The sequence below is a fragment of the Gordonia sp. 135 genome (assembly GCF_009720185.1).
Classification (GTDB): domain Bacteria; phylum Actinomycetota; class Actinomycetes; order Mycobacteriales; family Mycobacteriaceae; genus Gordonia; species Gordonia alkanivorans.
Genome location: NZ_CP046257.1, coordinates 4,710,753 through 4,767,954, shown reverse-complemented (window position 1 = coordinate 4,767,954; position 57,202 = coordinate 4,710,753). Strand labels below are relative to the sequence as shown.

Sequence of the window (57,202 nt, the reverse complement as noted above, 5' to 3'; positions counted from 1 at the left end):
AGGCGACGAAGACGGGCGTCTGCGGGTCCTCGGCCTCGAGGCGGGCCGACATCCAGGCGAGCGTCTGGTCGTCGATGTATCCGTCGTTTCGTCCGGGTATGGAGCTGTCGCACATCAGGAACAACACGTCGCCGACGCGGCGGGAGTGGTTGATGGGTCCGGAGGTCTCGGCGCCGAGCAGGGTGGCGCTGAACGGTTCGCGGACATCGTGGTTGCCGGCGGTGATGAGCATCGGCAGTGGACTCTCGAGAACGCCGTAGGCCTCTCGGTATTCGCTCGGCGCCCCCTCGTCGGCGAGGTCACCGGTGACCAGCAGGACGTCGATGCCGGCCGCGCGCGCGTTGATGTAACTCAGCGTCGACTGGATGCGGCTGCGATTGAACTGCGTCCCGTTGAAATGAAGGTCGCTGATGTGGGCGACAACGAACACGAAGAGCTCCTGTCACGGTCACTGACTCCCATGAGGCTAGTCCCAGGAACCGCGTGTACGCGCACCACGGGGGCGCCGCGAGTCGAAACACACTTCGCTCGCAATGGTGTGGCTCAGTCGTCCTACCGATCGGTAGGTTCTCTGGCGCACTGGCCCCGGCCGGCGCTCAGGCGGTCAGGGTTCGCCGGAACAGCGCCTCGAGCTCGGCGAAGTGGTGCTCGGCGGCCTCGTGGTGGTACGCGGGGATGTCGGACATCGTGTAGCCGTGCGCGGCACCCGGGTAGACGCTTGCCGAATGTGTGACGCCGCTCGAGATGAGCGCATGCGCGAATTGCGCGACCGCGGTGCGGGGAAGCGAGCGGTCCTTGTCGGCGTGGATGGCCAGCACGAACGCGTCGATGTCGACGAGGTGCAGGTGAGGGCTGTCGGGCGCGTCGGTCACCAGGTTGCCGGTGTGGAAGATCCCGACGGCGGCCACCTCGGCGGGACGCGCCGCCGCCAGGTTCAGGGCCAGTCGCCCGCCCATGCAGTACCCGGTGACGCCGATCGGGCCGGCGGAGACACCGGGCACCGAGCGGAGGGCGCCGAGGTAGGCGATGAGGTCGGCGCGGGCGACGTCGAAGGTGAGGGTCGATGCCCGGGGCATCACCGCCCGGAAGAACGCGCCGAGGGTCTCGGGCAACAGCAGGTCGTCGACCGGGGCCCACTCGTCGGCGGTCCCGTAGCGATAGAAGAGGTGAGGCACCGCGACCACGTAACCCCACGACGCGATGCGGTCGGCCATCGCGCGAATTCGCGGGCGGAGTCCGATCACATCGGTGATGAACAGGACGCCGGGCAGCGGCCTGCCGTCGGACACGGCCGGACGGGCCACGTACATCTCGGTGTCGCCGAAGGCCGCGGGGACCGTGATCGTCTCTCCGTGTACGTCGGGTGTCATTCGTGACTCCTCCTGGTGGGCTGCTGGTTCGGGGCGTTCGTCGAAACCGTCAGATCCCGGCTGGTGGCGCCGGGGTCGCGTCCGCGTCCCGGGACCGGTGACGCGGCAGGAACATCGCGGGAACGAAGATCACCGCGGTGAGCGCGAAGGCGACCCAGAATGCGTAGCCGAAAGCGTCCGCCAGAAGTGGACCGATGACGGGCATGGCTTCCGGTGGGACGGAACCGATCTGATCGGTGCCGCCACCCGAGGACGGGATCCGGTGGGCGTTCAGCTCGTGGGTCAGTCGCTGAGTCAGCGCCGTGACGAGCAACGCGCTACCCAACGACGCGCCGACCTGCTGGATCGCCGAGAGCGTGGGGGCGGCGCGGGTCACGACCTCCCTGCTCAGGTCGCTGTAAGCGGCCGAGATCGTCGGCATCATCACCGAACCCAGGCCCATGCCGCGGACGAACAGGGCGACACTCAGCGACAGGTAGGAACTGTCGGCGCCCACGTGGGTGAACGGGTACGTGCCGCTCATCGCCAGCACGACGCCGACCGGGACCACGTACCCGGCGCCGATGCGGTCGGTGATCCGTCCGCCGATCACCATCGCCACGATCGCGCCGAGGCCCTGCGGGGCGAGCAACAGGCCCGCGTTCAGGGCTCCCTCGCCCCGAACCGTCTGGTAGTAGAGCGGAAGGAGCAGCATGCCGCCGAAGAGTCCGATCGCGACCAGGAACACCGAGACGGTGCCTGCGGCGAACACCCTGTTGGTGAGGAGCCGGACGTCGACGATCGAGTCGGTTCCCTTGCGCAGGCTGTGCCACGTGTAGAGGCCCAGCCCCACCGCACCGCCGACGAGCCAGCCGAGTACATCGGGTTCGCCGAAGCCGCCCTGGGAGCTCGCCCGCGACAGACCGTAGAGCAGGGAGACCAGGCTGCCGGAGAGTACGGCGAGACCGAGCAGGTCGAGGCGGTCACGGTCGGGCGCCGTGTCGCCGAACGGCAGTTTCCACACTGCGAGTGCGACCGCGACCAGGCCGACCGGCACGTTGACCAGGAAGATCCAGTGCCAGCTCGTGTACTCGACGAGCAGACCGCCGATCACCGGTCCCAGGACGGGGCCGAGGAGCATAGGGACGCCGAGGATGGCCATCGCCCGTCCGAGGCGGTCGGGGCCGGCGGCGCGGGTGATGATGGCCTGCCCAGCAGGCAGGAGCATGCCGCCGCCGAGACCCTGCAGAATGCGGAACACGATGAGGGTCTCGATCGACCACGCCGCCGCGCAGAGCGCCGACCCCGCGACGAACAGCGTCACCGCGGTGATCCAGGTCGGTTTGGGTCCGAACCGGTCCATCGCCCAACCGGTGAGCGGAATGACCAGGGCGACCGCGAGGAGATATCCGGTGACCACCCACTGCGTCGTCGACAGCGAGGCGTCGAGTTCGGTGCTCAGCGACTCCAGGGCGACATTGACGATGGTGGTGTCGAGAACCACCATGATCATGCCCGACACGATCACGAGACCGGTCACGATCACCGATCGGTCGAGTTTGTTCGACTGTGGGTGCGCGGGATTCGACATCAGAGATCTCCGGGGAGTTTGTCCCGGCGGATGCCGCGCCAGCTCGGGTGGCGTAGGTGGCCCGCGGTGGTCCAGTCCATGAAGCGCACCTCGCCGACGATCTTGGGCAGCACCCAGACCGCGCTCGACGCGATGGGCCGGTCGAGTTTGTCGAGGAACGGTGACCGCGAGATCTCCAGCGGCTCGAGTTCTTCGGCTAGCGCCCGTAACTGCGCGTCGGTGAACCCGGTGCCGACGCGTCCCACGTAGCGCAGTCCGGTCTCCTCGGGCAGTCCGAGCAACAACGACCCGATGGTGTGTGACCGGTTGCCGCGCCCGGGCCGGTAACCGCCGACCACCACCTCGATGTCGCTCCAGTTCTTGTGCTTGAGCCACTTGGTGGAGCGTCGGCCCTGCTGATACACCGAGTCGCGTCGTTTGGCGACAACACCTTCGAGGTTGTGTTCGCGGCTGTACTCGATCGCCGCGCTCGCGGGCGCCGGAAGCAGCGGCGGCACATCGACATACGGCGACCGGCGGAACGCGGTCGCGAGTTCCTCGAGGAGTTCGCGTCGTACGGACCACGGTTTCCGCAGCAACGACGTCCCGTTGAGATAGAGGATGTCGAACAGGTGCAGTTTGAGCGTGTACTGCTCCTCGGTGTGCTTCCGCGACGTGAACAGCGTGAAGTTCGTCCGGCCGGTCGAGTCGATGGCCACCGCCTCGCCGTCGAGGACGACGTCCATCAGTCCGAGATCGTCGGCGATGCCCGCGAATTCGGGGAAGTCCTTCGTCATGTCGATTCCCGACCGGGACGTGAGCCGGAACTCGCCGCCGATCGACCGCACCAGGAGCCGATAACCATCCCACTTTCCCTCGAACGCCCAGTCCCGTTCGTTGAGCTTGTCGATCGGATCATCGGTCGCGAGCATCGGTCGCGGATCGGTGAGGCTGTCGGGGACGATGGGGCGCGGCTCGTCGGTCATCAGGTGGGCGAGCCAGTTCTTGTCCCCGGTGCGGATCAGTGCGTACCGGCCCTGCACCTTCTCGCCGTGCAGGCGGACGATGACCTCTTTCTCCCGCCACTTCTCCAGCTCGAAAGTGCCCTTGTCCCAGATCGATACGTGACCACCGCCGTACTCACCGGCCGGGATGTCGCCCTCGAAGTCGGCGTAGTCCATCGGATGGTCCTCGGTCTGGACCGCGAGCCGGTTCTGGTCCGGATCGGTCGGCAGGTTCTTCGGGACGGCCCATGAGACCAGCACCCCGTCGTGTTCGAGACGGAAGTCGTAGTGGAGGCGCCGCGCGTGGTGTTCTTGGATGACGAAGATCGGTTCGCGCGGGCCGGTTTCGGATTCGGTGTCGGCATCCTCGTCGGATTCGCGCAGGCGCTGCCGGTGGTTCTCGTCGCCGAAGGGTTCAGGTGTCTTGGACTCGTCCCGTTTACGACGGTACTCCCGCAGATTGATGATCTGACCCGCCTGCGAGTCCTCGGCGTCGGGCTCCTCGGCGCCATGTTTGTCGGCGTCGGTGGCCGGATCGTCGTCGTACGGCGCGTCGAGACCCCCGAGGAGATCGCCGACGTCGGCGACGCGGTCGAGGACCTCTGTGTAGAGCAGCTGGGCGATCTTCGGGTCCTCGATCTCGTCCCAGGTGCGGGGCGCGGCGACCCACGGTTGCTCGCGCCCGCGCAACGAGTACGGAGACAGCGTGGTCTTGGAGGCGTTGTTCTGGCTCCAATCGATGAAGACCTTGTCGTCGCGGATCTTCTTGGACATGTTGGCGGTGATGAAATCGCTGTTCTGCCGGGCGAACTCGTTGGCCACCTCGCGAGCCACCTTTCGTGCGGCCTCGGAGCTCACCGGCTTGGGCAGTCGGGCGTAGATGTGGATTCCCTTGCCGCCGCTGGTCACCGGATAGGTGGTGGTGCCGCCCAGCCAGTTCCGGATCTCCACCGCCACGGCCGCGGTCTCGTGCAGGGGGACCCGCGGACCGGGGTCGAGATCGAAGACGATGCGGTTGGCCATGCGCTCGCCGTCGGGGCCGATCGGTAGTTGCCACTGCGGGACGTGGATCTCCAGCGCCGCCATCTGCGCCAGCCACACGAGCGTGGCGCGATCCTCGGCCAGTGCGTACTCGATGACCCGCTCGCTGTGCTGGATTCCGTACCGGCGAACCCAGTCGGGTGCACTGTCGGGCATGTCCTTCTCGAAGAACGGCGTCGACTCGACACCATTGGGCCAGCGTTTGCGGGTGACGATCCGGTTCCGCAGATGCGGCAGCATGACGTCGGCGATGCGCGAGTAGTAGTCGATGACGTCGTACTTCCGGGTCCCGGTCGCCGGATAGAGCACCTTGGAGAGATTGGTGATCGAGATCCGGCGGCCGTCGACCTCCAGGTTCTCTCCGCCTGCCATCACTCCATTGTCCACACCCGACGCCCCGAGACCGGTTGATCGACGCGTGGATGTCGGCCCCGCCGTGTTGCGCCCGGTTGGCGACGTGTCGTGCGAATGCCTGGCACAATGTTCGACATGCGCTCGATCTGGAAGGGCGATCTCAGCTTTGGTCTGGTGAACGTACCGGTCAAGGTCTATTCCGCGACGGAGAGTCACGACCGCAAGTCGTATCAGGTCGACTCCTCCGACGGGACCCGCATCCGCTACCGCCGGGTGCGCGAGGGAACCGACACCGAGGTCGACTACTCCGACATCGCCAACGCCTACGAGTCGGAATCGGGCGAGACGGTGATCCTGACGAAGGACGACCTGGCCACGCTGCCCGTGCAGAAGAGCCCGGAGATCTCGATCCTGGAGTTCGTGCCGGCCGAACAGGTCGACCCGATCTACTTCGACAAGCCGTATTACCTGGAGCCGTCGTCGAAGTCGCCCAAGGCCTACGTGTTGCTGGCCAAGGCCCTCGAGGAGACCGATCGCCTCGCCATCGCGACGTTCACCCTGCGCAACCGCACGCGGGTGGCGGCGTTGCGGGTCGTCGACGGGGTGATGACGCTGCAGACCCTGTTGTGGCCGGACGAGGTTCGCAAACCCGACTTCGGCTTCCTCGACGAGGACACCGAGATCCGCGATCAGGAACTGAAGATGGCGGCCTCGCTGATCGAGTCGATGGCCTCCGACTACGACCCGTCCGAATTCGAGGACCGGTACCAGGAGGAACTGTCCAAGCTGATCGAGGCGAAGGCCGAGGGCAGCGAGGCGTTCCCGGAGTCGGACGAGGAGAAGCCCGAGGAGGAGGACTCCGAGGTCGCCGATCTGCTTGCCGCCCTGCGTGCCTCGGTGAAGGATCGTGGCTCCTCCTCTGACGAGGACGAGGGCGAGGCGGAGAAGAAGGACACGGCCGCGAAGGCTCCGGCGAAGAAGGCCGCCAAGAAGGCGCCCGCGAAGAAGGCGCCGGCCAAGAAGGCGGCGTCGAAGAGCAGCTCTGGATCGTCGGGCAGCAAGAGCACGGCGAAGAAGGCGCCCGCCAAGAAGGCCTCCCGTAAGGCCAGCTGACTCTGCTCTCCGCGGGAAATTCGCTGGCCTGAGACCGGCGGCGTCCGGCAAGCTCGGAGGGTGAGCACCAACGTCGACATTCGTCTGCCCCGCGCCCTGAAGCCCCTGGCGCGACGGCAGTACCGGCTGCTGGCGTCGGGTCTGATCCTGGCGATGTTCGGTGACGGGATCTGGACCATCGCGGTGATCTGGCAGGTCATCGCCCTCAGCGGCGGACCGGGACAGGTGTCCCTGGCGGCCGGGACGGCCGCGGTCGGGATGCTCGTGTCGACCCTCGTCGGCGGTGTCCTCGCCGACCGGATCTCGCAGCGCCACATCATGATCGGTCTCGAGGTCACCAAGATGGCGGCCTTCGGTGCCGTGGGTGCGGCCTCGGTGTTCGGAGTCCTCGACCTCTGGATGGTGGTGATGGCGTCGCTGCTCGCCGGTGTCACGATGGGCATGTACTACCCGGCGTACTCGGCGTTGCTGCCCGGGGTGGTCTCCGCGTCGGAGCTGCAGGCGGCGAACGGCATCGAGGGCTTCTTCCGTCCGGTGGTGTTCCAGGCCGTCGGTCCGATGGTCGCCGGTGCGGTCATCGGCGCCACCGCGCCGGGTCAGGCGGTCGTGTTGGCCGCCATCGCGTCCATCGCCTCGGGTGGCTGTTACCTGGTGATGACCCCGGTGACCTCACGACGGCTCGGCGAACCGGAGACCTCTGAGGCGGAGGTCGCACGCACGAGCGCACGCGGCAGTGTCGTCGTCGACCTCGTCGAGGGCTTCGTCTACATGATCCGCACGCCGTGGCTGTGGGGAACCCTGTTCTTCGCCTGCGTCCTGGTTCTGGCGACGATGGGCCCGATCGAGGTGCTCGTGCCCTTCGCCCTGCGCGAGCGCATCGACGGTGGCGCCTCCCAGCACGCGTGGGTGCTCGCCGGCTTCGGCATCGGCGCAGCCGCCACCTCGCTGGTGTTCGCGTCGCTGCCGATGCCGCGGCGGTATCTGACCGTCATGTTCGGCATCTGGTCGTTCTCGAGCGTGCCACTCGTCCTGATGGGTGTCGCCGACGCGACCTGGATGTTCGTCGCGGCCGGTGTCGGCATGGGCGTGATGTTCGACGGCCCGATGGTGTTGTGGGGCACGCTGCTCCAGCGTCGTGTCCCGCCGGCACTGCTCGGCCGGATCGCGAGCCTCGACTTCTTCGTGTCGGTCGCACTGATGCCGGTGTCGATGGCGATCGCCGCTCCGGTGTCGTCGGCGATCGGACTGACCGCGACGTTCGTCTTGGCCGGCCTCCTGCCGGTCCCCATCGCGTGGGCCTTCTACTTCGCGGCCCGCATGTGGCGCGACGAGATCGAGAACCCACTGGTCGACGAGACGCCGCCGACGCTGGTGTCGGTGAACGACTGACCCTCCTGCCCGGTCACCGCAGCACCTCTGCGGCCCCGGTGACGACCAGATCAGTAAGATGTTGCAGCAGAGGGGAACTGAGCTTCCAGTGCTGCCAGTAGAGCGGGACGTCGAGGTGGTGGTCGGCGATCAGGCGCACGCGGCCGTCGTCGAGTGGCTCTCGGATCTGGACGACAGGAACTGCGCCCCAACCGATTCCGAGCGACACCGCGCGGTGGTACTCGGTGGAGGACGGGATGTAGGCCGCCGGCGGGTCGACGGCGCGTCCGGCCAGCGCCGCGACCATGTCCAGCTGGATGTGGTCGTTGCGGTCGAACTGGACCATCGGGGCCCTCGCCAGAGCCTCGGCGTCGAGGCCGTCGGAGAGCCAGGTGGCGATGAACTCCGGTGTCGCGACCGGCAGATACCGCATGCTGCCGAGGGACTGCAGGGCACAGCCACGGATGGCGATCGGGTCCGACGTCACCGCGGCGAGCGCGTCACCCGACTTCAGCAGGGCGCTGCTGCGGGTCTCGTCGTCGCGGAACACCTCGACGGCCACCGCATGCTCACGGTGGAACCGGGCGAGCACCGGGAGCAGCCAGGTCGCGAGCGAGTCCGCGTTGGTCGCGATCGGCAGATGCACACGGGGCCGGGAGGTCACCGGGGCGTCGTCGTCATCGGGTTCGCCGACGAACTCGGCGCGCGTCTCGGCGAGCAACAGCTCCCACTGCCTGGCCAGGCGGACCAGCACTTCGCCGTCCGGAGTCGCCGACGCCGGTTTGGTCCGGCGCAGCACCACCCGGCCGACCGCGGATTCCAGCGCCTTGATCCGCTGGCTGACCGCCGAGGGCGTGATGTGCAGCGACGACGCCGCGGCGTCGAACGTTCCTTCGCGCAGGACCGCGGCCAGCGTGCGCAGACCCTCCTGGCTGATGTCCATGCGATCAGACTAGATGAAGAACAGCTAATGATTCACAAGGAACATTCGCTGTACTGATCTCTGCGCACTCCATAGCGTTCACCGAGTGTCCAGTTACCTCCTCCCCGCGATCGCCGGTCTGCTCACCGGCGCGGGCCTGATCGTCGCGATCGGTCCGCAGAACGTCTTCGTCCTCCGGCAGGGTGTCGCGCGACGGCACACGGGGGCCATCGTGGCGGTGTGTGCGATCTCTGACGTCGTGCTCATCGTCGCGGGAGTGGCCGGGCTCGGCGCGATCGTCGCGGCGCATCCGCAGGTGATCACCGTCGCCAAGCTTCTCGGCGGTCTCTATGTCCTCGTGCTCGGATTACTCGCCGCCAAGCGTTGTCTGCGCAGCAACGAGGCCATCGCCGCCAACGCCGAGGAGGCGGAATCGGCCGGACGATGGGTCGCGGTGGGCACGGCGCTGGCGCTCACCTGGCTCAACCCGCACGTCTACCTCGACACCGTCCTGACCATGGGCGCGATCGCCAACGGTCACGGAAACGGCAAGTGGGCGTTCGCAATCGGGGCCTGCGTGGCCAGCATCCTGTGGTTCACCGCGCTCGGGGGAGGTGCTCGGCGCCTGTCGCATCTCTTCGCCAGCCCGCGGGCGTGGAAGATCCTCGACGCCGTCGTCGCGGTCATCATGATCGGGATGGCGGTCGCGCTCTTCGCCTCGATCTGACGGCGCGTCGTCGGTCACTTCCTCCGGGACATGCCTAGTCGAGATGTTTTTCGGGTACACCGGACAGCGTGATCCTCAGTTCTGCCGCCCCGCAGGCGCGTTCCGCGCCGGGCACGGTGCTGTCCGCCGTACGTCGGCTGGCGTCCGGCACCAAAGAGGTCCTCGCCCGCGGCGACCTCGCCGCCGCTGCGGCGACCCTGACCTATTACGCCGCCATCGCCGTCGTCCCGTGGGTGCTCCTCGCGATCTGGTCGACGACGTGGCTGCGCGGGGATGCGGCAGCCGAGTCGACCTGGCGTGAGCTGGCGGTCCTGATTCCGCCGGAGATGGGTGGCCGAGACGTCTTCGGCGAGGCGGTGTCGGTCGGCACCAGCCTGACCGGCTGGGGTGCGCTCGTCCTGCTCTTCCCCGCGTCGTTCTACGGGGAAGGACTTCGACGTGCCTGCCTGATGATGCATCCGGAGAAGGACCGCTTCACCGGATGGCGCTCCCGGCTCTCGATCCTGGTGTTGTTCGTCTTCGTGCCGCCGCTGACGGCGGTCGCGGTCGCGGTGGCATCGTCGATCACCACGCTCGCCCCCGACGGCGGGGGGACCGGCGACCTCGGGGATCTCGCGGCCCGTGTGGTGATCGAGTTCCTCGTCGTCTGGCTCACTCTCACGATCCCGCTGACCTGGGTCTACTGGAAGGTCACGCCCGGTGGTCCGTCTCTGTTCGTCTCGGCGGTGACCGCGTTGGGCGCCGCGTCGTTCATCGCGGGCTTCTCGCAAGGGTTCCTGCTGTTCCTGTCGCTGCCGATCGACGTCGGGATCCCCTACGGAGGCCTCCGGGTCATCGGCGGGGTGGTGGCGGCCGGACTGTGGCTCTACGTGCTGCACATCCTGGTGATCGTCGGCTGGGCCGTCGGACAGTCGCTGGGCCGGACCGCCGGAGGCGGCCGTGTCGACTGAACCGGATCATCGGGCCGGTCGCCGACAGGCCCGCCGGACACAACGGCATGCCGTGCTCGACGCATGGTCGGAGTTGCACGGGGGAATCGATCCCCGCGGGTCGTTCTGGGTCGAGCGGTGGGTGCTCCTCAGCAACGCGTGTGCGCGACCCCTCGTGCGACTGGGCATCACACCGAACGTGATCACCGTCTGCGGCGCCGCGGTCACCGCGATCGCCTTCGCGGTGACGTTCGCCGGGCGCGGCTGGTTCGCGGTCGCGGCCGTCGTGATCCTTCTCGCCGCGGTCCTCGACGGGGTGGACGGCGCCATCGCCGCCCAGACCGGCGCGGCCACGCAATGGGGCCGGGTCCTCGACACGATGGCCGATCGATGGTCCGACATCTTCCTGGCGGGCATCGTCGTGATGGCCGGTGCGCCGCCGTGGTCGGGGGTCGTGATCGCCGTGCTCACCCTGTTCCTCGAAGGCACGCGGGCAACGGCCCAGGCCGCCGGGATGAAGGGCCCCGGAACCGTCACGGTCTGGGAGCGGCCGTCGCGTGTGATCCTCGCCTTCATCGCGATGGTCGTGGCCACGGTCGTGTGGCAGGTCGGGCTCGCCGACGGCGTTGCCCGGACGCTGGCGGCGATCATCGCCGGGATCGGTGCGACCCTGGCGACGATCGGCCTTCTCCAGTTGTTCGTCGCGGTGTTCCGGCAGACCCGCGGGCTGCGCGCCTGATGCAGGCCCGGCGCCGTTCGATTCAGCCCCGGCGCGGCCGGAGGCCGGAGACGGCGAGCAGGATCGCGCCGACGGCGATCCAGCCCAACAGAATCCACAGCGGGCCGGCGAACGAAGCGTCGGGGAAGTAGGCGACCGACCGGGTCAGGGTGCCGCCGGCGCCGGTCGGCAGCCACTGCCCGAGGGCTCCCCATGGAGCCGGGAGCAGGTACGGCGACGATGCGAGCCCGGACAGCGGGTTGGAGATCAGCATCATCAGGATCGCGGCGATGCCGACGCCGGGTGCGCCGATGAGTGAGCCGGCTCCCGCGGTGAACCAGGAGATCGCGCCGATCATGAGGGTGAGAGCCAACGCCACCGGCACCACGCGCCCGTCGATGACCCCGAGCCACGACCAGACCGCCGCAAATCCCAGGCCGGCCACCAGCGGGCCGACCAGCACGACGGTGGCCTGCATCCACACCCGGCCGGCGAGGGCGATCGCGGCCGCTGCGCCCAGGGCGATACCTGCGATGAGCAGCGGCAGCAAGCCCGCCGCGAATCCGGTTCCGCGTGCATCGGTGGCCGGCGGGGCGACCACGGACTCGGTGGTGACCGGAAGTGACTGCGCGGTGGCGATACTCGCGCCGACGCCGGTGACGATCTGGGCGAGCGCCGGGGACCCGGCTTCGGCGGTCAGGGCGGTGACGCCCTGCGGGCCGACGGTGATGGCGCCGACGATGTCCCGGGACTCGATGGCCTCCCGCGCAGCGGCGGGATCGGCGAACTGCTCGACGGCGAAGGCATCCTCACCGGCGCGATCGGCCAGGACGGATTCGATGGCCTGCGCTGCGGGTGCCGGTGCGACCAGGCCGAGCGGGACGTCGTGCGGCTCGGGGTCCACCGCAAGGGACACGAACATGGCCGCGATCGTGCTGACCACGATCGGTATGGCGAAGACCAGGGCGACGACGATGCGCCACGACGGTCCGTGTGAACGGGATGGTTCGGGCGGCCGATCCTCGGTGGCGAGGTTTCGATCGGACGGTTCGGTGTACGTGGTCATCACTGCCTCCAAAAAGAACGAACTCTCGTTTTTAGAAGTATGCGCCGAGCGTTGATGGCAATCAAGAACGAATATTCGTTTTACACTTGTCGAATGCCGAAGATCAGTGCGGAACGCAAACTCGAGCGGAGTCAGCAGATCCTCGATGCCGCACGCCGCTGCTTCGCCGAGAAGGGGTTCCACCGGGCGTCGATGTCCGACGTCATCCGGGAATCCGGCCTGAGCGCCGGGGCGGTGTACTCGTACTACTCGTCGAAGGAGCAGCTGATCGCCGCGGTCGCGCGGTCGGTCTTCCTGGCCTACGAGTCCGGCCTCGGCGACCTCGTCGGCGGCGACGGCGCCCCCGCGTCACCCGAGGACGCCATCCGGATGCTCGCGGCGCGTGTGATGGCCGAGATCGCACCGCTGACCGACGACTTCCGGATGGTGATGACCATCTGGGGTGAGGCGGCGAACAACCCCGAACTGCGCGAGATCGTTCGCGAGATCATCCTCGGGCTTCGGAAGGTCTTCGAGCACGTCCTGGTCCGCTGGCGCGACTCCGGCCACGAACTGCCTGGTGAACCGGCAGAACTGGCCCTTCCGATGGTGTCGGTGATGCAAGGCGTCGTCGTGCAGCAGTCGCTCGTCGGCGACGTCGACCTGGACGCCTACGTGGACACCTGGTGTGCGTTGATGCGTGCCGCCGGCCTCGGCGATCAGGGCTGATCCGCCCGCACTGCCTACCATCGAATCCAGGGAATCGGCGCGCGATCTCCGTGTCGTCGTCCGGGACCGACCGGCCCATCCGATTCGGCCCCCGGTGACGAACAATGGGAGAACCTGGCTCGACCCACGATCTCGACTCTGATGAGGAACTGATGACCAACGACTCGGTGGTTCTCGCCGACGCCGACGGCCGCCCGTGCGGCACCGCCGACCGCGAGGGCGTGCACGGTCTCGACACACCGCTGCACTTCGCGTTCTCATGCCACCTGGTCGATGCCGACAACCGGATCCTCATGACCCGTCGCGCACTGTCCAAGCGCAGCTGGCCCGGCGTGTGGACCAACTCGTTCTGCGGTCATCCGCGTCCGGGCGAGGCCGTCGTCGACGCCGTGCACCGGTACGCGCAGCGAGAGCTGGGCATCGACGTCGACGACGTGCGATGCATCCTGCCCGACTTCCGGTACCGGGCCGTCGACGCGAGCGGCATCGTCGAGAACGAGATCTGCCCCGTGTATGTCGCGCGGCCCGTGGGTTCGCTGAAGCCGAGCCCGGACGAGGTCGCCGAGTACGCCTGGGCGGAGGTCCCGGATGTATGGGATCTCGCGTTGCGCACCCCCTGGGCCGTCAGCCCCTGGTTCGCCGACCAGGTGCGCCAGCTGCCCGGCCCCGATCCGTACGGAATCGTCGACGCCGCGGATGCGACCCATCCGATCATTGCCCGGGCATCGAATTCATGACATACCAACCCCAACGTCACACCGCAGGAGCCATCGGATGATGCATCTACCCGGTCATACCGAACTGGTCCCGCCGCATCGGCGGTACGACGCCGTCGCCGAGGCGAGCGCGGCGCTGGTGATCAGGTCGTACTCGAGTTCCTTCGGACTCGCCTCGCGCCTGCTCGCCCCGGCCATCCGCCGCGACGTCCGCAACATCTACGCGCTCGTCCGCGTGGCCGACGAGATCGTCGACGCGCCGCGTCCCGAGCAAGGCCTCGTCGACCGCAGCAACGAACTCGATCAGCTCGAGGATCAGACCTCGGCCGCGATGATCACCGGGTCGAGCAGCAACCTGGTGGTGCACGCCTTCGCACGGACCGCCCGCCGGGTCGGCATCGACCTGGACCTGGTGGCGCCGTTCTTCGCCTCGATGCGTTCAGACCTGACCGAGGTCGAGCACGACTTCGAGAGCCTGGCGTCCTACATCTACGGCTCTGCCGAGGTCGTCGGCCTGATGTGCCTGCGCGCGTTCCTCGCCGAAGAGGCGAAAGCCGAAGCGCGTTACGACCACCTCGCGCCCGGCGCGCGTCGTCTCGGCGCCGCCTTCCAGAAGATCAACTTCCTCCGCGACTTCGGCGAGGACAGTGACGGATTGGGCCGCCGGTACCTGGTCGGCCTGGACCCGGACAGCCCGGACGACGCCGCCTGGTCGCTGTGGCTCGATGACATCGATCTCGACCTCACCGCCGCGGCAGCCGCCATCCCGCACCTGCCGGCGAGCAGCCGCGTCGCGGTCTGCACCGCACACGATCTCTTCGCGGAACTCACTGCACGCCTGCGTGAATCGTCGGCCGCCGAAGCCAGACTGAACCGTGTCCGCGTTCCCAACGCCGGCAAGGCCAGGATCGCGGCGGCCGCCGTCGCCCGACGCGGGATGCCGCGCACAGCAAGGGGAGTGGACGCATGACCGCACGCAAACGCATCGCCGTCATCGGCGGCGGTGTCGCAGGACTGTCCACCGCCGCGCTACTCGCCCACGACGGCCACGACGTCGAGGTGATCGAGAAGAACGACGACCTCGGCGGACGTGCCGGGCTGTGGAGCAAGGACGGGTTCCGGTTCGACACCGGGCCGTCGTGGTGGCTCATGCCCGAGGTGTTCGACCACTACTTCGAAATGCTGGGCACGTCGACGAAGGAACAGCTCGATCTGGTCCGACTCGATCCCGGTTACCGAGTGTTCTTCGGGGAGAACGGTTCCGATGAACCGCCACTCGACATTTTCGGCGATTATGAGCGCAACCGAGAGGTGTTCGAGAACATCGAACCGGGTGCCGGAGCGGCTCTCGACTCCTACCTCCAGACGGCTCGCCAGGCATATGACCTTGCCGTCGAACGGTTCCTGTACACGAGCTTCGACTCCACCCGCGCGTTCCTGAGCCTGCCGGTGCTGAAGAACGCGCCGACGCTCGCGAAGCTGCTGACCCGCTCGCTCCAGTCCTTCATCTCGTCGAAGTTCAGCGACCGACGCCTGCAGCAGGTGCTCGGCTATCCGGCGGTGTTCCTCGGTTCGTCGCCGGAGCGGACCCCGTCGATGTATCACCTGATGAGCTGGATGGACCTCGCCGACGGCGTCCGATACCCCCAGGGGGGCTTCACGACCCTCGTCGACGCACTCGAGCGCGTCGCGCGCGAACGCGGCGTCGTGATCCACACCGGTACGGCCGCGACTTCCGTGCTGACGCGCAAACGGCCGGGTCGTCGACTCCGCCGTCGCGCCGAGGTGGTCGGTGTTCGCGTCCAAACCGCCGACGGGGGAACGCGGGATCTGCCCGCCGACATCGTCGTCGGCGCGGCCGATATGCACCACCTCGAGACCAAGCTCCTTCCCGGCGATCTGCAGACCTTCCCGGAGCGCTACTGGAAACGCGCCACCTCGGGACCGGGTGCGGTCCTCGCCTACCTCGGCGTGAGCGGTGAGCTGCCCGAACTGGCCCATCACTCGCTGTACTTCACCGAGGACTGGAAGACCAACTTCGACGCGATCTTCGAATCACCCACGCGCGTACCCGATCCGGCATCGCTCTACGTGTGCAAGCCGTCGGCGACCGACGACTCGGTGGCCCCGGACGGTCACGAGAACGTGTTCGTCCTCGTCCCGGTCCCGCCCGATCCAGGCCTCGGACACGGCGGAATGAACGGTGCCGGCGACCCCGACATCGAGAAGGTCGCCGACCGAGCCATCGCGATGATCGGCCAGTGGTCCGGAGTCCCCGACCTCGCCGACCGCATCGTCGTACGACGCACGGTCGGTCCCGCGGACTTCGTCGACAACGTGAACTCGTGGTGCGGCGGTGCCCTCGGACCGGCACACACGCTGCGCCAGAGCGCATTCCTGCGCTCGACGAATCGCTCACGCAAAGTCGAGGGGCTGTACTACGCGGGATCGAGCACCCGACCCGGTATCGGCCTGCCGATGTGCTTGATCAGCGCGGAACTGATCCGCAAGCGGCTCAACGGAGATCGCTCGGTCGGTCCGACGCCGACGCACTGACCCCTGCTGCTGCCTGAGCTGAGGTGCGAGGAGCGCAAGCGGCCCCTCCCGCTGCCTGAGGTGCGAGCGAAGCGAGCCTCGAAGGCCTGATGAGATGACGTCACCAGGCCTTCGAGGCTCGTCGCTATCGCTCCTCGCTCCTCAGGCAGCGACAGTGGCCTGCCGTCGCTCGCTCCTCAGCCTGGATCCGTGGAGGGGTGTGGGTGAGTGGTGGTGGGGTGTGCGTGAGTGGTTGATCGTGTTGTGGGCGTCGGGTATTCGCTGATCTTGCGTCAGCTTTTTCACTGGGTTTCCTGGTCGTGGGTGGGCGTGTTGGGGTGTTGGGTCAGGTGGTGTTCACCGCGGCCCACAGGGTGGTGAATGCGTGTTGGGATGGCCAGTGTCGGGGCAGGTGCAGGATGGGTGTTCGTGCTGGTCGGGCCAGTCGGGCGGGCACGGCGATGAGCGTGCGGCGCAGCGTCGCTCCGCGCGCGGCTCGTAGTCTGGGGGCCGCGCTGAGCGCGGCGAGGGTGCGCATGAGGTTGTGGCTGATGGCGGTCAGGGCCAGCCAGGCGGCGTTGGCGCCGAAAACGCCGGAGGGAAGATGCGCCAGCGGTCCGTCGATGAGGTCGGCGAACACGGTCTCGATGACGGCGTGGCCGCGGTGGTTGATGTCGGCGGTAACGGTGTCGTCGGTGGTGTTGGTGAAAAACGAGTGATACCGCCAGGCCGGCATCAGGGTGTCGGTGTCGGCGGGGTGATGGGCTTTGACTCGCCGCACGATGAGTCGGGCGGTGATCGGGTGCGGTGAGAGTGGTTTGACCGTGTAGGTGGTTTCGGCGACTTCGGCATCAGAGATCAACTCGCCGGTGTCGGGGTCGGTGACCGCCCCGGGATAGGACACCGGTGTCCAGGCGTCGTCGCCGATGGCGGTGATTGCGCGGGTGATCGCGGTGTTGGTCCGCAGGACCAGCGAGAACGTGGCGCCCAGGCGTTGGCAGGTAGCCATCACCTCGGCCGACCCGTAGGCGGCATCCGCGCGCACGGTGATCTCACCGGCGGCTCCGGCGCGGCGGGCGGTGGCGATGGTTTCGGCGAGCATCGTTGCTGCTCCGGCGCCGGAGGCGGCGCGCCCGGCGCGCAGCCAGGCGTTGGCGATCACCGGTGGGTGCTCGGGTGCACTGAGGGTGGCGATCAGCGGTGAGAGGCCCCGACGCAGCAGTTCACGTCCGGCGATCTTGGCGTGTCCGTAGGAGGCGCCGGTCTTCTGGTAGCCATAGACCGGGCGCAGCAGGGAATCGATATCGAGGAACACGCGGGCACCGTCGGTGGGTAACAATCCTGCCCGGGCACACATCGCCGGCAGCGAGCGCGTCATCACGGCGTTGAGTTGTCGGGTGTGCCCGGGGGTGAACTCCCGCAGGGTTTGTCCGATCGTGGCCGGGGCGTATACGCGGTCGAACAGGCGGGTGTGCCCACCGGCCCGGACGATGTCGAGGTCGTCGATACTGTCAGCGCCGCAACATAACCCGGCGATCACGGTCAGCAGTTTCGCTTCCAGGTTGGCTCCGGCGGAAGCGACCCGGGTGGTGCCCAGATCGACCCGTTCGGCCAGCAATGCGGCCACCCCGGTCGAGTGAGCCAATTCCATCACCGGCACCAACCCGGCATGCGACACCAGATTGTCATCGTCAAAGAGTGCCGACGTGGCCGAGAAGCTGTGTGATACTTTCACTGAAAGTGCCTTCTGAGCTGGGATGTTTAGTGTCTCAACACCACCAATCATCCCAGCTCAGAGGGCATTTTTATATCACCGACACCCCACACCCCTCCACGGATCCAGGCTCAGGGAGCGAGAGTGGGTTCGCGTCGCTCGCTCCTCAGCCTGGATCCGTGGAGGGGTGTGGGTGAGTGGTGGTGGGGTGTGCGTGAGTGGTTGATCGTGTTGTGGGCGTCGGGTATTCGCTGATCTTGCGTCAGCTTTTTCACTGGGTTTCCTGGTCGTGGGTGGGCGTGTTGGGGTGTTGGGTCAGGTGGTGTTCACCGCGGCCCACAGGGTGGTGAATGCGTGTTGGGATGGCCAGTGTCGGGGCAGGTGCAGGATGGGTGTTCGTGCTGGTCGGGCCAGTCGGGCGGGCACGGCGATGAGCGTGCGGCGCAGCGTCGCTCCGCGCGCGGCTCGTAGTCTGGGGGCCGCGCTGAGCGCGGCGAGGGTGCGCATGAGGTTGTGGCTGATGGCGGTCAGGGCCAGCCAGGCGGCGTTGGCGCCGAAAACGCCGGAGGGAAGATGCGCCAGCGGTCCGTCGATGAGGTCGGCGAACACGGTCTCGATGACGGCGTGGCCGCGGTGGTTGATGTCGGCGGTAACGGTGTCGTCGGTGGTGTTGGTGAAAAACGAGTGATACCGCCAGGCCGGCATCAGGGTGTCGGTGTCGGCGGGGTGATGGGCTTTGACTCGCCGCACGATGAGTCGGGCGGTGATCGGGTGCGGTGAGAGTGGTTTGACCGTGTAGGTGGTTTCGGCGACTTCGGCATCAGAGATCAACTCGCCGGTGTCGGGGTCGGTGACCGCCCCGGGATAGGACACCGGTGTCCAGGCGTCGTCGCCGATGGCGGTGATTGCGCGGGTGATCGCGGTGTTGGTCCGCAGGACCAGCGAGAACGTGGCGCCCAGGCGTTGGCAGGTAGCCATCACCTCGGCCGACCCGTAGGCGGCATCCGCGCGCACGGTGATCTCACCGGCGGCTCCGGCGCGGCGGGCGGTGGCGATGGTTTCGGCGAGCATCGTTGCTGCTCCGGCGCCGGAGGCGGCGCGCCCGGCGCGCAGCCAGGCGTTGGCGATCACCGGTGGGTGCTCGGGTGCACTGAGGGTGGCGATCAGCGGTGAGAGGCCCCGACGCAGCAGTTCACGTCCGGCGATCTTGGCGTGTCCGTAGGAGGCGCCGGTCTTCTGGTAGCCATAGACCGGGCGCAGCAGGGAATCGATATCGAGGAACACGCGGGCACCGTCGGTGGGTAACAATCCTGCCCGGGCACACATCGCCGGCAGCGAGCGCGTCATCACGGCGTTGAGTTGTCGGGTGTGCCCGGGGGTGAACTCCCGCAGGGTTTGTCCGATCGTGGCCGGGGCGTATACGCGGTCGAACAGGCGGGTGTGCCCACCGGCCCGGACGATGTCGAGGTCGTCGATACTGTCAGCGCCGCAACATAACCCGGCGATCACGGTCAGCAGTTTCGCTTCCAGGTTGGCTCCGGCGGAAGCGACCCGGGTGGTGCCCAGATCGACCCGTTCGGCCAGCAATGCGGCCACCCCGGTCGAGTGAGCCAATTCCATCACCGGCACCAACCCGGCATGCGACACCAGATTGTCATCGTCAAAGAGTGCCGACGTGGCCGAGAAGCTGTGTGATACTTTCACTGAAAGTGCCTTCTGAGCTGGGATGTTTAGTGTCTCAACACCACCAATCATCCCAGCTCAGAGGGCATTTTTATATCACCGACACCCCACACCCCTCCACGGATCCAGGCTCAGGCAGCAAGGGTGGGGTCGCCTCAGGGAGAAGGAGACCGGGCGATCAGATCCGCCACGATCTTCGCCGACATCATCACCAGCGGGAGTCCGCCGCCGGGGTGCGACGACCCGCCGACCAGGTACAGGCCCGGGATCGGCGAGGTGTTCTTCGGCCGTAGGAAAGCGGCGCGCGGACCGTTCGACGACGAGCCGTAGATCGAGCCGCCGGGAGTCATGGTGCGGCGCTCGAGATCTGCCGGCGTGACCAGCAGTCGGTGACGGACCTGGTCGCGGACGTCCAGGCCGCGGTCGGCCATCACCTGCATGATCTGGTCTGCGTACTTGTCCGCGAGTCCTGCTGCATCCCAGTCGACTCCGTGCTCAGGGTCGTGCCGCGGTGCGTTGACGAGCACGAACCAGGCGGCGGTGTCGGGACCTGGGACGATCTCCGGATCGTCGGGCGCGGAGATGTACACGGTCGGACGTGCGACAGGCCGCGGCGGGCCGTTGAAACCGAAGACCGCGTCGAACTCCTCGTCGTAGTCCTCGGCGAACAGAACGTGATGGTGGGCCTGATCGGCGGGCGGGTTGTCGAGCGCGAGGAGGAGGACGAAGCCCGACAGCGACGGTGTCGAACGACGAAGCAGTGCAGAAGGAATGCGAGCGGAACGGCGGGGAACAAGTCGGTCGAAGACCTGTCGGGCGTCGGCATTCGCCACGACGAGGTCGGCGGGGCGACGGTTGCCGTCGGCGAGTACGACGCCGTCGGCGCGGCCGTGCTCGTCCGTCGAGATCCGGGACACCTCGACCCCGAACTCGATCCGGCCGCCCATGGTGAGCAACCGATCCCGCATCGCGGTGGCGATTCGGCCGAGACCGCCGCGCACATACCAGGAACCCCAGGCCTGCTCGGCCCACGGAACTGACGCCAAAGCCGCCGGGGCGCGCCGCGGATCCGAACCGGTGTAGGTGGCGTAACGGTCGAGAAGCATAGCGAGCCGTGAATCGTCGAGATACTCGGACCCGAGGCCGCGCAACGTTTTCCAGGGCGCCACGGTACGGACGTCGGACGGGGTGGCGATCCCGCCGATCATCGTCCGCACGCTCATCGGCGACTCGAGGAACGGCCCGTGGGTGACGTCCCAGATCGCCTGGGCGCGACCGAGAAACGACGACCACTGGTCACCGGATCCGGGTCCGAGTGCGGTGTCGAGCGCGGCGGGGATGTCGTCGAGGGTGTCGGGCAGGTCGAGGACCGTGCCGTCGGGGAATCGATACCGGGCTGCGACCGGCAGACGGTCGAGTTGAAGGAACTGGTCCACCGGGGCGCCGGTGTCGTCGAACAGTTCGGTGAGGACGTGCGGCATGGTCACCAGAGACGGGCCGGTGTCGAAAACGAAACCGTCGTGCTCTATGACGCCGAGTTTGCCGCCGACGGTGTCGAATTGCTCGAGCACGGTGACGTCATGACCGGCCGCCTGCAGGCGCATCGCCGTGGCGAGTCCGCCGACGCCGGCGCCGATGACGATGACGCGGCTCATCGGGAGACCTCGATCGTGCGTCCCTTCCACTGCAGTTCGCCACGACGGCGGGCGATCGTCGAATCCGCGGCGAGAAAGGTGAACAGGACGATCGATACGGGGTGCCCGAGGGCGTCGGGGAAGGCGCGTCCGCCGGTGCAGCGCGCGGCCACGAGTCGTGAGGCGACGCCGGCGAGGTATCCCACCAGTCCGGTGCGCGAACCGGTGAGAGCGGCCAACGCCGGGATCACGTACGTGAGGCATAGAGCGGCGGTCACCGCCGACGTCCCGGCCGGGGAGCCGAATGCGGACCACAGTGACTTGCGGTATCCCGCACGGACTTCGTGCCAACCGTCGTACATGTGGCAGGTCGCCACGGTGCTTCCCTCGGCCACCACGCCCCGCCCGCCGGCAGCCTTGATCGCACGGAGAAGTGCGATGTCCTCCAGCACCACGTCGCGGACCGCCTCATGCCCTCCGGCACGGCGGTACGTGGCGGCGTCGACCATCAGGAACTGACCATTCGCGGCGGTCAGGGATTTGCGCGGGGAACGTTCGGCGAGGCCTAGCGGGAGCGTGCTGAGCCACGACCACTGCAGCAGGGGTTGCACCAGACGTTCGGCAGCACTGGTCGCGACCTGCCTCGGGTAGGGGCTGACGAGATCCAGCCCGGCGTTGCGCAACAACACGGACGACGACGTGAACGCCTGGGGTTCGACCACGACGTCGGCGTCGACGAAGGCGAGGGTGCCGTCGGGGGAAGCGTTGTCGGCCAACTGCTGACAGGCCCAGGACTTCCCGAGCCAACCCGGCGGTGGCGGGGAACCCTCGAACACCTCGAGCCGGTCGTCGCGGGCGGCCAGCCGTGTGAGGACGGCGTCGGTGCCGTCGACCGAACCGTCGTCGAGGACGAGCACACGAGAAGGCCCTGGCCATCGGTCGACGGCCTCGAGGACGGCGGTGATGCAGCGGTCGGCCCGGGTGATCTCGTTCCGCATGGGGATCAACACCGAAAGAGTCTCGGCGGGAGGGATGTCCGCGAGACCTGGTCGGCGGACGCGGATCGCGTTGTCGACGGTGAGAGCGAGCGACGCCAGTGACAGGCCGGTCCCGACCGCCACCGTGCGGCGCCAGAGGTCAGACGCTCGCACCGTGTCTCCTGGACCGGAGCGCCCGCACCTCGAGGACGAGCAGCGGGATCGCGACGACGCCCATCACCACCGCGCCGGTCAGCGCGACCGTCGGGCGACCGAAGAACACCGCATGCGCCATCACCGACGAGAAGTAGGTCCACAGATAGGCGGTGACAGGTACCGCGTCATCGGCGGCGTCGGCATCATCGGCACCGATCACCCGATCGAGGATGGCGATCATCAGGAACGAGACCAGGAGCCAGCCCGCGAAATTCGTCAACGGGATGTCGTCGACCCCGGGCAGCGACGGGTCGGGGAACTGCCAGACCCAGTGACCCTGGTCGACCATCTGCGGATCGAGGAAGACGTCCCAGGCCGTCAGCGCGTACGCCCCCAGGAAAGCGGTCACCACGCGAGCCCGTGTGCCGGACAAGCGCATGGCACCGACGAGTCGCCGCGTCACGGCGAGCGCCGGCCACGACATCATGATCCAGGCCAGCGGCACCAGAACCGGGACGCCGAGCACCTTGAGCCCCAGGCCGTCGGTGTATGCGTATGTGCCGAAGGGGAATCCGGTGCTGACGCCGACCGCCTCGGCGAGAAGTCCACCGCCGCCGGCGATCACGACCAGCGCGACCGCGGCCCCGAACCCGCGCGTGGCGGCGAGATGAAGGGCCGATGCCGACGCCAGCAACACCACGCTCGCGACGGTGAGCGGGAGTGTGCCACCGCCGGTCAGCGGAAATGCGATCTGGACCCCGATGGTCGCGGCGAGGAGAACCCATGCGATCGGGATGAGGTGGTGGCGGTGGGATGCTCTGCGCGGCGGGCCTTCGAGGCTCGTCGCTTGCGCTCCTCGCACCTCAGGCAGCGATGATGCTCCCGCTTGCGCTCCTTGTGATCCGGGCGGCAGATGTCTGGTTGTGCTCATGCCGATCTTCCCTGGTAGGTCCCGGTCACGTCGAGGACGGCGAACCGGGCGAACAGTTCCTCCGCGTACCAACGGGCGGGTTTGGTGCGCGAGATGGCGGACTTGTGTGCGGGCGAGTGGTAGGCGAAGTCGGTGAGGTCACGCGTGGAGTCCCACAGCGAGAAGGTTCCCTGGACGCCGATCGGCAACTCGCCGACGCCGAGCGCGAGCCGATTGCCCTGCGCGCCGGCAAGTTCCGACGCCACCGGCGGAACCGCCCGCCAGAACGACGCCATCGTCGTCGGCCGGAGCCGGGCTCGGGTGAGTGCCGCGACCGGACCCGTCCAGTTTCGTGCACGGTCAACCGGTGAACCTTTGCTCTCGTGGCCGAACGGATCGACCCGCGACCATTGTCCCTTCGATCGGAGCGGGCGCATCGTGATGCGAAGTTCCTCGGTGCTCGAGTCCTGCCAGCGTCGTAGCACTCGCGAATCCGACGATGCGCGAGCCGCATCGTCGTCGTGCCAGACGGTGAGCGCCGCCCAGTGCCGCAGATCGGCGCTCTCCATCGTGAAGGTCTGTGCGGTGCCGGTGCCGAGCAGTTTGGCGAACCGGAGTCCGGGGGTGGCGCGCAACGCACGCCGACCCGACGCCATCCGGCCGAGCGCGGGCATCACCCGGTCGACGCCCCAGATGCGCAGCTCGACCGTCGGGACAGCACGTGAGGTCATGAGCGGCGCCACACACAACGTTCGACGAGGGTGGTCAGGGCCTGACGGGTCTGCTCGTCCACCGATGCGTCCGCGACGACACCGAGTGCGTCCTCGGCGAGTTCGACGATGCGCTGTTCGACGCGTTCGAGTGCGCCGGTGGATTCCACGACGCCACGCATCTGTGCGGCGCCGGCGGCGTCGAGGTCCGGGTTGCCGAGGCAGTTGGCGATGATCCGCCGTTCGGTCCACGTCGCGGATTCCTCGGCCAGCGCCATCAGCATGGTGCGTTTGCCCTCGCGGATATCGTCGATCGCCGGCTTACCGGTGACCTTCTCGTCGCCGAAGACGCCGAGGATGTCGTCGCGCAGCTGGAACGCCTCGCCGGCGCTGAGCCCGATGCGGTCGTAGTCGGCGAGGAGGGCGGCGTCGGCTCCGGCGAGAGTGCCACCGAGCCGAAGCGGCTGGCCGATGCTGTAGCGGGCGCTCTTGTAGCGGAGGACGCGCTCGGTACGGTCGGGGTCGGTGTGATCCTCGGTCTGGCTGAGCATGTCCAGGAACTGCCCCGCGTATGCCTCGTCGCGCATCTCGGTCCAGGTCTCGCGGACGGCCTGGCGGGTGTCGCGGCCGACGGTGTCGACCGCCGCGGCGACCAGGTCGTCCGACCACGACAGGCACATGTCGCCGACGAGGATGGCGACCGCGGTACCCCAGGTGTCCGAATCTCCCCGGCGCTCGAGGGCACGGTGGGTGTCGGCGAAGAGGCGGTGGATGGTAGGCAGGCCGCGGCGCGTGTCGGAGTCGTCCATCACGTCGTCGTGGACCAGGGCGGCGAAGTGGAACAGCTCGATCGCGGACGCCAGCTCGACGACACCGGGGACCGCCTGTCCACGAGCTGCGCCGCGCGCTCCCCACAGGCAGAATGCGGCGCGCAGGCGTTTGCCGCCGCCGATGCGGGCAGCGATCGCGTCCGCCGCCGGAGTGAGTTCGGCACCCACTTTGTGCAGCGTCAGGGCGTGGCGACGGAAATGTGCAGTCAGCACCTCCTCGACGAGTTCGAGGTCGGTCGTCGCGTCGTCGATCGCGCGGAGACCGGAGTTCGTGTCGAGGACAGGCCGGTGGGGGAGGGATGAGTCGGTCATCTCGGCGGTCTGTGTCATGGCGAGGCCCTTCGGGGTGCGGGGTCGGCGCGGGGTTGCGGGTACCCGGTCTTCGGTGCCGTGACACCCGTCGGATGGGTGAGGGGCGCTCAGATGGCGGTAGGTTGGGTCGTATGGCAGTGGATGCAACGGTGCCCGTGGTGGCTGTGGGTCTGGTCGGCGGCTTCGCGGCGGCCCGCTACAGCGGTCGACGAGAGCTCGGCGGGGTGGTCCTCGCGGCGGCGGGTGCCTGGTGTACCCGGCAGTGGGCGGTCAAGCAGGGTCCGGCGGTGGCCGGTGGGTTGTTGGCCGGATATCTGGCGGCATTCGGCGGTTCGCATCCGCTCGCGAAGAAGATCGGCGCCTGGCCGGCGGTCGGCGTCGTGACGGTCGCCGCGGCCGGCGCGACCGCTGTCGCCACGCGCTGACACCCGGCCCGGGAATCCTCCCCGGGGCCTGCGATGCCGACGTTACGATCGGCTCCCATGACCACGGGATACGGGCGAGCGCGGCAGAACGACATCTACACCGCTGGTGTCCATCGGCGAAAGCCCCGCGTACCAACGGATTTCGCGGAACTCGAACGCCGTGCCAAGCGGTCGATGTCGGCTCGCGCGTGGGCGTACATCGGCGGAGGCGCCGGTGAGGGTCGGACGATGGCGGCCAACCGGCAGGCCCTGGACCGCTGGGCGATCGTGCCACGTATTCTCCGCGACGTCTCCGCGCGGAACCTCGAGGTGGAGCTGTTCGGACGTCGCATCCCGGCGCCCGTGCTGTTTGCGCCCGTGGGTGCGGGCTCGCTCGCCGCTCCCGATGCGGACCGTCTGATCGGTCATGCCGCCGCGGAGCTCGGTGTGCCCTACATCTTTTCGAACCAGGCGAGCGTGCCGATGGAAACCGTGGCGGCCGAGATGGACGGCGTGACCCCGGGAGCTCCCCGCTGGTTCCAGCTGTACTGGTCCACCGACGATGACCTGGTCGACAGTCTGCTCGCCCGCGCGGCGGCCATCAGCGCCGACGCGGTGGTCGTCACCCTCGACACCACGATGCTCGGCTGGCGGCCACAGGATCTGAACCTGGGATCGCTGCCGTTCGCGCGGGGCGAGGGGATCGCGCAGTACACCTCCGATCGGCGCTTCGTCGACATCGTCGCCGATCGGCTGCGCACCGCCGCCGAGGAGCGGCCGGAGATCTCGCTCGGCGCCATCGCGACCCTGATCTCGATCACGCGCAACGCACCCGGACGCTTCCTCTCGAACCTCACGTCGCCCCAGCCGCGGGCCGCTGTTCAGACCTTCCTCGACATCTACTCGCGCCCGTCGCTGAACTGGGACGACCTCGCCGGCCTGCGCGAACGCACGTCGTTGCCGATCGTCCTCAAGGGCGTGCTGCATCCCGACGACGCCCGTCGCGCCGTCGACGCCGGGGTCGACGGCATCATCGTGTCCAACCACGGCGGACGTCAGATCGACGGCGCGATCAGCACGATCGACGCCCTCGACGAGATCGCACCCGCGGTCGACGGTCGGATCAAGGTGCTCGTCGACTCCGGGATCTACACCGGCTCAGACGTGTTCAAGGCACTGGCGCTGGGCGCCGACGCCGCATGCATCGGCCGACCACACATGTACGGGTTGGCGCTCGCCGGTGCCGACGGCGCCCGGGATGCGGTGGCCGACATCATCGCCGAACTCGACCTCACCCTCGGCCTGGCCGGTCACACCGATGCCACCGCTCTCGATCGCGAGGCATTGCGGAGGGTCTGAACCGAAAAGCCCGCCCCGCTCGAGATGAGCGGGACGGGCTTCCCCCAACCGGGACAGAAGGCTCAGACCAGGGGCCGACCGGTGCGCATCCGCCAGCGGACGTCGGCGAGCAGGACGTTGAACGGGAAGCTGCGGACCGGCTTGGGTGCGCGGGTGATGATCGCGCGCAGAACGGCGTTGTGCTTGGCGAAGAACAGCTCCTGCCACGGCGACAGACGGACGTCCATCTTGCGGCGGAAGTTGTCCGGCAGGAAGCCGATCGCCAAGATCTCGAAGTACCAGCCCAGCAGCTTGGCGACGACCGGACCCAGGAACTCGGCACGGGCGATCTGCAGCAGGTACCCACGGATGACCGGGTCGATCTCGAGCGTCTCGACGGTCGAGTTCCAGTACTCCTCGAAGGCCTCGCGGTCGGCCGGCCAGGCTTCCCGCGGCACCTGCAGCGTGGTACCCAGCACGGCGCCGGCCTGGTAGAACTCGTCGGTCACCTCGGTCACCCCGCCGAAGATCCGGTGGACGTCCTCGGTCCCGCGGTACAGGCAGGCCGCGACCCAGAGCTGTAGTTTCGGGTCGAAGGCGTTGTACTTCACCGGGCTGTCGGCGGTCGAGCGGACCTGCGCGTGGGCCTTGCCGATCGCCTTGCGGTAGGCCTTGCGGTCCTTGGCGCTGCCCAGACCCGCAACCGCGAGGTAGCTCAGCGTGGTGCGACCCCGCTTGAGTGGATGCTTGAACAGGTTGCCCGAATCGACGCGGCTCTCGTAGACGCCGTAACCGACCGCGGGCAGGCTCAGCTGCATGATGACGTTCGCCGCGCCGGCGATGACGCCGATGCCCAGGGGGTCGAGATCCTGCGCGGAGGGCAGCGCGTCGAGCTCGGCGCGGGACATGCGTGCGGTCGACGGGAGGAACTCGGTGTCTGGCTTCTCCGCCGCGAGGAAGTCCGCGATCTCCGGCGTCACGTCCCCCGGCGTTTGCGGCGACAGGGCCGAACTTCCACTGGTGATAGGCTCCGTTGCCATCGAACACCCCTCCTGGTCGATTTAGGAAACGTTTGTTTCCCGTTTATAAAACATGAACTTACCGGGGTGTCAAGATAGGAACCATGGGAAGAGGACCTTCGACCCCGGAAACCGGGTCTGATGCGGCTGCGTCGGATTCGGCTGCTTCCCTTCGCGCATACGGCGGCGAGGGTGGCGATACCCGGGTCGCGCGACGCCGCGCATCGCTGATCGACGCAGCCCTCGACCTGCTCGGAGCCGATGACGCGGAGGCAGTCACGGTGCGCGGCGTCTGCCGGCGGGCCGGGCTGACCGCACGGTATTTCTACGAGAGCTTCGAGTCGGTCGATCAGCTCGTCGGTGTGGTGTACGACGAGGTCATCGAGGAGATCACCCACTCGGGTCTGGCGGCGTTCTCCGAGGGCGCGACCATGCGCTCCAAAGTGTCGGGAGCGGTTGCCGCCATCGTCGACCTCATCGACCGGGATCGACGCAAAGGCCGACTGCTGTTCTCACAGGCACTGCTGAGCCCGGTGATCGCCGCGAAGCGGATGGAGTCCACCGCCCTCTTCGCCGGTCTGACACTGCAGAGCACCTCGTCGATCCTCGACGTTCATGTCGGCCCCGCCCAGGCCACCGGCGTGGCGCACTACCAGGTCGGTGGGCTGAGCCGACTGCTCGCGGCGTGGCTCGAGGGAGACGTCGAGCTCTCCCAGTCCGACGTCGTCGACCTCAGCGTCGCGTTGCTCGTGTCCCCGGCGGAGATCCTGGAGAAGAGCCTGTCCCACGGCAGCGCCGATGGTGAGTAGTGCTCCACGGGCAGATATGGTCGATCCCATGAGCAGCGGAACCGGCGAAACCGACGTACGACCGGCGAAGCAACCTCTCGGCGCCTGGCGTGACTACGGCGAGCCCGAGCTCCCGATCCCGTTGGCCGCAGCCCTCGAGGCGTTCGCCGAGCAGGGCTACCACGGCACGTCGGTGCGTGAGATCGCCGCGCGGGCCAACCTCTCGGTGCCCGGGCTGTACCACCACTACCCGTCGAAGCAGTCCCTGTTGCAGGGCCTGCTCGAGCGCACGATGACCGACCTGCTGGCCCGTTCGGAGGCGGCGATCCTCGAGGCCGGCCCGGAACCGGTGAAGCAGTTCGACGCGGTCGTCGAATCCCTGCTGCGGTTCCACATGTACCGCCGCGAACAGGCCTTCGTCGGGTCCACGGAGATTCGGAGTCTCGACGACGACTACCGGCCGAAGTACATCGGTCACCGCGACCGTCAACAGCGGATGGTCGACGAGATCGTCTTCGCCGGCGTGGAGGCGGGCGACTTCACCACCGAGTATCCGAAGGATGCGGCCCGGGCGGTGGCGACGATGTGTGTCGGGGTCTCGACCTGGTTCAAGCTCGACGGTCTGCTGGGGCCGGACGAGCTGATCTCCCGGAACCTCCAGCTCGCCCGCGCCCTCGTCGGTTACCGCACCAACTGAGGGCACGGATTTCACCCGGTCAGCCTTGACCGGGATCGCATCGCCTGGCAAGGTATGGACGGCCGAACGATCGCTCGGTCGGCGTCGGGGTGAGTTTCCCGTCGGTCCAGCCAAAGGAGTCACGATGCCCATAGACCTGCGCCACGATCCCGCGGTGGTCGAGCTGGTCGAGAAGACCGAACGCTTCGTCCGCGACTACGTGTTGCCGCTCGAGGACGCGAACGGTGGCGACATCACCGCGGCCGGCGGCGACGACCTCCGTCGCGAGATGAACGCAAAGGCCAAGGCGGAGGGCATCTTCGCGCCGCACGCACCGGTCGAGTTCGGCGGACACGGACTCGACATGGCCGATCGCGCACCGGTTTTCGAGGCAGCCGGCTACTCCACCTTCGGCCCCGTCGCGCTGCACATCGGTGCACCCGACGAGGGCAACATCCACATGCTCGAGCGCATCGCCAGCGAGGAACAGCGCCACAAGTACCTGGCCCCGCTCGCCACGGGTGAGGTTCGTTCGGCCTTCGCGATGACCGAACCGGCACCGGGCGCGGGCTCGGACCCCAATGCGCTGCGCACGCAGGCGGTCCGCGTCGACGGCGGCTGGAAGATCAACGGCGAGAAGCACTTCATCACCGGTGCCGAGGGTGCGGGCTTCTTCATCATCATGGCCCGCACCGCGGGGTCGCCGGGTGATCGCGGCGGCGCCACGATGTTCCTGGCTCCGGCCGGCACCGCGGGAATCACCGTCGGCCGTCACATCAACACCATCGACAAGGCGATGATCGGCGGACACTGCGAGGTCACGTTCGACGACGTCTTCGTCCCCGACGAGGACATCCTGGGCGAGGTCGACGAGGGCTACCGCTACGCGCAGGTCCGCCTCGGCCCGGCCCGCATGACCCACGTCATGCGCTGGCTCGGCGCCGCCAAGCGCTGTCACGACGTCGCCGTCGACTACGTCTCGCGCCGTGAGGGATTCGGTGGCCGACTCGGTGACCTCGGCATGATCCAGCAGATGATCGCCGACAACGAGATCGACCTGGCCGCCTCGCGGGCGTTGCTGCTCAAGGCATGTCACGAACTGGACCTGGGCAACCACGCCTCCGACGAGACGTCGATCGCCAAGACTTTTGCCGGTGAGGCGTATTCGCGGATCGCCGATCGCAGCATCCAGATGTGCGGCGGACTCGGTGTCTCCGCCGACCTGCCGATCGCGCGACTGTCGCAGGAACTCCGCCCGTTCCGCGTCTACGACGGCCCGTCCGAGGTCCATCGGTGGGCCATCGCTCGCCGCGCTGTCGGCCGCGCGAAGAAGGCACAGGCTGCGGCGGGTGCGAAATGACCGGTGTCGAATCAGCTCTCGAGGCCGACAAGCTCCGTCGGCTCCTCGCCGACAACGGCGTCGAACTCGCCGGTGACCTCTCGATCGACCTCATCAGCGGCGGCAAGTCGAACCTGACCTACACCGTCACCGACGGCCAGACCAGATGGGTCGCGCGTCGTCCGCCGACCGGTGGCCTCACCCCGTCTGCCCATGACATGAACCGCGAGTGGGCGGTCACCAGTGCGCTGCAGTCGACCTCGGTGCCGGTCGCACGCACCGTCGCCTTCGACGCCGACGGTTCGATCGTCGGGGCGCCCTGCACCGTCGTCGAGTTCGTCGACGGACGTGTGGTGCGCACCGCGGAGGATCTCGCCGCCTACTCCGATGACGACGTGGCCGCCAACCTCGACGGACTCGTCCGGACTCTCGCCGACCTCCATGCCGTCGATTACCAGGCGGTCGGCCTCGGTGAGTTCGGTCGTCCGGCCGGATTCGCTGCCCGACAGGTGAAGCTGTGGGCCCGGCAATGGGGTCACGTGAAGACGCGCGAGTTGCCCGATGTCGAGCGACTCGTCGAAGCGCTGTCGGCGCGGGTGCCGGAGCAGGCGCGGGAATCGGTGGTGCACGGCGACTTCCGCGTCGACAACACCATCGTCGACGCGAACGATCCGGCGCGCATCGCCGCCGTCGTGGACTGGGAGATGTCCACCCTCGGTGACCCGCTCACCGACGTGGCGCTGATGTGTGTCTACCGGACCGGGGCCTTCGACCAGGTGCTCGGCTTCTCCGCGGCGTGGACCAGCGATCGCTATGCCTCCGTGGACGAGATCGCGCAGAAGTACGCCACCGCAACCGGTTCCGACCTCGGTGACTGGGACTTCTACCTCGGGCTCGCCAATCTGAAACTCGGTGTGATCGCCGAGGGCATCACCTACCGCGCGCTCTCGGGTGCGTCGGCGGGCGACGGTGCCGAGCGTGCGGGCGAGGCCACCGCAGCCTTCATCGCAGACGGTCTGCGTCACATCAGCTGAGCTCGATTCCGGGCAGACAGAGATACGGGGACAAGTGCATGAGTGAAGTGTCGAACACCCGGGCCGCGTTGGTCACCGGCGCATCCCGGGGAATCGGGGCGGCCATCGCCGAGAAGTTCGCGGCCGACGGCTGGGACCTGACGATCAGTGCCCGAGGTCGGGAAACGTTGGAGAAGAAGGCGGCCGAGCTCCGCGAGCACGGCGCAGGTCGGGTCGAGGTCGTCCCGGCCGACATGACCGACACCGACGCGATCACCGCGCTCGGTGCCGCGCACGCCGACGCCTTCGGGCGCTGCGACGCGTTGATCATCAACGCGGGCATGGGGTCCAAGGGCGCGGTGGCGGAGATGCCGGTCAAGCGTTTCGACCGTCTCTACGAGGTCAACGTGCGGGCACCGTACATCCTGCTGCAGGCGGCACTCCCGACGCTGCGGGCAACCGCGGAAACTTCAGGTGCTGCGAAAGTCATCGCGGTGGCATCGATCACCGGTGTCTACCCGGAGCCCGAACTCTCCGCCTATGGTGCGACCAAGGCTGCGCTGATCTCACTGTGCGAGACGTTCAACCTCGAGGAGTCGGAGAACGGCGTCAGCGCGACGACGATCGCGCCGGGCTACGTCAACACCGACATGACCGACTGGCTCAAGGACCGCATCCCGGCCGACGAGATGATCACGGCCGCAGACGTTGCTGTTGTCGCACACTCGATCACGCAGCTGTCGCGGTACGCGGTGCTCCCGAACGTGGTGCTCACGCGTCCGGGCACGAATCTGCATCGGGCGTAACGAGCTTCAACACAGGCGAGGAGCCGCGTCGAATCTCCCTGCGACGGGGGTGGTTCGACGCGGCTCCTCGCTTGCGTTCGTCTACTGTTGCGCGGCCGTAGGCCTCAGCGCACGGTCGAGACCCCGCCCTCGCGGTCGGAGAGGTGTCCGTGTTCGTTGAACGACACGACGGAGACGCCCTGGCGGCCCACGATGAGCTTGGTGATCGACGCATTGACCATGGTGCGCGCCATCGCCGGCCAGTTCTCGTCGGGGATTCCCCACAACTGGGCGATCCACTGGGTGATGGTCCCCGCGGAGGACACCACGAGAACGGTCTGGCCGGAACCCGCCACCTCGGCTGCCCGCGCCGCGGCGTCGTGCACGCGTGCCTTGAACTGGGGGTAACTCTCGGCGGGACCGCCGTCGGGACCCGGATCCGGCTCGTGATCGCCGGCGGCGATCCATCCCGCCAAACCCTTGTCGAGCTGCTGCTGGTAGGCACGGTTGTCGTGGTACATCTCGGGCGAGGCGTGCCCCACCAGTGCGGGCAGCGAGTACTCGTTCCAACCCGCGTCGACGTTGGCGTCGGGGCGGGATTCGAACCTACCGAGCACGCCGTTCAGTGTCTGGCTCTGCCGAACGAGGTCGCCGCTGACTGCTGCGGTGAACCGCTCCACCTGGCCGGCAAGGAACGACCCGGAGAGCGCGGCCTGGGTATCGCCGGTGGCGGTGAGTCCGCCGGGTCCGTTCCGGAGGTCGTCGGTGGCGTCGGATACGCCGTACGCCAACGCATTAGCCTGACCGTGCCGCACAAGATAGATGACGCCCATGAGTGAACATTATTCGATGGCGATGAATTCGTTTGCGGGGGCTGGTCTGTATTGGGTGAGGCCCCCTCCCGGCCGGCGATTCGCACGCGCTCGGGCGGTGGGGCCGAGAGACCCGATCTCGACTGGAGGCCGCCTGTGGCACCGATGCTCTTCGTCAATCTGCCGGTCGCCGACGTCGCGCGGTCACGACGGTTCTTCGGCGCGCTGGGCTTCCGGTTCGACGAGATGTTCTGCGATCCGGCCACGGTGTGCATGCCGATCAACGACACCGCGATGGTGATCCTGATGCAGCGCCGACGCTTCGAAGGGTTCGCGGCCATGAGCATCGCCGACCCCGCGCGGGGGCGAGAGGCTCTCGTCTCGTTCTCCGCCGACAGTCGAGAGCACGCCGACCGCCTCGTCGGCACGGCACTGACCGCCGGGGGCACACCGCTTCGTGAACCCGAGGACTTCGGGTTCATGTACTGCCACAGCTTCTGCGATCCGGACGGTCACGCCTGGGAGGTGGTCTGGATGGACCCCTCTCAACTGCCGCAGAACTCCGAGGATTGACCGGCGTCGACGTCAGTGCCAGGGGCTCGGCGCAGTTCGTGCGGGTGCGTCGTACGGAGTGGCGGGTAGCCCGAACCTGGCGAAATCCTCTTCCATGGTGTCGCTGAAGAACGCCACCACGTAACCGACCTTCTTCGCCTGCGCATCGATGTCGAGGACCTGGAGCTGGAACGGCCGATGGACGCCGTCGGGTTCGCGCATGTACAGACCGAACGCGGGCTGTCCGTTGGCGACCGTGGGCAGCAGGATCTGGTCGCCGGCCTTCTCCGCGGGGCAGTTCTTGCGGATGAGGGTTCCGATGGCCTCCGGGCCCTGGTACCAACCGGTGAATGGCGGCATCTCCCAGATGGCCTTGTCGGTGAACATCTCGGCGATCGCATCGACGTCGTAGCGCTCGAAGGCCGACACGTACCGGGCGAGCAGCTCCCGTTTGGCGTCGTCGTCGAGGACCGACGAGTCCGCACTCGCCGACTCCGCCTGGGGTCGTGCGGTCTTGAGCTGCTCGCGGGCGCGCTGCAGGAGACTGTTGACGGTCGCGGTGGTGACGCCGATGGTGTCGGCGACCTCGGCCGCCCGCCACTGCAGCACGTCACGCAGGATCAGCACCGCGCGTTGTCGTTCCGGTATGTGCTGGAGGGCGGCGATGAACGCCAGCCGGACCGATTCCCGTGCGCCGACGACGAAGGCGGGGTCGGCGGCGTCACCGGGGGTGATCTCGTCGACGGTGCCGGCGTACGGCTCCAGCCATGGCACCTCATGGTTCTGGAGCAGGTCGTCGGTGGGATCGAAGGCGTCGCCCCCGAGCCCGGACGGAAGTGGGCGACGCTGAGAACTCTGCAGCGCGGTGAGGCAGGTGTTGGTCGCGATCTTGTGCAGCCAGGTCCGCGCCGAGGAACGGTGGTCGAACTTGGCATAGCCGCGCCATGCGCGCAGGAAGGTCTCCTGGGCGAGGTCCTCCGCGTCGTGGTGGGAGCCCATCATGCGGTAGCAGTGGGCGATGATCTCGCGACGGAACGGTTCGGCGATCTCGAGGAACTCGGCGTCGGAGACGGACTCGCCCGCGGTTGTGGTCATGCTCACAATTTACCGTCGATCACCGACACACTCGACTCGGTGGAACAACCGACCTCGGTCCGCTCGGCGATGGGCCGCAGGTCGGGTAGCCGCAGGGTGTCGGTGTGGAACCACAGAGGGTGCAACCCGGGTACGACGTCGCGGACGGGCCTGAACTCGCCGGTGAACGCGTAGTCGCGTGGGTATCGAAAACTCCGTCACCTGGAGGAACGGGCTTGCCGCCGCGGCGTCGGCGTTGCTAACTTGATCGACATGACGAGTGTCGACCGCAACCTGTCGGAGGTCACCTATGTGACCACCGCTCTGGGCTGCCGTCTGCCGCTCGCTCGCGTTCTCTGTTGTTGTCGTCGAATGCGCTGAGCCGACGCCTCGTCCGGGGTGTCGCTCCAAGTCTCTTTTCCGAGCACTTCAGCCACCCTGCCCCGCCCTCTGAGCGCGGGGTTTTCGACGAGGACGATCATGACTGCAATTCTTCCTGAGATCTCCGGCCGTACCCTGCGTACCGCGCCCACTCCGCTGACCCGGCGACCTGCATCGCGGCCGGTGCGCCGCGGACCGCAGGTCAACCGGCAACCCGTACCGTTGTCATCCGTACCTTCGTCGGTGCCGTCGCCCCGGCTCCCGGGATCGACCGCGGACCGACGCGGCGTGAAGAAGGGGGATCAGCGGGTGCACGTCTCGACGCCGCGCCTCGAGCTCTCGAACAAGCCGGCCGCGCTCGTCCTCCGGGCCGCTCGCTTGGCCGGCCCCCTCTTCCGCGATGATGCCGCCGAGCGCACCGGTCTGAGTATCTCGACGGTCAACCGCCAGGTCAGCGCTCTGCTGAAGGCTGGTCTGATCCGCGAACGCGCCGACCTGGCCCCGTCGGGAGCCATCGGTCGTCCGCGTCTGCCCTTCGAGGTCAACCTCGCCGAGTTCCTCACCCTCGGTATCCACATCGGATACAAGGTCACCTCGATCACCACCCACGATCTGCTCCACCGCGTGGTCGGTGCCATCCAGATCCCGACACCGGAGGCCGACACCCCCGAGGAGACCCTCGCCGCGATCGGCGTGAGCGCTCGTCGCTTCGCCGAGCGGTGGACCGGGAAGCGTGTGCTCTGGGTCGGCGTGGCGCTCGGTGGGCGTGTCGCCGAGGGCGGCATCGTCGATCACCCCCGTCTCGGATGGGAAGGTGCGCCCGTCGGCCGGGTGATCGCCGAGGCCGTGGGCCTGCCGGTGTCCGTCGCCTCGCACGTCGAGGCGATGGCAGCCGCCGAGCTGGTCCTCAACCCCGTCGACGAGCAGTCGAGCTTCCTGTACTTCTACGCCCGCGAGATGCTGGGCATCGCCTTCAGCGTCGGCGGCACCGTCCACACCCCGACCGCGGGACCTCCGGTCATCGGACACTTCCCGACCGGCGCCACCACGCTGCTCGATCCGCACCGCACGGGTCGACTCGAGCCCGCGGTGAGCGACACCGGGATCGTCGAAGCCGCTCGGGCGCTGGGTCTTTCGGTGACCGACGTCGAAGGTCTGCACGGCCTGGCCCGTGCGGGTGACGCGACCACGCGCGCCCTCTTCGAAGAGCGCGCCGAGGTGCTGGGCCGCACGGTCGGTCTGATCGCCGACATCTTCAACCCGGACCACATCATCCTCGGCGGTCAGGCGTTCACCGACTACCCGACCAGCCTTCCGACGGTGGCACGCGCGGTTCGGGAGACCTCGATCGTCGCCAAGCGTGATGTGCGAGTGTCGCATTCGGGAGCCACGGTGCAGCAGCAGGCGGCCGGCGCGGTCTCCCTGGACGCGATCTACAGCGACCCGCTGCAGGCGATCACTCTGACTGCCTGAACGGGCCGCTGTAGTCCCCTCGATGTCCTAGCGGCTCAGTCGATGGTCCGCTTGTTGTAGGCGCGTAGGGCGAACGGTGCGAAGACCAGGGTCAGCGCGACCGCCCAGATGATGGTCGAGATCACCGGATGCTGTAGCGGCAGCGCCGAACCCGGACCGAACTCCGGACCGTTGCCCCACAGCACACGCAACGCCTGGACGAGCGATGACATCGGATTCCATTCGGCGATCGTCCGCAGCCAGGTGGGCATCGGGTCGGTCGGGACGAAGGCGTTCGACAGGAAGGTGATCGGGAACAGCGTCGAGAACATGAAGCCGTTCACCGCTTCCACGGTTCGCAGCCATGACCCGATGAGAATGCCGAACCAGATCATCGCGAAGCCGAACAGGAGTAGCAGGCAGTACGCGAGAACGGCGTCGACGAACGACCCGCGGACGCGCCAGCCGATCGCGAGACCGGTCAACGACATCACCACGATGCCGATGGAACTGTGCATGACACTCGCGATGCTCCGGCCGATCAGCACCGACGATCGCCGGATGGGTAGCGACCGGAACCGGTCGATGATGCCCTTCTCGAGATCGGCCGTGATTCCCGACGCCACGATGAACGCGGTGAACACGATGGTCTGGCCCATGATGCCCGGCAGCAGGAATTCCTTGTAGGAAGCGCTGTCGGTCTGGATCGACGCACCGAACACGTACGCGAACAACACGACGAACATGATCGGCTGGATCGTGACGTCGGAAAGCATCTCCGGCATACGTCTGGTGTGGATCATGTTGCGTTTGACCATGATCCAGGACTGTTGCCAGAGGGTGGTCGGATGGATGCGCGATGTGTTCGCGACCACCGCGTCTTTCTCAGCAGTGGTGGTCATCAGGCGATCTCCTCGTCGGTGGTGTTGGTGGTGTCCTCGGCGCGGTGGCCGGTCAGGGACAGGAAGACGTCGTCGAGGCTCGGGCGCGCGAGTCCGAAATCGTCGACGGCGATACCGCTTTCGTCGAACCAGGCGGCGACGCGGGGGAGGTCTCCGAGGCCGCCGGAGGCGGTGGTGAGCCGACGAGCGGGAACGTCGACGAAGACCTCGGCACCGTTCTTGCGCAGCAGCGCCTCGGCCGCCGGGAGATCCTCGCCCCGGGACACGGTCAGCACGAGGCTGGCCGAACCGGCCTGTTCCTTGAGCTGCAGCGGCGTGCCGTGGGCGATGATCCGGCCCTTGTCGATGACGACGATGTCGTCGGCGAGCTGGTCGGCCTCTTCGAGGTACTGGGTCGTCAGCAGGAGCGTGGTCCCGTCGGCGACCAGGTCACGCAGGACATCCCACAGTTCCGAGCGGCTCCGCGGGTCGAGGCCGGTGGTCGGCTCGTCGAGGAACAGCACGGGCGGGGCGGCCAGGAGGCTGACGGCGAGGTCGAGTCGGCGGCGCATACCTCCGGAGTACGACTTGACCGGTTTGTTGCCGGCCTCGGTGAGGGAGAACTGCTCCAGGAGTTCATCGGAGCGACGGGTCAGGGTCTTGCGACCGATGCCGTAGAGGCCGCCGATCATGCGCAGGTTCTCGCGACCGGTGAGGATCTCGTCGACGGTCGCGGCCTGGCCGGTGAGGCCCATGTTCTGCCGGACCAGGCCGGGCTGTTCGAGGACGTCGTAACCGGCGATCCGGGCGGTCCCGCTCGTCGGTGGTGACAGGGTGGTCATCATGCGGACAGTGGTGGTCTTGCCGGCGCCGTTGGGACCGAGCAGGCCGAGTATGGACCCGCGCGGGACCGTGAAGCTGACGCCGTCGACCGCGGTGAAATCGCCGAAGCGTTTCACCAGGTCGATGGCCTCGATCGCGACGTCGGGCGTCGCGAGGGCGCCGGGCGCGGCGGCGGGGTCTGTGACTGAGCTCATAACTCTCCACGGTATCGATGGGGTCTGACAAGGGCGAACGATTTTCCGGTGTCTCCGGGTGTAGATGGGGGACATCTCAGGGGCCGTCGCGGAACTGCGGTGTTCCTTGACATGACAGACCGTGGCCCCCCACGGAACTCATCGGTCCGACGGCCCGAACTCCGACGGTCGGCGTGAGGTAAACGCTAAGACTTGAAGCTCACTTGAAGTCAAGAGGCGGTGGTGTTCCGCATCTGCGGATGGGTAGCCGGAGCTATCACGCAGATGCGGTTAGGGTGAACGTCGTGACCGCGATACGGATCAAGGATGCCGCGACTCTGCTCGGCGTCAGCGACGACACCGTCCGCAGGTGGATCGCATCCGGGGTGCTCGCACAGTCCGACGACGGCCCGGTCGCGACGGTCGACGGCGCCCGGCTCGCGGAGCTGGCGCGGGAGCGTGCTGTCGCGCCCGATGATGGGGTGCCTGTCGTGCGTTCTGCCCGCAATCGGTTCACCGGACTGGTCACCGAGGTTCAGGTGGACGGGGTCATGGCGCAGGTGACGATGCAGTGCGGGCCGTTCGAGGTGACCTCGCTGATGAGTGCGCAGTCGGCGCGAGAGTTGGCGCTGGAGCCGGGGTCGGTCGCGACCGCGATCGTGAAGTCGACCAACGTGATGGTCGAGACGAGCCGAGCCGATCGATGACGAGGCGCGGGGTCGCCCTCGTGGTGGTCGGGATGCTGCTCGTCGCGGGTTGCTCGGCGAACGGGTCGGATGGGCGAGTCCTCGACGTCTCCGCCGCGGCGTCGTTGTCGAAGACCTTCACCGCGATCGCCGATGAGTTCGAGAGACAGCACGACGGTGTCGACGTCCGCCTGTCCTTCGACGGGTCGTCGACGCTCGCCAATCAGATCCGGCAGGGCGCGCCCGCCGACGTCTTCGCGAGTGCCGATCAGAGGAACATGTCGAAACTCGGCGAACTGGCCGTCGATCCCGAGATCTTTGCCACCAACACCCTGGTGATCGTCACCGCTCCGGGGAACCCGAAGAACGTCAGGTCCTTGGCCGATCTGACGAAGCCGGGCATCACCACCGTCGTCTGCCAGGTGGCTCAACCGTGCGGCGCCGCCACCGACACCGTGGTACGCCGCACGGGGATCACGATCGACGCGGTGTCGGAGGAGCAGTCGGTGAGCGCGGTGCTCACCAAGGTGGCGACCGGACAGGCCGACGCCGGGGTCGTGTATGTGACCGACGCCCGTGCGGCCGGTGACCAGGTGACCACCGTGAACGATCCGGCGTTCGCGACGGTCGTCAACGACTATCCGATCGCGGTGATCGCCGACGCCGATGACCACGAACTGGCCTCGCAGTTCCGGGACCTGGTGCTCGGCGAGGACGGTCGGCGGATACTGCGTGATGCCGGTTTCGGGGTGCCGTGACGATGCGCCGTCCCGGTCGCGTCCCTCGTGATCCCACCGGATTGCCGCTGTGGACATACAGTTTCGCCGCACTCGGTGTCGCGCTGATCGTCGTGCCGCCACTGGCTTTGCTGCTCCGGTCGCCGTGGGGCGGTTTCATCGAGCAGGTGACATCCCCGTCTTCGGTTGACGCGCTGCGGCTCTCGCTGATCACGGCCTCGCTCAGCACCGTCTTGTGTCTGATCATGGGAGTGCCGATGGCGGTGATCTTCGCGCGCCACGACGGCCCGTTCGTCCGTGTGCTGCGCTCACTGGTGTTGCTCCCACTCGTGCTCCCCCCGGTGGTCGGGGGCCTCGCGTTGTTGTACACCTTCGGGCGCCTCGGGATCGTCGGAGAACATCTGCACGACGCCGGTATCGATATCGCGTTCACCACGACCGCCGTCGTGCTGGCGCAGACCTTCGTCGCGCTGCCGTTCCTGGTGATCAGCGTCGAAGGTGCTGTGCGCGTGGTGGGTACGCGGTACGAGGAAGTCGCGGCGACTCTGGGTGCCGGACCGACCCGCACGTTGTGGAGGGTCACCCTGCCGCTGGTGGCGCCGTCGCTGCTCGCCGGTGTGGTCCTGGCGTTCGCGCGGGCGCTCGGCGAGTTCGGGGCGACGATCACCTTCGCGGGCAACGCTCCCGGTGTCACCCAGACGGCACCGCTGGCGATCTACGTGTCGGCGATCGACGACCCGCAGGCCGCGATCCCGTTGTCGCTTGTCCTGGTGGCGATCTCGCTGGTGGTCGTGGTGGGTGTGCACAGCCGACGACGACGCCGGACCGGGGCAGGTGTTCTGTGAGTGGCGAGGACCTGTTGGTGTCCATCGACCAGGCGGTGCCCCCGCTGACTGTGGAACACCGATTCACCGCAGGCCGTACGACTGCCGTCGTCGGACCGAATGGCGCGGGGAAGTCGACGATGCTGCGGGTGATCGCGGGACTACTGCGGGGGGACCGGGGATCGCGTATCAGTCTGGGCGATGAGGTGTTTCGTGACGATCGGGTGTTCGTGCCGCCGCATCGTCGGGGTGTGGCGCTGCTATCGCAGGATGCGCGGCTCTTTCCTCATCTGACGGTTGCGGAGAACGTGGCTTTCGCGCCGTCGGCGCAGCGGTTGACGCGTGCCGCGGTGGCGGAGAGGGTGACGCGGTGGCTGGCGGCCGTCGAGGTCGAGGAGTTGGCGGACCGGAAGCCCGACGAGCTGTCCGGTGGTCAGGCACAGCGGGTCGCCATCGCTCGGGCGATGGCCGCCGAACCACGGGTACTGCTGTTGGATGAGCCGTTTCGTGCGCTGGATGTCGATGTGGCGAGTCGATTGCGGGCCCTGTTGCGCGGTCTGCTCGCCGATCACGGCCGCACCACGATCATGGTCACCCATGACCCGGTCGACGCCCTCGGGCTTGCGGAGGACATCGTCGTGCTGGAACAGGGGGAGGTCGTCGAATCCGGCTCTACAAGACAGGTTCTGACCAACCCGGGGGCGAGGTTCACCGCATCGCTGTCGGGGCTGAATCTGTTCATGGGGCAGATCGGTGAGGACTCGACGGTCGTCGAGGAGTCAGGTAGTCAGGTGGTCGGGTCGGTCGGGGAGGACGTGCCCGTTGGTGGTCTAGGTGCAGGAACGCCGGCCGCGGCGACGTTCTCACCTCGTGCCGTCGCCGTGTATCTCGAAGAGCCGCACGGTAGCCCGCGAACAACGCTGCGCGCCATCGTCCGCGACGTGGTGCCCCGCGGTGATCATGCGGTGGTGAACACCGACGTCGGCGATCAGGTCGTGTCCGCCGAGGTCACCTGGGCGGCTGTTGCCGATCTGGGGTTGGTCGCCGGGCTCGACGTCGTGCTCGTGGTCAAGGCGAGCGAGGTACGCATCAGTGCGGTTGCCGAGCGGTGACTGCCGAACCTCAACTCGACTACGCGACTTCGATCGAAGTCTGGAAGTCGAGTTGACGTCTGCCGGATGCGGGCTGACAGGAGGTCTTACCGACTACGCGGTGAAGTACGCCAACATGAGGCCGGCAAGGAAGGCCAGTGCTGGATAGGTGAGCAACATCGAGACCACGCCAGTGAAGTAGGTACTCGGCTTTGTCCACCGATTGTCTTCTGCGTTCAATTGATTCGGGTCGTTCTGGTTTGCCATTGCTCTTCCATCTCGATGATTTCTCGTTCTACGTCGCCCCACGCTGCGACAGTCGTCGTTGCCGTGTAGATGGCCAGCGCAGATCCGAAGTCAGCCATCTGGTAAGACAATTGAGTCCGCCGGACCCGTAGATCGATTCCGCCAGACGTGTACTCCGCATCGTCAACACAACGGTACCCGTCGTCGAGTACTTGGTGCCCAAGTATCTCAGCGCCATCGAGAGGCGTGAAGTCCAGTGTCGTGTCAAGGCTTCCGAGGGGAATGGGCGGGACCTCGCCGAAACTGAAGTACTGGAGCACGACGTTCGCGACGAAAGGGGGTGTCGGCTCCTCGGCGCGGAGTAGTACCCGACTTGCGGAAGCCTGATGCGCGGCTTCTGGATCCATGTCGTACCAGAAAACTGAAGGTATGAATTCGAGTTCGGCTGTCACAGCGTGCAGCTTGGCCGTAGCGCCATAGTTGACGATTGCGTACTCGATCGCAGAGATCACTTCTCGACACCTACGAGGCGAGGAAATCGCCAAAGAAAAGCCCGGCGATGAATGCAACCCCTGTGGGAGCGCAAACCAAGGCATTCTTCAGCCAATCGGTTACGGCGACTCCGTTGTCGAGGGGAAGGCGGTTCGAACTGTGCCTCGGCCTGTCAGTACGACGTCTGTTCATCTGGTTTCCCCGTCCTATCAATCCATAATTGCTTGAACGCTGTCAGCGCCGGCCATACTGCCGATGGCAGCGCCGATGCCCGCCCCGATCGCGGTCCCAACTGGCCCGAAGAACGTTCCGACGACTGCCCCTGCGGCAGCGCCGCCGATCGCACCCCCAGCCGCAGATCCTGCGGTGACTGCCACGGCGTCGCCGAGGCTTTGGTCCCCGTCTCGGTACTTGCTGAACTCGTCCCATCCGGTGACAGCAACGCTGAGGACCTGGGAACCACGGAACAGTGCTCGCCCTAGCTTGTAATTCCGAGACACTTCTTCGGGGGTCAATCCGGACACTGAGCGAGAATGACGTGTCCCAGCGTATCGCTGCTTTTGGTCGAAGACCCACCCGATGTCCTGGCCTCGGCGCTCAATCGCGCCGAACGCCGCCGTCGCGGCAGCACTCTTCAGATCGATGTCGCCATAACCCATCGCGTTCAAGATGTACCTGGCCCGTGAGGGATCCATGCCGGCATGGTTGCCTTTCTTCAACTCGGCCAACTGCTCCGGCGTGACATCCATCATTCGTGTGAATCGGCCGAGTTGTTCAGGCGTGGCCGTGCCATCGCGTACCGCTTTGGCATCGCTTTCTGCGAGCGCGGCGTCGACGGCTCCTCGGTTCTTGCCAACGGAAGTGGGTGTGATGCCGCCGATCTCGCCGAGCGCACGACTGATCGCGTCCCGCGTCGCAGTCACCGTGTCATCAGCAGCAGTGGCGAGGCCTGACAGCGCGGACTGGTGCTCGAACGCTTCGCGGGCGTCGTACTCGGCACCATCCGGCGCACGGGCGGGATCGAAGTTGATCGCGTACCCACGGCTTCCGCGGTCGAGGATGTAGCCTCTGCTGTCGGCGAGTGCGGTCCGGCTTTCCAATGCGGTTATCGCGCTGCGAATGTTGGCGGCGCCGGTCTGCAGGACCTCTGCGAGGTCGCCGTATTCGTCGGCGGTGTTCCGGATCCATCGAGTGACGCCCTCGGCCCGGGTGTCGGCAGCGCCGCGCGCCTCCCCGTGCCATTGCCCGGACGTCAGATTCAGGACCGGATTGCCCGCCTTCGGTGCCTCGACCTCCAGATGGGCCTGCAGGCGAACGATGCCGAACGCTATCTGTGCCATGACCTCGGGCTCCCATGAGGCCACTTCGTCATAACTCGGAGGCATGAGTCTCTACTGCACCGACAACAGGACACTGAGCGGGACGACATGGTTCTTCTGGTCCCCTTGACGAGTGGGATAAGGTACTGCGTCCCGGATGCGGCCGGCGCTGTGACCGTCCGTCGCGACGGTGGTTTCCTTGGCGTCGACCACCAGTTCCGAGAACGCAGCCACTGCACCGGACGGGTTGGCAAGGGAGGTGGCGATGCGCTCGTCGGCAGTGGCCGCCACTACCGACATGTCAGCGGTCGCACCCTTGAAGGTGCCGGCCAGTTCGGCGAACGTCGACGACGTCCCCTCCAGGCCCGCATACGAGGACAGCTCGAGCGTCATCAGTCGCGACGCGCAGTTCGAGACGTGCGTCGCCGCGGTGTCGAGCGCTGATGGGTCAACAACCAAGTCCGACACAAATCCCCCCCTTTGATGTCGCAAACCACGATAGATGTGCGGTCGCCACCATAGTTCGGGAGGTCGCGGCCTTCGGATCTCTGTCCACAGGCGACCGGCGAACCTCAACTCGACACACAGACCTCGATCGAAGTCTGCCGGTCGAGCTGAAGTCTGCCGGTCAGTCGTTGAATGGCCCGTCGCGATGAGCTTCGCGGGGCTGATGCGGGGGACCGGGGATCGCGTATCAGTCTGGGCGATGAGGTGTTTCGTGACGATCGGGTGTTCGTGCCGCCGCATCGTCGGGGTGTGGCGCTGCTATCGCAGGATGCGCGGCTCTTTCCTCATCTGACGGTTGCGGAGAACGTGGCTTTCGCGCCGTCGGCGCAGCGGTTGACGCGTGCCGAGGTGGCGGAAAGGGTGACGCGGTGGCTGGCGGCCGTCGAGGTCGAGGAGTTGGCGGACCGGAAGCCCGACGAGCTGTCCGGTGGTCAGGCACAGCGGGTCGCCATCGCTCGGGCGATGGCCGCCGAACCACGGGTACTGCTGTTGGATGAGCCGTTTCGTGCGCTGGATGTCGATGTGGCGAGTCGATTGCGGGCCCTGTTGCGCGGTCTGCTCGCCGATCACGGCCGCACCACGATCATGGTCACCCATGACCCGGTCGACGCCCTCGGGCTTGCGGAGGACATCGTCGTGCTGGAACAGGGGAGGGTCGTCGAATCCGGCTCTACAAGACAGGTTCTGACCAACCCGGGGGCGAGGTTCACCGCATCGCTGTCGGGGTTGAATCTGTTCATGGGGCAGATCGGTGAGGACTCGACGGTCGTCGAGGAGTCAGGTAGTCAGGTGGTCGGGTCGGTCGGGGAGGACGTGCCCGTTGGTGGTCTAGGTGCAGGAACGCCGGCCGCGGCGACGTTCTCACCTCGTGCCGTCGCCGTGTATCTCGAAGAGCCGCACGGCAGTCCGCGAACGACGCTGCGCGCCATCGTCCGCGACGTGGTGCCCCGCGGTGATCATGCGGTGGTGAACACCGACGTCGGCGATCAGGTCGTGTCCGCCGAGGTCACCTGGGCGGCTGTTGCCGATCTGGGGTTGGTCGCCGGGCTCGACGTCGTGCTCGTGGTCAAGGCGAGCGAGGTACGCATCAGTGCGGTCGCCGAGCGGTGACTTGCAGACTGTAGGTCACGGACTCAGCATGGCGTCGCCGGTGCCGAATCTGAAGTTTGAAGGGCGATGTTTGCAGCGAACGGGGGCGGGGCCCTTCGGATCGACAGAGCACCGGCTCGCGCTAGCGCCATGCGCGACCTCGGCCGCCCAAGTCGTACAAAGCGGGTGGACCGAGGAAATCCTAGTCAGGAGTCGTAGCAACGAGTGTCGCGACACGTCCGACCTTCACGAGCGCGTACTCAAGCGCAGCAATCATCTTCGGTCAGTGATCTTTCCTGTCTAACCCCATGCGTTGATCCCTAGAAGAAGACCGAGGAAGAATGTAACCCCTGAAGGGGCGACGACAAGTTTGTTCATCAAATGTGTCTTCACAACAGTAGACGAGTGGGAATAACTCTCGGCCAACGATTGTCGGAGTTTGGCGGGACCGTTGTCCCGATGTCTTCCCGATTCGCGATTGCGCACTAGTCAAACCAATCCTTCACCATCTTGCCTAGGCTCGATCCGGCACTACGTCCCAGTGCTCGTCGGCAGTGGCCGCCACTACCGATATGCCAGCAGTCGAATCCTTGACGTTTCCGGCCAGTTCGCCGAACGGCGAAGACGTCCCATCCCACCCACATATGACTATAGGTAGGTGGCGAGGCCGATTCGTTTGATCATTGTCGATCATTTCGCGCCCATCCTCATATCGAAACGCCACATAAGAAGCCGAGCAACAGAGTGGCTGACGAAGGCAGACACTCCATGCAGATCTTCAGGTAGTCGCCGGCGCCAGCAATGGCTTCGGATCTGATGTCTGAGGCAGGTCGCCGGCGGCGCAGGGGATGTGGATCTCGATGCCTACTGCTTCGATGCTCTTTCATCTGTCAGCCAATCTCTTTCAGCCGACTGTCGTGGCTCTGAACCCAGGTAACTGCCGGTATGAACTCGGGGCGCGGATACTACGGCGAGTCGATCAAGAACCGCTGGAAGCGCTGTCCGTGCGGCCATACTGGCTCTTCCTGATTGACGGTGCGTAGAACGGGTTCTACCGGGCACAAGATGTAGGTCGGGTTCGGCGGCGGCGAGCCGGGGATGCGGGCGGGTCCTGTGGTGTGAAGATGAAAGCCCCTACACCTCATCACTCACACCGACAGGACCCTCGTTGCAGCGTAGCGCCATTGCCGACACGATTTGCCGCACGATCGAACTCGGGGTGACGATCACCGATGCCGCTCTCGACGGCGAGGATCGCACACACCTGTTCTGCGAGGTCTTGGCCCCGAAGAGTAGCTGCCCGAGGTGCGAGCGGGCGGGTCGGTTGCGTGATCATGTCGATCGTGAGGTGGCAGATCTACCGATCGTGGGCCATCCGACCCGGTTGCATCTGAGGGTGCCGCGCTACGCCTGCGAGAACGGCGCGTGTGGTCAGGGCATCTTTCGCGCCGACATCTCGGCGATCGTCGCGCCGCGCGCGGCGGTGACGCGCCGCACGATCGCGTGGATTCTTCGGCGGATGATTCTGGACAAGATGAGCGTCTCTGCGGTCGCCGCGTCGGTCGGGTTGGGCTGGAACACCGTGAATGCCCTCGCGTTGCAGGCGGCGCGTACGGTGGCTTCGGCGCCTGGCCGACTCGACGGTGTCAGGGTTCTCGGTGTTGATGAGCACAAGTGGAAACATGTTCGCGGCAATGGTGATTCGAGTTTCGTGACCGTGCTGGTCGACCTCACACCGATTGTGGATGGGACCGGGTCGGCGCGCTTGCTGGATATGGTGGGCGGCCGGTCCAAAGCGGCGTTGAAGGACTGGCTCGATGCCCGCGATGACTCCTTTCGGGACCGGATCCGGGTGGTCACCATGGACGGATTCACCGGGTATCGCACCGCGACCGCCGAGGCATTGGATAAGGCGCGGGCGGTGATGGACCCGTTCCACGTGGTCCATCTGGCCGCCGAGAAGCTCACAGTGTGTCGTCAACGCGTGCAACACGATACGTGTGGGCACCGCGGCCGCACGGGTGATCCGCTCTACGGTATCCGCCGACCACTGCTGACCCGGATCGCGTTGCTGACAGACAAGCAGAAGGCCCGGCTACGTAGCGGGTTGGAGGCTCACGAGGAGCACGTGGCCGTCTCGGTCACCTACGCGATCTACCAAGAGCTGATCAACGCCTACGGCCAGGAGAACAAGCGTGACGGCAAGATCGCGATGTACAAGCTGCTCAAACGGATTCATACCGGCGTTCCGTCCGGGCTGGCAGAGTTGGCCCAACTCGGCCGATCATTATGGGCGCGGCGTGCCGAGATCTTGGCCTACTTCGACACCGGCGCCTCCAACGGACCCGTCGAAGCGATCAACGGCCGCCTGGAACACCTCCGCGGGATCGCGTTGGGCTTCCGCAACCTCAACCACTACATCTTGCGGTCACTCATCCACTCCGGCGGCCTCGCACAACACCTCGACGCACTCTGAATCAGGAAGAGCCGCCATACTGCCGATGGCATCGCATCCAGGTCGAACTCGATGAAAGCCACTTCATCGAGTCGATACGTCCCCGGCGAACCGCCGAGGGACGAGAGGTATGTCAAGACGACGCCAGGTAACCGAGCAGAATTCCGATGCAGAAGGTCAGGATCGGGTAGGTGATGAACATCGACAGTTTGCCGGTGAAGTAGGTGCTCAGCTGTCGCCATTTATTGTCGTCGTCAGCCACTGGTCTTCCATTTCTCTGATCTCTGATTGGACTGTTTCCGCCGCCGACACGGTAGTCGTGGCAGTGAAAATTGTCAGGGCCGACTGCCCGGTTGGGGTCCGGTAGGCCAGTTGCGCGCGGCGAACGCGCAACTCAGTGTCCTGTGCGGTGTACACGCCGTCGTCTGTGCAGAAGTATCCGTCTCGGTCGACGGTGTGGCCGATGACCGTGGCATGCGGAAGAGCCGTGATATCGAGCGACGTATCGAGTACCGAGAGGCGAACCGGTTCGATGTCACCGAGAGTGAAGTACTGAACAACCACGTTCGACACGAACATTGCTGGCGGCATCTCTGCGCGTAATAACACGCGACTTGCCATCGCACCGTGCGCGGCGGAGGTCTCGAGGTCGTACCACGCTGGCGGCGGATTGAAAGTCAGCTCAGCCGACGTCGCCCGGAGTTCGGCCGTGGCCGCGAAGTTGGCGATTGCGTACTCGGGCGCCGCGATCACGAGTTTGCCGCCCCTTCACAGATCAGTTTGATATCGCACCTCCACACATCAGTCCTAAGAAGAAAGTGAGGCCGGACGGCAGGCACGCCAGGGGTGTCCAGAACATGAAACTGGTTGTACTGTCGGACAGGCTGGTGGACAGCCTTCGTCGCAGACTTTTGTCTTGAGACCGAGGTTTCCACGGCGGCAGAGATTTCGGGTCGCCGTCACCAGAGTCAGCATGTCGCGCCATCAATCGAACCAACCTTTCACGACTTTCATTGCGTCGGATCCGGCTTTGCTGCCGATGGCGGCTCCGATTCCGGCTCCGATTGCCGTGCCGACAGGACCGGCAAACGAGCCCACCACGGCGCCTGCTGCCGCCCCTCCGATCGCTCCGCCGCCGACCGCTCCGACCACGGCGGTAACAGCGTCGCCACCATCTTGCTCGTCGCGATCGTACTTGCTCCATTCGTCGTAAACCGTCACCCCCAACCCGAGGAAGAATGAGCCTTTGGCCATCGACTTGCCGAGAGAGTTCATGCGTGCGACGTCGTCTGGACCCATTCCCGCTTGACCGACTGACCGCCTCGTCCGGCGGTAGGCCTCGGCGATGTCCTCTCCTCGTCGCTGAATGGCGGAGATAGCCGCGGTCGCCGCTGGCCCGGATAGATCACCTTCGAGCCCGAGAGCGGTCTTGATGTACTCGATTCGGGACGGGTCCAGTCCACTCAGTCTGCCCGCTCTTAGGTCCTCCAACTGTTGCGGCGTCAGCGCCATCATGCGCTCGAAACGTCCGCGTTGTTCGGGGGTGGCCGTGCCATCGCGGACCGCTTTGGCATCGCTTTCCGCGAGGTTGGGGTCGATGAGTCCTCGGTTCGAGGCCACAGACGGTGGCGTTATGGCGCCGATCTCGCCGAGTGCGCCATTAATAGCATCCCGGGTCGCTGTCACGGTGTCGTCAGCCGCAGTTCCGAGGCGGATGAGAGCGGCGTGGTGCTCGTACGCAAGCCCGGCGTCGTACTCTGCACCTTCAGGCGCGCGCGCCTGATCGAAGTTCACTGTGTAGCTGCGGCTTCCTCAGTCGAGGATGTAACCATCCCCGTCTGCGAGGATGGTGCGGTTCTCGAGCGCGGTGATGGTGCCGCGGATGTCGGCTGCGCCCGTCCGCAGTGCGGCCGCGAGGTCGCCGTATTCGTCGGCGGTGTTCCTGATCCAGCTCGTGAGTCCAGCGGCGCGATTATCGGCCGGCGTTCTCGCCTCCCCGTGCCATTGCGCGCCTGTCAGATTCAGGACCGGGTTGCCTGCCTTCGGCGCTTCGACCTCCAGGTGTGCCTGGAGCCGAACAATGCCGAACGCGATTTGTGTCATGACCTCTGGTTTCCAAGAGGTCACCTCGCTATAACTCGGAGGCATGAGTTTTACTGCACCGACAACAGGATGCTGAGTGGGACGACGTGATTCTTCTGGTCACCCTGACGCGTGGGATACGGAACGGCGTCTCGGATATGACCGGCGCTCTGACCGTCCGTTGCCACGGTGGTCTCCTTGGCGTCGACCACCAGTTCGGAGAACGCGGCGACTGCGCCGGACAGGTTAGCCAGGGATGTGGCGATGTGCTCGTCTGCGGTGGCGGCCACCACTGACATGTCGGCGGTCGCGCCTTTGAAGTTGCCGGCCAGTTCGCTGAACGTCGAAGACGTCCCCTCCAAGCCCGCATACGAGGACAGCTCGAGCGCCATCAGTCGCGACGCGCAGTTCGAGACATCCGACGCTGCGGTGTCGAGCGCTGACGGGTCAACAACCAAGTCCGACACAAATCCCCCTTTTGATGCCGCAGACCACCATAGATGTTCGGTCGCCACCCTAGTTCGGCAGGTCGCGGCCTTCAGATCTATGTCCACAGCCCACCGGCGAACCTCAACTCGACCCCCAGACCTCGATCGAAATCTGCCGGTCGAGTTGAGGTTCGCCGGTCAGTCGTTGAGCGGCCCGTCGCGATGGGTTTCGAGCACGCGCGCCTTGAGGTGCTTGTATCCCCGGACTCGCAGGGAGGGCATCGATTTGAGGTAGAACCGGTCGTCGGCGCTGATCTCGTCGGCGATGGTGTCATCGATGAGAGTGGTGCCGGGCCGGGCCGAACTCGCCAGCCGGGAGGCGATATTGACGGGTTCGCCGAAGACGTCGCCGAGCCTGGTCAGTACCGGGCCGCGGGCGAGTCCGACGCGGAGCGGCGGGACGTGATCGTTCTCGGACAGTTCGTGGATTCGGATCGCTGCTGCCGCCGCGGCATGAGCATCCTCGAAGGTGAACATCACCGCGTCGCCGAGAGTCTTGACCACGCGACCGCCATGATCGACGACGACGTCGAAGGTGTCGTCCTCGAAAGACCCGAGAAGTGCTTCGAGGTCGGCCAGATCGATACGGCGCGAGAGGCTGGTGTACCCGACGATGTCGGCGAATCCGACGATCAGATCGAACTGTTCATCCGCGGAGTGATCGGCGTGGCGTTCCAGCGCCAGCGCCATGTGGCGTCGCCAGATGAGCTGCTGGACCTGGCCCAGCGCGGCACTCATCTGCTCGAGGGACCAGGGGATGTCGGGGTCGTCGGCGATCTCGCGAAGTTGGTCGGCCTCCCAGTCGGCCAGACGCGACATGGTCTGGCCGATCGCTCGTGCCATCGCGATCTGAGTCGACTCCGGCATCGCCGCCGACGACGCGGCGAACATGCGCAGCGCGGCGACGTCACTCTCGGTGGCGACCTTGTCGTTGGTCGAGCGTCGCACGAAACCGAAAGCATTCCAGGCCTTCTCGGCGAAATCCGATTCGATGCCGAGCTCGGCGATCAGTTCGTCGCGCGTGTAGCGGGGTTCGTTGGCATCGTCGGCGGTGAGGGAGGGGGCGTCTTCCGGCATGCAGAAAGTGTCTCGCACTGCCGGGCCGTTGGGGAGCGCAACGGCGCCAGGGCAGTCAGATCGCCAGCACGCCCTTCATCAGATAGGCCATTCGAGCGGCGAACTGCGGGCTCTGTGCTCCTCGGCGCATCCGCACGGCGTCGTTGACGACCGACAGCGCCGCGTGTACGGCGACCGCGCCCTGGTCGCGCTTGAGCGAAGGATCCACCTCGACGAGCAGATCGATCCACCGCGCGACGTAGCGCCGCTGGATGTCGAGGAGGTCGGTGGCGCCGGGTTGCCCGGCGAGCACGGACGAGTTGTTGAAGCTGACCGAGAGGTCGGGCGTGCTGGTGATGACGTCGACATAAGAGTCGACGAGTGCCGCCAGGAGCTTCGCCGGGTCGTCGGTTGCGCCGTACGCCGCCATCACTCCGGCGTCCAGGCGCGCGCCGCTGCGATAACCGATGGCTACCAGGATCGCCATCTTCGACGGAAAGTGTTTGTACACACTGGGTCCGGCGATTCCGACGGCCCGTCCGATCTCGTCGACGCCGACATCGGAGTAACCGCGGTCGGCGAACAGGGCGGCCGCGGCGTCGAGGATCTCGTCGCGACGCGACCGTGTGACACCGGATATCACCGGTGCGGTGTCGAGGGTCGGTGCGGTCGCCGGACTCAGGGTCAGCAGGCGTCGGACCAGCTTTTCGATCTCCTCCTGGGCGCGGGCGCTCGACATTCGCGTGTGATGGACGGTCAAACTGCCGCTGACACTCAGTATCGCCCACGCCAACTGGACCGCCTCGCGTTCGGTCAGGTCGTCGCGTCCGGTGAGGATCGCCGCCGCCCACTGTCCGATCACCTCGCGAATGCGCAGCGCGACCTGCTTGTTCTGCTCGACGGTCAGGTAGTTGCTCGTCCAGCGCCAGAGCGAGGCCGTCTGCGGACTCTCGACGGCAAGCGCGCACACGGTCGATATCAGCGTCACCGCGTCGTTGCCGTCGCGGAGGACGCGGTCGGTGCACGCTTCGAGGTCGTCGACACCGGCGAGGACAGCCGCGGCGAGGAGTGACTGCTTGTCGTCGAAATGCCGGTAGACCGACGGGGCGGTGACGCCCGCCGAACGGGCGATGTCGGCGACCGACACCCGCGCGTAGCCGCGCTGGACGAAGAGCGACGCCGCGGAGTCGACGAGCTGTCGTTTGCGGTCGGCGCCCTTGGTGCGGGTCGTCTTTCGGTCAGGCATGGTGAACAGACCATAGCGCACATTCGGCGGAGATCCAGACCGGCTGAGCACGGGGTATAGCCAAATAAGTGATTCCGCGTTAGCCTCGGTGAGTAACCAACTGGTGGTTCGTGTGAAAGGAACACTTTCGTGCCTGATCAAGCATTCATCTACGAGGCGATCCGCACGCCTCGTGGCAAGCAGCGCGGCGGTGCGCTGCACAGCGTCAAGCCGGTCGACCTGGTCTCGGGTCTGATCGACGAGGTTCTGGCCCGCCACGGCGGCCTCGATCCCGCCGACGTCAACGACGTCATCCTCGGTGTCGTCTCGCCGGTCGGCGAGCAGGGCGCGGTCATCGCACGTACCGCCGCCCTCAACAGCGGCCTCCCGGAGACCGTTCCGGGCACCCAGATCAACCGCTTCTGCGCCTCCGGCCTGGAAGCCACCAACCTCGCCGCGGCCAAGGTCGCCTCCGGCTTCGACGACCTGGTTCTCGCCGGTGGCGTCGAGTCGATGTCGCGCGTCCCGATGGGCAGCGACGGCGGCGCACTCTTCACCGACCCCGCCACCGCCTACGACCACTACATCGTCCCGCAGGGCATCGGCGCCGACCTGATCGCCACCATCGAGGGCTTCTCGCGCGAGGACGTCGACGCCTACGCCGCCGAGTCGCAGGCTCGCGCCGAGAAGGCTTGGACCAGTGGCTACTTCGCCAAGTCCGTCGTGCCCGTCAAGGACATCAACGGCGTCACCATCCTCGACCACGACGAGCACCGTCGTCCGGGTTCGACCGTCGAGAGCCTCGGCAAGCTGAAGGCCGCCTTCGCCGCCCTCGCCGACATGGCCGGCTTCGACGACGTCGCGCTGCAGAAGTACCCGAGCGTCGAGAAGATCAACCACGTCCACACCGGTGGCAACAGCTCCGGCATCGTCGACGGTTCGGGCCTCGTGCTCATCGGTAGCGAGGAGGCCGGCAAGCGCAACGGCCTGACCCCGCGCGGCCGCGTCGTCGCTTTCGCCGAGGTCGGCTCCGAGCCCACCATCATGCTGACCGGCCCCACGCCGGCCACCGAGCTGGCGCTGAAGAAGGCCGGCCTGACTGTCGACGACATCGACGTCTTCGAGCTGAACGAGGCCTTCGCCTCGGTCGTCATGAAGTGGATGAAGGATCTGAAGATCCCGCACGAGAAGGTCAACGTCAACGGTGGCGCCATCGCCATGGGGCACCCGCTCGGTGCGACCGGCGCGATGATCTACGGCACCTGCCTCGACGAGCTCGAGCGCACCGGCGGCCGCTACGGCCTGATCACCCTCTGCATCGGTGGCGGCATGGGCGTCGCGACCATCATCGAGCGTCTCTGACCTTCACAGAAAGAACTTCTGAAACACCATGAGTGACAACATGATCAACTGGGAGAAGGACGCCGACGGCGTCGTCATCCTCACCATGGACGACCCCAACCAGGGCGCCAACACGATGAACGCGCTGTACCAGGAGTCGATGGCAGCGACCGTCGACCGCCTGGAGGCGGAGAAGGACGACATCACCGGTGTCGTCCTGACCTCGGCGAAGAAGACCTTCTTCGCCGGCGGCGACCTCAAGGACATGACGAGCGACCGCTCGAACGTCTCCAAGGCCGAGATCGCCACCCAGATCACCGAGACCACCAACGCCATGAAGAAGGTGCTGCGTCGTCTCGAGACCCTGGGCAAGCCCGTCGTCGCGGCCATCAACGGTGCTGCACTCGGTGGCGGCCTGGAGATCGCGCTGCACACCCACTACCGCATCGCCGCGGACGTCAAGGGTGTCCAGATCGGTCTGCCCGAGGCCACCCTCGGTCTGCTCCCCGGTGGCGGCGGCGTCGTCCGTACCGTCCGCCTGCTCGGCATCCAGAACGCCCTCATGGGTGTTCTGCTCCAGGGCCAGCGCTTCAACCCGACCAAGGCCAAGGAGACCGGCCTGGTCAACGAGGTCGTCGGCTCCATCGAGGAACTGATCCCCGCCGCCAAGGCATGGATCAAGGAGAACCCCGAGGCCCAGCAGCCGTTCGACGTCAAGGGCTACAAGATCCCGGGCGGTGCTCCCACCAACCCGGCCTTCGCCGCGAACCTCCCGGCTCTGCCGGCCCTGCTGCGCAAGCAGATCAAGGGTGCCAACATGCCGGCTCCGCGCGCCATCCTGGCCGCAGCCGTCGAGGGTGCCTACGTCGACGTCGACACCGCCGACATCATCGAGACCCGCTACTTCGTCTCGCTGGTCACCGGCCAGGTCGCGCAGAACATGATCAAGGCGTTCTTCTTCGACCTGCAGCACATCAACGGTGGCGGCTCGCGCCCCGATGGCTACGACAAGTACACCGCCAAGAAGGTCGGCGTCATCGGCGCCGGCATGATGGGCGCGGCCATCGCGTACGTCTCGGCCAAGGCCGGCATCGAGGTCGTCCTCAAGGACATCGACCTCGAAGCTGCCAAGCGCGGCAAGGGTTACTCGGAGAAGCTCGAGGCGAAGGCTCTCGCCAAGGGCAAGACCACGCAGGAGAAGAGCGACGCGCTCCTCGCCCGCATCCACCCGACCGTCGACCCGCAGGACTTCAAGGGCGTCGACCTCGTCATCGAGGCCGCGTTCGAGTCGGTCGAGGTCAAGCACAAGGTGTTCCAGGAGATCGAGGACATCGTCGAGCCCGACGCCGTCTTGGGTTCCAACACCTCGACCCTGCCGATCACCATCCTCGCCGAGGGTGTGAAGCGGTCCGAGGACTTCATCGGTATCCACTTCTTCTCGCCGGTCGACAAGATGCCGCTGGTCGAGATCATCAAGGGTGAGAAGACCTCGGATGCCGTGCTGGCCAAGGTCATTGACTACACCCTGCAGATCCGCAAGACCCCGATCGTCGTCAACGACAGCCGTGGCTTCTTCACCAGCCGCGTCATCGGCACCTTCGTCAACGAGGCCATCGCGGCCGTCGGCGAGGGCGTCGAACCGGCGTTCATCGAGCACGCGGGCACCCAGGCCGGTTACCCGGCCGCGCCGCTGCAGCTCATGGACGAGCTGACCCTGACCCTGCCGCAGAAGATCCGCAAGGAGACCGAGGCAGCGCTCAAGGCCGAGGGCAAGGACGTCCCGCAGCACGGCTCGAACGCCGTCGTCGACTGGATGGTCGAGAACGGCCGCACCGCCAAGAAGGACGGCAAGGGCTTCTACGACTACGACGAGAACGGCAAGCGCACCCAGCTCTGGCCGGGCCTGCGTGAGCAGTTCAACTCGGGCTCCAAGGAGATCCCGCTCGAGGACATGAAGGAGCGTATGCTCTTCGCCGAGTCTCTCGAGACCGTCAAGTGCTTCGACGAGGGTGTGCTCACCTCCGTCGAGGACGCCAACATCGGCTCGATCTTCGGCATCGGCTTCCCGGCCTGGACCGGTGGTGTCATCCAGTACATCAACGGTTACGAGGGTGGCGTACCCGGCTTCGTCGCGCGTGCCAAGGAACTCGCCGCCAAGTACGGCAAGCACTTCGAGCCGCCGGCCTCGCTCGTCGAGAAGGCTGAGCAGGGTGTCACCAAGCTGACCAACGAGAACCTCGCTGCCAAGTAAGGCTCTCGCTGGGTGACCAGCAGACATCAAGAGCCCCGGCCGGATTCGTTCCGGTCGGGGTTCTTGCGTTCGCTCATTCATTCCGTTCCCGCTCACCCTTCAACGGTGAGCGGGAACGGATTCAGTGAGCGAAACTAGGCGGCGAGGAGCCCGAACTTCTTGAGCCAGGGTCGAAGCAGTGGAACGAGCCGACGTTCCTCGAGGGTCGACCACGTCCATCGGACGACGGTGATGCCTTCGGCGCGCAGACGATCCTCGCGGAGCTTCTCACGAATCACGACATCCGTCGCCGATTCGTCTGCACCGCGCAGCCGACCGTACTTGTGGAGGCCGTCGAACTCGCCGACGAGCAGTTCCTCCCAGCCGAAGTCGCAACGGTACTTCTGACCGTCGACGGTGAACTCGCGCTGCAGCGTCGGAGTCGGAAGTCCCGCGTCGATCATCTGCGCGCGGCTCCAGGACTCGCCGACACTTTCGGAGGCGGCGTCTGCGAACGGCAAGGCGCGGCGAGCATTCCGGGCACTCTGGCGTCGACGGCCCGCGAGCAGATCTGCCATGACCGTCCGATCGGCACTCATCCGAAGTGCGGCGTCGAAGACCACGAGAGCCTGGTCGAAGCTCCCCATGGTCGCGACGTCGACGGCGGTACGTTCGATGGAGGTGACCCGCATGTCGTCGACCTCGACCACTTCGTCGATGTCCAATGGCGCGGCATGCAGGTGGCGGTGGGCGCGGAT

Annotated in this window: 54 protein-coding genes and 1 pseudogene (2 of these 55 only partly in view); 26 read left to right on the top strand and 29 right to left on the bottom strand. The window is 66.7% G+C overall.

Annotated features, from left to right (window positions below):
- The 4 genes from GKZ92_RS21535 to GKZ92_RS21520 form a co-directional block, all read right to left on the bottom strand.
- Positions 1–430, bottom strand: partial view of a metallophosphoesterase family protein gene (locus GKZ92_RS21535; protein WP_006357997.1) — the 5' portion only. The gene continues 308 nt to the left of window position 1, outside the view; only the first 430 of its 738 coding nucleotides appear in the window; the start codon lies at positions 428–430; its stop codon lies off the left edge, out of view.
- A 166-nt stretch (positions 431–596) separates the two neighbouring features.
- Positions 597–1,370: a dienelactone hydrolase family protein gene (locus GKZ92_RS21530; RefSeq protein WP_155225632.1), complete on the bottom strand. Its 774-nt coding sequence runs from the start codon at positions 1,368–1,370 to the stop codon at positions 597–599.
- A gap of 49 nt (positions 1,371–1,419) precedes the next feature.
- The gene (locus tag GKZ92_RS21525) at positions 1,420–2,940 is read right to left on the bottom strand and encodes an MDR family MFS transporter (protein ID WP_006357995.1); all 1,521 of its coding nucleotides are present in this window, start codon (positions 2,938–2,940) and stop codon (positions 1,420–1,422) included.
- Complete coding sequence (locus GKZ92_RS21520; protein ID WP_155225631.1) at positions 2,940–5,336, bottom strand: ATP-dependent DNA ligase; 2,397 nt, start codon at positions 5,334–5,336, stop codon at positions 2,940–2,942. Before GKZ92_RS21520 ends, GKZ92_RS21525 begins: the two co-directional genes overlap by 1 nt.
- 117 nt (positions 5,337–5,453) lie before the next feature.
- On the opposite strand from GKZ92_RS21520, the gene ku reads away from it, so the two are divergent.
- Positions 5,454–6,431, top strand: a complete 978-nt coding sequence (gene ku / locus GKZ92_RS21515; protein WP_442903323.1) for a non-homologous end joining protein Ku — start codon at positions 5,454–5,456, stop codon at positions 6,429–6,431.
- Positions 6,432–6,491: 60 nt separating this feature from the next.
- Positions 6,492–7,820: an MFS transporter gene (locus GKZ92_RS21510; RefSeq protein ID WP_006357992.1), complete on the top strand. Its 1,329-nt coding sequence runs from the start codon at positions 6,492–6,494 to the stop codon at positions 7,818–7,820.
- Between the two features lie 13 nt (positions 7,821–7,833).
- Here GKZ92_RS21510 and GKZ92_RS21505 read toward each other — a convergent pair whose 3' ends face one another.
- Positions 7,834–8,742: a LysR family transcriptional regulator ArgP gene (locus tag GKZ92_RS21505; RefSeq protein ID WP_006357991.1), complete on the bottom strand. Its 909-nt coding sequence runs from the start codon at positions 8,740–8,742 to the stop codon at positions 7,834–7,836.
- Between the two features lie 85 nt (positions 8,743–8,827).
- Between GKZ92_RS21505 and GKZ92_RS21500 the strand changes: the two genes are divergently transcribed.
- The 3 genes from GKZ92_RS21500 (at position 8,828) to GKZ92_RS21490 (ending at position 11,116) form a co-directional block, all read left to right on the top strand.
- Positions 8,828–9,448: a LysE/ArgO family amino acid transporter gene (locus GKZ92_RS21500; RefSeq protein ID WP_035753710.1), complete on the top strand. Its 621-nt coding sequence runs from the start codon at positions 8,828–8,830 to the stop codon at positions 9,446–9,448.
- Positions 9,449–9,516: 68 nt separating this feature from the next.
- Entirely contained in the window at positions 9,517–10,398 is an 882-nt protein-coding gene (locus GKZ92_RS21495; protein WP_006357989.1) for a YhjD/YihY/BrkB family envelope integrity protein, read from the top strand.
- A gap of 52 nt (positions 10,399–10,450) precedes the next feature.
- Positions 10,451–11,116 carry a CDP-alcohol phosphatidyltransferase family protein gene (locus GKZ92_RS21490; RefSeq protein ID WP_006357988.1) on the top strand — a complete coding sequence of 222 codons (666 nt, stop codon included), beginning with the start codon at positions 10,451–10,453 and terminating at the stop codon, positions 11,114–11,116.
- A gap of 22 nt (positions 11,117–11,138) precedes the next feature.
- On the opposite strand, the gene GKZ92_RS21485 is transcribed toward GKZ92_RS21490, so the two are convergent.
- Entirely contained in the window at positions 11,139–12,161 is a 1,023-nt protein-coding gene (locus GKZ92_RS21485) for an ABC transporter permease (RefSeq protein WP_006357987.1), read from the bottom strand.
- 93 nt (positions 12,162–12,254) lie between these two features.
- On the opposite strand from GKZ92_RS21485, the gene GKZ92_RS21480 reads away from it, so the two are divergent.
- From GKZ92_RS21480 to crtI, 4 genes are all read left to right on the top strand, one after another.
- Complete coding sequence (locus tag GKZ92_RS21480; RefSeq protein WP_006357986.1) at positions 12,255–12,869, top strand: TetR/AcrR family transcriptional regulator; 615 nt, start codon at positions 12,255–12,257, stop codon at positions 12,867–12,869.
- Between the two features lie 152 nt (positions 12,870–13,021).
- On the top strand, positions 13,022–13,606 hold the full coding sequence (gene idi / locus GKZ92_RS21475; protein WP_006357985.1) for an isopentenyl-diphosphate Delta-isomerase: 585 nt from the start codon (positions 13,022–13,024) through the stop codon (positions 13,604–13,606).
- A 37-nt stretch (positions 13,607–13,643) separates the two neighbouring features.
- On the top strand, positions 13,644–14,555 hold the full coding sequence (locus GKZ92_RS21470; RefSeq protein ID WP_006357984.1) for a phytoene/squalene synthase family protein: 912 nt from the start codon (positions 13,644–13,646) through the stop codon (positions 14,553–14,555).
- The gene (crtI, locus tag GKZ92_RS21465) at positions 14,552–16,141 is read left to right on the top strand and encodes a phytoene desaturase family protein (protein WP_006357983.1); all 1,590 of its coding nucleotides are present in this window, start codon (positions 14,552–14,554) and stop codon (positions 16,139–16,141) included. Before GKZ92_RS21470 ends, crtI begins: the two co-directional genes overlap by 4 nt.
- Before the next feature lie 325 nt (positions 16,142–16,466).
- Here crtI and GKZ92_RS21460 read toward each other — a convergent pair whose 3' ends face one another.
- The 7 genes from GKZ92_RS21460 to GKZ92_RS21430 all read right to left on the bottom strand — a co-directional run bounded on the left by GKZ92_RS21460 (position 16,467) and on the right by GKZ92_RS21430 (position 25,064).
- Entirely contained in the window at positions 16,467–17,855 is a 1,389-nt protein-coding gene (locus GKZ92_RS21460; protein ID WP_006360329.1) for an IS1380-like element ISGosp1 family transposase, read from the bottom strand.
- Between the two features lie 294 nt (positions 17,856–18,149).
- Positions 18,150–19,538, bottom strand: coding sequence for an IS1380-like element ISGosp1 family transposase (locus GKZ92_RS21455; protein ID WP_006360329.1), 1,389 nt, complete (start codon positions 19,536–19,538; stop codon positions 18,150–18,152).
- Between the two features lie 134 nt (positions 19,539–19,672).
- The gene (locus GKZ92_RS21450) at positions 19,673–21,172 is read right to left on the bottom strand and encodes a phytoene desaturase family protein (protein ID WP_006357982.1); all 1,500 of its coding nucleotides are present in this window, start codon (positions 21,170–21,172) and stop codon (positions 19,673–19,675) included.
- Positions 21,169–22,302, bottom strand: a complete 1,134-nt coding sequence (locus GKZ92_RS21445; protein WP_006357981.1) for a glycosyltransferase — start codon at positions 22,300–22,302, stop codon at positions 21,169–21,171. Before GKZ92_RS21445 ends, GKZ92_RS21450 begins: the two co-directional genes overlap by 4 nt.
- Entirely contained in the window at positions 22,289–23,146 is an 858-nt protein-coding gene (locus GKZ92_RS21440; RefSeq protein ID WP_006357980.1) for a carotenoid biosynthesis protein, read from the bottom strand. Before GKZ92_RS21440 ends, GKZ92_RS21445 begins: the two co-directional genes overlap by 14 nt.
- 65 nt (positions 23,147–23,211) lie before the next feature.
- Positions 23,212–23,925, bottom strand: coding sequence for a hypothetical protein (locus GKZ92_RS21435; protein WP_006357979.1), 714 nt, complete (start codon positions 23,923–23,925; stop codon positions 23,212–23,214).
- Positions 23,922–25,064, bottom strand: a complete 1,143-nt coding sequence (locus tag GKZ92_RS21430; protein WP_006357978.1) for a polyprenyl synthetase family protein — start codon at positions 25,062–25,064, stop codon at positions 23,922–23,924. Before GKZ92_RS21430 ends, GKZ92_RS21435 begins: the two co-directional genes overlap by 4 nt.
- Before the next feature lie 113 nt (positions 25,065–25,177).
- Between GKZ92_RS21430 and GKZ92_RS21425 the strand changes: the two genes are divergently transcribed.
- Together GKZ92_RS21425 and GKZ92_RS21420 are read left to right on the top strand one after the other, a co-directional pair.
- Positions 25,178–25,471 (top strand): hypothetical protein, encoded by a 294-nt coding sequence (locus GKZ92_RS21425; protein ID WP_187346521.1) that lies wholly within the window; start codon positions 25,178–25,180, stop codon positions 25,469–25,471.
- Positions 25,472–25,528: 57 nt separating this feature from the next.
- Complete coding sequence (locus tag GKZ92_RS21420) at positions 25,529–26,809, top strand: alpha-hydroxy-acid oxidizing protein (protein WP_035753713.1); 1,281 nt, start codon at positions 25,529–25,531, stop codon at positions 26,807–26,809.
- A gap of 62 nt (positions 26,810–26,871) precedes the next feature.
- Here the strand turns inward: GKZ92_RS21420 and GKZ92_RS21415 are convergent, their stop codons facing one another.
- Complete coding sequence (locus tag GKZ92_RS21415; protein ID WP_006357975.1) at positions 26,872–27,828, bottom strand: oxygenase MpaB family protein; 957 nt, start codon at positions 27,826–27,828, stop codon at positions 26,872–26,874.
- A gap of 83 nt (positions 27,829–27,911) precedes the next feature.
- Here GKZ92_RS21415 and GKZ92_RS21410 point away from each other — a divergent pair, with 83 nt between their 5' ends.
- The 5 genes from GKZ92_RS21410 (at position 27,912) to GKZ92_RS21390 (ending at position 32,429) form a co-directional block, all read left to right on the top strand.
- Positions 27,912–28,616: a TetR/AcrR family transcriptional regulator gene (locus GKZ92_RS21410; RefSeq protein WP_006357974.1), complete on the top strand. Its 705-nt coding sequence runs from the start codon at positions 27,912–27,914 to the stop codon at positions 28,614–28,616.
- Between the two features lie 28 nt (positions 28,617–28,644).
- Positions 28,645–29,292 (top strand): TetR/AcrR family transcriptional regulator, encoded by a 648-nt coding sequence (locus tag GKZ92_RS21405; RefSeq protein WP_006357973.1) that lies wholly within the window; start codon positions 28,645–28,647, stop codon positions 29,290–29,292.
- A gap of 124 nt (positions 29,293–29,416) precedes the next feature.
- Positions 29,417–30,631, top strand: a complete 1,215-nt coding sequence (locus GKZ92_RS21400) for an acyl-CoA dehydrogenase family protein (RefSeq protein ID WP_006357972.1) — start codon at positions 29,417–29,419, stop codon at positions 30,629–30,631.
- Positions 30,628–31,644, top strand: coding sequence for a phosphotransferase family protein (locus tag GKZ92_RS21395; RefSeq protein WP_006357971.1), 1,017 nt, complete (start codon positions 30,628–30,630; stop codon positions 31,642–31,644). The genes GKZ92_RS21400 and GKZ92_RS21395 overlap by 4 nt, the downstream gene beginning before the upstream one ends.
- A 38-nt stretch (positions 31,645–31,682) precedes the next feature.
- Entirely contained in the window at positions 31,683–32,429 is a 747-nt protein-coding gene (locus GKZ92_RS21390; protein ID WP_006357970.1) for an SDR family NAD(P)-dependent oxidoreductase, read from the top strand.
- 104 nt (positions 32,430–32,533) lie between these two features.
- Here the strand turns inward: GKZ92_RS21390 and GKZ92_RS21385 are convergent, their stop codons facing one another.
- The gene (locus tag GKZ92_RS21385) at positions 32,534–33,241 is read right to left on the bottom strand and encodes a histidine phosphatase family protein (protein WP_006357969.1); all 708 of its coding nucleotides are present in this window, start codon (positions 33,239–33,241) and stop codon (positions 32,534–32,536) included.
- Between the two features lie 135 nt (positions 33,242–33,376).
- On the opposite strand from GKZ92_RS21385, the gene GKZ92_RS21380 reads away from it, so the two are divergent.
- Entirely contained in the window at positions 33,377–33,793 is a 417-nt protein-coding gene (locus GKZ92_RS21380; protein ID WP_006357968.1) for a VOC family protein, read from the top strand.
- Positions 33,794–33,805: 12 nt separating this feature from the next.
- On the opposite strand, the gene GKZ92_RS21375 is transcribed toward GKZ92_RS21380, so the two are convergent.
- Positions 33,806–34,867, bottom strand: a complete 1,062-nt coding sequence (locus GKZ92_RS21375; protein ID WP_155225630.1) for a sigma-70 family RNA polymerase sigma factor — start codon at positions 34,865–34,867, stop codon at positions 33,806–33,808.
- 669 nt (positions 34,868–35,536) lie between these two features.
- On the opposite strand from GKZ92_RS21375, the gene GKZ92_RS21370 reads away from it, so the two are divergent.
- The gene (locus tag GKZ92_RS21370) at positions 35,537–36,700 is read left to right on the top strand and encodes an ROK family transcriptional regulator (RefSeq protein ID WP_006357966.1); all 1,164 of its coding nucleotides are present in this window, start codon (positions 35,537–35,539) and stop codon (positions 36,698–36,700) included.
- Positions 36,701–36,735: 35 nt separating this feature from the next.
- Here GKZ92_RS21370 and GKZ92_RS21365 read toward each other — a convergent pair whose 3' ends face one another.
- Together GKZ92_RS21365 and GKZ92_RS21360 are read right to left on the bottom strand one after the other, a co-directional pair.
- Positions 36,736–37,581, bottom strand: coding sequence for an ABC transporter permease (locus GKZ92_RS21365; RefSeq protein WP_035753719.1), 846 nt, complete (start codon positions 37,579–37,581; stop codon positions 36,736–36,738).
- A complete protein-coding gene (locus GKZ92_RS21360) occupies positions 37,581–38,597 on the bottom strand; it encodes a daunorubicin resistance protein DrrA family ABC transporter ATP-binding protein (protein WP_035753720.1) in 1,017 nt (338 codons plus the stop codon). Before GKZ92_RS21360 ends, GKZ92_RS21365 begins: the two co-directional genes overlap by 1 nt.
- A 284-nt stretch (positions 38,598–38,881) precedes the next feature.
- Between GKZ92_RS21360 and GKZ92_RS21355 the strand changes: the two genes are divergently transcribed.
- The 4 genes from GKZ92_RS21355 to GKZ92_RS21340 are packed head-to-tail and all read left to right on the top strand — an operon-like array spanning position 38,882 to position 41,935.
- Positions 38,882–39,283 carry a TOBE domain-containing protein gene (locus GKZ92_RS21355; RefSeq protein WP_006357963.1) on the top strand — a complete coding sequence of 134 codons (402 nt, stop codon included), beginning with the start codon at positions 38,882–38,884 and terminating at the stop codon, positions 39,281–39,283.
- Positions 39,280–40,020 (top strand): molybdate ABC transporter substrate-binding protein, encoded by a 741-nt coding sequence (modA, locus tag GKZ92_RS21350; RefSeq protein WP_035753721.1) that lies wholly within the window; start codon positions 39,280–39,282, stop codon positions 40,018–40,020. Before GKZ92_RS21355 ends, modA begins: the two co-directional genes overlap by 4 nt.
- 2 nt (positions 40,021–40,022) lie before the next feature.
- On the top strand, positions 40,023–40,844 hold the full coding sequence (locus tag GKZ92_RS21345) for an ABC transporter permease (protein WP_085948631.1): 822 nt from the start codon (positions 40,023–40,025) through the stop codon (positions 40,842–40,844).
- Positions 40,841–41,935: a sulfate/molybdate ABC transporter ATP-binding protein gene (locus GKZ92_RS21340; protein ID WP_006357960.1), complete on the top strand. Its 1,095-nt coding sequence runs from the start codon at positions 40,841–40,843 to the stop codon at positions 41,933–41,935. The genes GKZ92_RS21345 and GKZ92_RS21340 overlap by 4 nt, the downstream gene beginning before the upstream one ends.
- Before the next feature lie 215 nt (positions 41,936–42,150).
- On the opposite strand, the gene GKZ92_RS21335 is transcribed toward GKZ92_RS21340, so the two are convergent.
- The 3 genes from GKZ92_RS21335 to GKZ92_RS21325 form a co-directional block, all read right to left on the bottom strand.
- Positions 42,151–42,672, bottom strand: coding sequence for a hypothetical protein (locus tag GKZ92_RS21335; protein ID WP_006357959.1), 522 nt, complete (start codon positions 42,670–42,672; stop codon positions 42,151–42,153).
- Between the two features lie 189 nt (positions 42,673–42,861).
- Positions 42,862–43,992 (bottom strand): hypothetical protein, encoded by a 1,131-nt coding sequence (locus GKZ92_RS21330; protein ID WP_230461858.1) that lies wholly within the window; start codon positions 43,990–43,992, stop codon positions 42,862–42,864.
- A 51-nt stretch (positions 43,993–44,043) separates the two neighbouring features.
- Positions 44,044–44,364, bottom strand: coding sequence for a hypothetical protein (locus GKZ92_RS21325; RefSeq protein ID WP_230461857.1), 321 nt, complete (start codon positions 44,362–44,364; stop codon positions 44,044–44,046).
- Between the two features lie 282 nt (positions 44,365–44,646).
- On the opposite strand from GKZ92_RS21325, the pseudogene GKZ92_RS21320 reads away from it, so the two are divergent.
- Positions 44,647–45,588: pseudogene (locus tag GKZ92_RS21320) on the top strand (sulfate/molybdate ABC transporter ATP-binding protein); the annotation flags it as partial.
- Positions 45,589–46,735: 1,147 nt separating this feature from the next.
- Complete coding sequence (locus GKZ92_RS21315; RefSeq protein ID WP_006358292.1) at positions 46,736–48,043, top strand: ISL3 family transposase; 1,308 nt, start codon at positions 46,736–46,738, stop codon at positions 48,041–48,043.
- A gap of 112 nt (positions 48,044–48,155) precedes the next feature.
- On the opposite strand, the gene GKZ92_RS23895 is transcribed toward GKZ92_RS21315, so the two are convergent.
- The 7 genes from GKZ92_RS23895 to GKZ92_RS21290 form a co-directional block, all read right to left on the bottom strand.
- Positions 48,156–48,284: a hypothetical protein gene (locus GKZ92_RS23895; RefSeq protein ID WP_268902888.1), complete on the bottom strand. Its 129-nt coding sequence runs from the start codon at positions 48,282–48,284 to the stop codon at positions 48,156–48,158.
- A complete protein-coding gene (locus tag GKZ92_RS21310; RefSeq protein ID WP_006357055.1) occupies positions 48,251–48,775 on the bottom strand; it encodes a hypothetical protein in 525 nt (174 codons plus the stop codon). Before GKZ92_RS21310 ends, GKZ92_RS23895 begins: the two co-directional genes overlap by 34 nt.
- Positions 48,776–49,006: 231 nt before the next feature.
- On the bottom strand, positions 49,007–49,816 hold the full coding sequence (locus GKZ92_RS21305; protein WP_006357056.1) for a hypothetical protein: 810 nt from the start codon (positions 49,814–49,816) through the stop codon (positions 49,007–49,009).
- An 18-nt stretch (positions 49,817–49,834) separates the two neighbouring features.
- The gene (locus tag GKZ92_RS23820) at positions 49,835–50,125 is read right to left on the bottom strand and encodes a hypothetical protein (RefSeq protein WP_230461855.1); all 291 of its coding nucleotides are present in this window, start codon (positions 50,123–50,125) and stop codon (positions 49,835–49,837) included.
- 50 nt (positions 50,126–50,175) lie between these two features.
- Positions 50,176–50,571, bottom strand: coding sequence for a hypothetical protein (locus tag GKZ92_RS21300; RefSeq protein WP_006357058.1), 396 nt, complete (start codon positions 50,569–50,571; stop codon positions 50,176–50,178).
- A gap of 159 nt (positions 50,572–50,730) precedes the next feature.
- A complete protein-coding gene (locus tag GKZ92_RS21295; protein WP_006357059.1) occupies positions 50,731–51,669 on the bottom strand; it encodes an adenylate/guanylate cyclase domain-containing protein in 939 nt (312 codons plus the stop codon).
- Positions 51,670–51,724: 55 nt separating this feature from the next.
- The gene (locus GKZ92_RS21290) at positions 51,725–52,894 is read right to left on the bottom strand and encodes a TetR/AcrR family transcriptional regulator (protein WP_040003932.1); all 1,170 of its coding nucleotides are present in this window, start codon (positions 52,892–52,894) and stop codon (positions 51,725–51,727) included.
- Positions 52,895–53,023: 129 nt separating this feature from the next.
- On the opposite strand from GKZ92_RS21290, the gene GKZ92_RS21285 reads away from it, so the two are divergent.
- Both GKZ92_RS21285 and GKZ92_RS21280 read left to right on the top strand, forming a co-directional pair.
- Complete coding sequence (locus GKZ92_RS21285) at positions 53,024–54,235, top strand: acetyl-CoA C-acetyltransferase (protein ID WP_006357061.1); 1,212 nt, start codon at positions 53,024–53,026, stop codon at positions 54,233–54,235.
- A gap of 28 nt (positions 54,236–54,263) precedes the next feature.
- Positions 54,264–56,465 (top strand): 3-hydroxyacyl-CoA dehydrogenase NAD-binding domain-containing protein, encoded by a 2,202-nt coding sequence (locus GKZ92_RS21280; protein WP_006357062.1) that lies wholly within the window; start codon positions 54,264–54,266, stop codon positions 56,463–56,465.
- A 134-nt stretch (positions 56,466–56,599) separates the two neighbouring features.
- Here the strand turns inward: GKZ92_RS21280 and GKZ92_RS21275 are convergent, their stop codons facing one another.
- Positions 56,600–57,202: the 3' portion of a hypothetical protein gene (locus GKZ92_RS21275; RefSeq protein ID WP_373278702.1), read on the bottom strand. It continues 60 nt past the right edge of the window; 603 of the gene's 663 nt are visible here — the last part of the coding sequence; its start codon lies off the right edge, out of view — the gene reads right to left on this strand; the stop codon is at positions 56,600–56,602.

Coding starts and splice junctions, on each gene's coding strand:
- GKZ92_RS21395 (WP_006357971.1), top strand. CDS start 30,628: ATGACCGGTGTCGAATCAGCTCTCGAGGCCGACAAGCTCCGTCGGCTC.
- GKZ92_RS21375 (WP_155225630.1), bottom strand. CDS start 34,867: ATGACCACAACCGCGGGCGAGTCCGTCTCCGACGCCGAGTTCCTCGAG.
- GKZ92_RS21470 (WP_006357984.1), top strand. CDS start 13,644: ATGATGCATCTACCCGGTCATACCGAACTGGTCCCGCCGCATCGGCGG.
- ku (WP_442903323.1), top strand. CDS start 5,454: ATGCGCTCGATCTGGAAGGGCGATCTCAGCTTTGGTCTGGTGAACGTA.
- modA (WP_035753721.1), top strand. CDS start 39,280: ATGACGAGGCGCGGGGTCGCCCTCGTGGTGGTCGGGATGCTGCTCGTC.
- GKZ92_RS21480 (WP_006357986.1), top strand. CDS start 12,255: ATGCCGAAGATCAGTGCGGAACGCAAACTCGAGCGGAGTCAGCAGATC.
- GKZ92_RS21280 (WP_006357062.1), top strand. CDS start 54,264: ATGAGTGACAACATGATCAACTGGGAGAAGGACGCCGACGGCGTCGTC.
- GKZ92_RS23820 (WP_230461855.1), bottom strand. CDS start 50,125: ATGACACAAATCGCGTTCGGCATTGTTCGGCTCCAGGCACACCTGGAG.
- GKZ92_RS21415 (WP_006357975.1), bottom strand. CDS start 27,828: ATGGCAACGGAGCCTATCACCAGTGGAAGTTCGGCCCTGTCGCCGCAA.
- GKZ92_RS21365 (WP_035753719.1), bottom strand. CDS start 37,581: ATGACCACCACTGCTGAGAAAGACGCGGTGGTCGCGAACACATCGCGC.
- GKZ92_RS21390 (WP_006357970.1), top strand. CDS start 31,683: ATGAGTGAAGTGTCGAACACCCGGGCCGCGTTGGTCACCGGCGCATCC.
- GKZ92_RS21290 (WP_040003932.1), bottom strand. CDS start 52,894: ATGCCTGACCGAAAGACGACCCGCACCAAGGGCGCCGACCGCAAACGA.
- GKZ92_RS21410 (WP_006357974.1), top strand. CDS start 27,912: ATGGGAAGAGGACCTTCGACCCCGGAAACCGGGTCTGATGCGGCTGCG.
- GKZ92_RS21520 (WP_155225631.1), bottom strand. CDS start 5,336: ATGGCAGGCGGAGAGAACCTGGAGGTCGACGGCCGCCGGATCTCGATC.
- GKZ92_RS21345 (WP_085948631.1), top strand. CDS start 40,023: ATGCGCCGTCCCGGTCGCGTCCCTCGTGATCCCACCGGATTGCCGCTG.
- GKZ92_RS21360 (WP_035753720.1), bottom strand. CDS start 38,597: ATGAGCTCAGTCACAGACCCCGCCGCCGCGCCCGGCGCCCTCGCGACG.
- GKZ92_RS21330 (WP_230461858.1), bottom strand. CDS start 43,992: ATGGCACAGATAGCGTTCGGCATCGTTCGCCTGCAGGCCCATCTGGAG.
- GKZ92_RS21325 (WP_230461857.1), bottom strand. CDS start 44,364: ATGACGCTCGAGCTGTCCTCGTATGCGGGCCTGGAGGGGACGTCGTCG.
- GKZ92_RS21485 (WP_006357987.1), bottom strand. CDS start 12,161: ATGACCACGTACACCGAACCGTCCGATCGAAACCTCGCCACCGAGGAT.
- GKZ92_RS21295 (WP_006357059.1), bottom strand. CDS start 51,669: ATGCCGGAAGACGCCCCCTCCCTCACCGCCGACGATGCCAACGAACCC.
- GKZ92_RS21450 (WP_006357982.1), bottom strand. CDS start 21,172: ATGAGCCGCGTCATCGTCATCGGCGCCGGCGTCGGCGGACTCGCCACG.
- GKZ92_RS21525 (WP_006357995.1), bottom strand. CDS start 2,940: ATGTCGAATCCCGCGCACCCACAGTCGAACAAACTCGACCGATCGGTG.
- GKZ92_RS21505 (WP_006357991.1), bottom strand. CDS start 8,742: ATGGACATCAGCCAGGAGGGTCTGCGCACGCTGGCCGCGGTCCTGCGC.
- GKZ92_RS21385 (WP_006357969.1), bottom strand. CDS start 33,241: ATGGGCGTCATCTATCTTGTGCGGCACGGTCAGGCTAATGCGTTGGCG.
- GKZ92_RS21405 (WP_006357973.1), top strand. CDS start 28,645: ATGAGCAGCGGAACCGGCGAAACCGACGTACGACCGGCGAAGCAACCT.
- crtI (WP_006357983.1), top strand. CDS start 14,552: ATGACCGCACGCAAACGCATCGCCGTCATCGGCGGCGGTGTCGCAGGA.
- GKZ92_RS21420 (WP_035753713.1), top strand. CDS start 25,529: ATGACCACGGGATACGGGCGAGCGCGGCAGAACGACATCTACACCGCT.
- GKZ92_RS21430 (WP_006357978.1), bottom strand. CDS start 25,064: ATGACACAGACCGCCGAGATGACCGACTCATCCCTCCCCCACCGGCCT.
- idi (WP_006357985.1), top strand. CDS start 13,022: ATGACCAACGACTCGGTGGTTCTCGCCGACGCCGACGGCCGCCCGTGC.
- GKZ92_RS21425 (WP_187346521.1), top strand. CDS start 25,178: ATGGCAGTGGATGCAACGGTGCCCGTGGTGGCTGTGGGTCTGGTCGGC.
- GKZ92_RS21435 (WP_006357979.1), bottom strand. CDS start 23,925: ATGACCTCACGTGCTGTCCCGACGGTCGAGCTGCGCATCTGGGGCGTC.
- GKZ92_RS21400 (WP_006357972.1), top strand. CDS start 29,417: ATGCCCATAGACCTGCGCCACGATCCCGCGGTGGTCGAGCTGGTCGAG.
- GKZ92_RS21530 (WP_155225632.1), bottom strand. CDS start 1,370: ATGACACCCGACGTACACGGAGAGACGATCACGGTCCCCGCGGCCTTC.